Annotated in this window: 44 protein-coding genes, 2 tRNA genes and 1 pseudogene (1 of these 47 cut by a window edge); 21 read left to right on the forward strand and 26 right to left on the reverse strand. The window is 41.0% G+C overall.

Features of this window, described 5'->3' with window-relative positions; all coding sequences use genetic code 11:
• Positions 1 to 64 precede the first annotated feature (64 nt).
• Together IE056_RS03210 and IE056_RS03215 are read right to left on the reverse strand one after the other, a co-directional pair.
• Positions 65 to 361, reverse strand: coding sequence for a GNAT family N-acetyltransferase (locus IE056_RS03210; protein ID WP_189603228.1), 297 nt, complete (start codon positions 359 to 361; stop codon positions 65 to 67).
• A complete protein-coding gene (locus IE056_RS03215; protein WP_189603229.1) occupies positions 354 to 917 on the reverse strand; it encodes a ClpP family protease in 564 nt (187 codons plus the stop codon). Before IE056_RS03215 ends, IE056_RS03210 begins: the two co-directional genes overlap by 8 nt.
• A 40-nt stretch (positions 918 to 957) precedes the next feature.
• On the opposite strand from IE056_RS03215, the gene IE056_RS03220 reads away from it, so the two are divergent.
• On the forward strand, positions 958 to 1,410 hold the full coding sequence (locus IE056_RS03220; RefSeq protein ID WP_229793634.1) for a GNAT family N-acetyltransferase: 453 nt from the start codon (positions 958 to 960) through the stop codon (positions 1,408 to 1,410).
• 48 nt (positions 1,411 to 1,458) lie between these two features.
• A tRNA-Gly gene (locus IE056_RS03225) sits at positions 1,459 to 1,531 on the forward strand.
• Between the two features lie 207 nt (positions 1,532 to 1,738).
• Here IE056_RS03225 and rho read toward each other — a convergent pair.
• On the reverse strand, positions 1,739 to 3,499 hold the full coding sequence (gene rho, locus IE056_RS03230) for a transcription termination factor Rho (RefSeq protein ID WP_189603230.1): 1,761 nt from the start codon (positions 3,497 to 3,499) through the stop codon (positions 1,739 to 1,741).
• Between the two features lie 192 nt (positions 3,500 to 3,691).
• Between rho and IE056_RS03235 the strand changes: the two genes are divergently transcribed.
• The 3 genes from IE056_RS03235 (at position 3,692) to IE056_RS03245 (ending at position 5,222) form a co-directional block, all read left to right on the forward strand.
• Positions 3,692 to 4,102 (forward strand): DUF4293 domain-containing protein, encoded by a 411-nt coding sequence (locus IE056_RS03235; protein WP_189603231.1) that lies wholly within the window; start codon positions 3,692 to 3,694, stop codon positions 4,100 to 4,102.
• A gap of 448 nt (positions 4,103 to 4,550) precedes the next feature.
• Positions 4,551 to 4,745 (forward strand): reverse transcriptase domain-containing protein, encoded by a 195-nt coding sequence (locus tag IE056_RS18740; RefSeq protein WP_189603232.1) that lies wholly within the window; start codon positions 4,551 to 4,553, stop codon positions 4,743 to 4,745.
• Positions 4,746 to 4,769: 24 nt separating this feature from the next.
• Complete coding sequence (locus tag IE056_RS03245) at positions 4,770 to 5,222, forward strand: group II intron maturase-specific domain-containing protein (RefSeq protein ID WP_189603233.1); 453 nt, start codon at positions 4,770 to 4,772, stop codon at positions 5,220 to 5,222.
• Positions 5,223 to 5,593: 371 nt separating this feature from the next.
• Here the strand turns inward: IE056_RS03245 and IE056_RS03250 are convergent, their stop codons facing one another.
• Entirely contained in the window at positions 5,594 to 6,088 is a 495-nt protein-coding gene (locus IE056_RS03250; protein ID WP_189603234.1) for a metallophosphoesterase family protein, read from the reverse strand.
• Positions 6,089 to 6,192: 104 nt separating this feature from the next.
• Between IE056_RS03250 and truA the strand changes: the two genes are divergently transcribed.
• Together truA and IE056_RS03260 are read left to right on the forward strand one after the other, a co-directional pair.
• Complete coding sequence (gene truA, locus IE056_RS03255; protein WP_189603235.1) at positions 6,193 to 6,933, forward strand: tRNA pseudouridine(38-40) synthase TruA; 741 nt, start codon at positions 6,193 to 6,195, stop codon at positions 6,931 to 6,933.
• Complete coding sequence (locus IE056_RS03260) at positions 6,933 to 8,702, forward strand: ABC transporter ATP-binding protein (RefSeq protein ID WP_189603236.1); 1,770 nt, start codon at positions 6,933 to 6,935, stop codon at positions 8,700 to 8,702. Before truA ends, IE056_RS03260 begins: the two co-directional genes overlap by 1 nt.
• 2 nt (positions 8,703 to 8,704) lie before the next feature.
• Here the strand turns inward: IE056_RS03260 and cdaA are convergent, their stop codons facing one another.
• Together cdaA and folP are read right to left on the reverse strand one after the other, a co-directional pair.
• A complete protein-coding gene (cdaA, locus tag IE056_RS03265) occupies positions 8,705 to 9,478 on the reverse strand; it encodes a diadenylate cyclase CdaA (protein WP_189603237.1) in 774 nt (257 codons plus the stop codon).
• Between the two features lie 36 nt (positions 9,479 to 9,514).
• Positions 9,515 to 10,339, reverse strand: a complete 825-nt coding sequence (gene folP, locus IE056_RS03270; protein ID WP_189603238.1) for a dihydropteroate synthase — start codon at positions 10,337 to 10,339, stop codon at positions 9,515 to 9,517.
• A gap of 85 nt (positions 10,340 to 10,424) precedes the next feature.
• On the opposite strand from folP, the gene IE056_RS03275 reads away from it, so the two are divergent.
• The 5 genes from IE056_RS03275 to IE056_RS03295 all read left to right on the forward strand — a co-directional run bounded on the left by IE056_RS03275 (position 10,425) and on the right by IE056_RS03295 (position 14,195).
• Positions 10,425 to 10,973: a DUF1599 domain-containing protein gene (locus IE056_RS03275; protein WP_189603239.1), complete on the forward strand. Its 549-nt coding sequence runs from the start codon at positions 10,425 to 10,427 to the stop codon at positions 10,971 to 10,973.
• 21 nt (positions 10,974 to 10,994) lie between these two features.
• On the forward strand, positions 10,995 to 12,089 hold the full coding sequence (locus IE056_RS03280; RefSeq protein ID WP_189603240.1) for a BT_3928 family protein: 1,095 nt from the start codon (positions 10,995 to 10,997) through the stop codon (positions 12,087 to 12,089).
• Positions 12,090 to 12,274: 185 nt separating this feature from the next.
• Positions 12,275 to 13,027, forward strand: coding sequence for a triose-phosphate isomerase (gene tpiA, locus IE056_RS03285; protein WP_189603241.1), 753 nt, complete (start codon positions 12,275 to 12,277; stop codon positions 13,025 to 13,027).
• Between the two features lie 9 nt (positions 13,028 to 13,036).
• A complete protein-coding gene (prmA, locus tag IE056_RS03290; RefSeq protein ID WP_189603242.1) occupies positions 13,037 to 13,867 on the forward strand; it encodes a 50S ribosomal protein L11 methyltransferase in 831 nt (276 codons plus the stop codon).
• A gap of 52 nt (positions 13,868 to 13,919) precedes the next feature.
• On the forward strand, positions 13,920 to 14,195 hold the full coding sequence (locus tag IE056_RS03295) for an ATP-dependent Clp protease adaptor ClpS (protein WP_189603243.1): 276 nt from the start codon (positions 13,920 to 13,922) through the stop codon (positions 14,193 to 14,195).
• A gap of 207 nt (positions 14,196 to 14,402) precedes the next feature.
• On the opposite strand, the gene IE056_RS03300 is transcribed toward IE056_RS03295, so the two are convergent.
• Positions 14,403 to 16,661, reverse strand: a complete 2,259-nt coding sequence (locus IE056_RS03300; RefSeq protein WP_189603244.1) for a bifunctional SulP family inorganic anion transporter/carbonic anhydrase — start codon at positions 16,659 to 16,661, stop codon at positions 14,403 to 14,405.
• Between the two features lie 233 nt (positions 16,662 to 16,894).
• On the opposite strand from IE056_RS03300, the gene IE056_RS03305 reads away from it, so the two are divergent.
• A tRNA-Arg gene (locus IE056_RS03305) sits at positions 16,895 to 16,968 on the forward strand.
• A 318-nt stretch (positions 16,969 to 17,286) separates the two neighbouring features.
• Positions 17,287 to 18,567 (forward strand): L-lactate MFS transporter, encoded by a 1,281-nt coding sequence (locus tag IE056_RS03310; protein ID WP_189603245.1) that lies wholly within the window; start codon positions 17,287 to 17,289, stop codon positions 18,565 to 18,567.
• Positions 18,568 to 18,620: 53 nt separating this feature from the next.
• Here IE056_RS03310 and IE056_RS03315 read toward each other — a convergent pair whose 3' ends face one another.
• The gene (locus IE056_RS03315; protein ID WP_189603246.1) at positions 18,621 to 18,923 is read right to left on the reverse strand and encodes a hypothetical protein; all 303 of its coding nucleotides are present in this window, start codon (positions 18,921 to 18,923) and stop codon (positions 18,621 to 18,623) included.
• Between the two features lie 247 nt (positions 18,924 to 19,170).
• Between IE056_RS03315 and IE056_RS03320 the strand changes: the two genes are divergently transcribed.
• Positions 19,171 to 21,039 carry a M61 family metallopeptidase gene (locus tag IE056_RS03320; RefSeq protein ID WP_189603247.1) on the forward strand — a complete coding sequence of 623 codons (1,869 nt, stop codon included), beginning with the start codon at positions 19,171 to 19,173 and terminating at the stop codon, positions 21,037 to 21,039.
• Between the two features lie 256 nt (positions 21,040 to 21,295).
• Entirely contained in the window at positions 21,296 to 22,108 is an 813-nt protein-coding gene (gene cobA / locus IE056_RS03325) for a uroporphyrinogen-III C-methyltransferase (protein WP_189603248.1), read from the forward strand.
• A 9-nt stretch (positions 22,109 to 22,117) separates the two neighbouring features.
• Here cobA and IE056_RS03330 read toward each other — a convergent pair whose 3' ends face one another.
• The 8 genes from IE056_RS03330 to nirB form a co-directional block, all read right to left on the reverse strand.
• Positions 22,118 to 23,560, reverse strand: a complete 1,443-nt coding sequence (locus IE056_RS03330; protein WP_189603249.1) for a rubredoxin — start codon at positions 23,558 to 23,560, stop codon at positions 22,118 to 22,120.
• Positions 23,561 to 23,577: 17 nt separating this feature from the next.
• Positions 23,578 to 27,108 (reverse strand): nitrate reductase, encoded by a 3,531-nt coding sequence (locus tag IE056_RS03335; RefSeq protein WP_189603250.1) that lies wholly within the window; start codon positions 27,106 to 27,108, stop codon positions 23,578 to 23,580.
• A gap of 146 nt (positions 27,109 to 27,254) precedes the next feature.
• A complete protein-coding gene (locus tag IE056_RS03340; protein ID WP_189603251.1) occupies positions 27,255 to 28,652 on the reverse strand; it encodes an MFS transporter in 1,398 nt (465 codons plus the stop codon).
• Between the two features lie 328 nt (positions 28,653 to 28,980).
• Positions 28,981 to 29,643 carry a response regulator gene (locus IE056_RS03345; protein WP_189603252.1) on the reverse strand — a complete coding sequence of 221 codons (663 nt, stop codon included), beginning with the start codon at positions 29,641 to 29,643 and terminating at the stop codon, positions 28,981 to 28,983.
• Positions 29,644 to 29,690: 47 nt separating this feature from the next.
• Positions 29,691 to 31,511: a sensor histidine kinase gene (locus tag IE056_RS03350; RefSeq protein ID WP_189603253.1), complete on the reverse strand. Its 1,821-nt coding sequence runs from the start codon at positions 31,509 to 31,511 to the stop codon at positions 29,691 to 29,693.
• A gap of 3 nt (positions 31,512 to 31,514) precedes the next feature.
• The gene (locus IE056_RS03355; RefSeq protein ID WP_189603254.1) at positions 31,515 to 32,093 is read right to left on the reverse strand and encodes a DUF4202 domain-containing protein; all 579 of its coding nucleotides are present in this window, start codon (positions 32,091 to 32,093) and stop codon (positions 31,515 to 31,517) included.
• A gap of 12 nt (positions 32,094 to 32,105) precedes the next feature.
• The gene (nirD, locus tag IE056_RS03360) at positions 32,106 to 32,483 is read right to left on the reverse strand and encodes a nitrite reductase small subunit NirD (protein ID WP_189603255.1); all 378 of its coding nucleotides are present in this window, start codon (positions 32,481 to 32,483) and stop codon (positions 32,106 to 32,108) included.
• A gap of 17 nt (positions 32,484 to 32,500) precedes the next feature.
• Complete coding sequence (gene nirB, locus IE056_RS03365) at positions 32,501 to 35,014, reverse strand: nitrite reductase large subunit NirB (protein ID WP_189603256.1); 2,514 nt, start codon at positions 35,012 to 35,014, stop codon at positions 32,501 to 32,503.
• A gap of 224 nt (positions 35,015 to 35,238) precedes the next feature.
• Here nirB and ypfJ point away from each other — a divergent pair.
• From ypfJ to IE056_RS03385, 4 genes and pseudogenes are all read left to right on the forward strand, one after another.
• Positions 35,239 to 36,104, forward strand: a pseudogene (gene ypfJ / locus IE056_RS03370) (KPN_02809 family neutral zinc metallopeptidase).
• 63 nt (positions 36,105 to 36,167) lie between these two features.
• Entirely contained in the window at positions 36,168 to 37,652 is a 1,485-nt protein-coding gene (locus tag IE056_RS03375; protein ID WP_189603257.1) for an aminopeptidase P N-terminal domain-containing protein, read from the forward strand.
• Positions 37,653 to 37,809: 157 nt separating this feature from the next.
• Positions 37,810 to 38,517, forward strand: a complete 708-nt coding sequence (locus IE056_RS03380; RefSeq protein WP_189603258.1) for an SGNH/GDSL hydrolase family protein — start codon at positions 37,810 to 37,812, stop codon at positions 38,515 to 38,517.
• 166 nt (positions 38,518 to 38,683) lie between these two features.
• Positions 38,684 to 39,736 carry an NAD(P)-dependent alcohol dehydrogenase gene (locus IE056_RS03385; RefSeq protein ID WP_229793635.1) on the forward strand — a complete coding sequence of 351 codons (1,053 nt, stop codon included), beginning with the start codon at positions 38,684 to 38,686 and terminating at the stop codon, positions 39,734 to 39,736.
• Between the two features lie 139 nt (positions 39,737 to 39,875).
• Here the strand turns inward: IE056_RS03385 and IE056_RS03390 are convergent, their stop codons facing one another.
• Positions 39,876 to 41,765: a T9SS type B sorting domain-containing protein gene (locus IE056_RS03390; RefSeq protein ID WP_189603259.1), complete on the reverse strand. Its 1,890-nt coding sequence runs from the start codon at positions 41,763 to 41,765 to the stop codon at positions 39,876 to 39,878.
• Between the two features lie 545 nt (positions 41,766 to 42,310).
• On the opposite strand from IE056_RS03390, the gene IE056_RS03395 reads away from it, so the two are divergent.
• Positions 42,311 to 43,459: a sensor histidine kinase gene (locus IE056_RS03395; protein ID WP_189603260.1), complete on the forward strand. Its 1,149-nt coding sequence runs from the start codon at positions 42,311 to 42,313 to the stop codon at positions 43,457 to 43,459.
• Between the two features lie 44 nt (positions 43,460 to 43,503).
• On the opposite strand, the gene IE056_RS03400 is transcribed toward IE056_RS03395, so the two are convergent.
• The 9 genes from IE056_RS03400 to IE056_RS03440 all read right to left on the reverse strand — a co-directional run.
• On the reverse strand, positions 43,504 to 44,691 hold the full coding sequence (locus tag IE056_RS03400) for a DUF4126 domain-containing protein (protein WP_189603261.1): 1,188 nt from the start codon (positions 44,689 to 44,691) through the stop codon (positions 43,504 to 43,506).
• A gap of 66 nt (positions 44,692 to 44,757) precedes the next feature.
• Positions 44,758 to 45,267 (reverse strand): hypothetical protein, encoded by a 510-nt coding sequence (locus IE056_RS03405; protein ID WP_189603262.1) that lies wholly within the window; start codon positions 45,265 to 45,267, stop codon positions 44,758 to 44,760.
• 95 nt (positions 45,268 to 45,362) lie between these two features.
• Positions 45,363 to 46,382: a PorP/SprF family type IX secretion system membrane protein gene (locus IE056_RS03410; RefSeq protein ID WP_189603263.1), complete on the reverse strand. Its 1,020-nt coding sequence runs from the start codon at positions 46,380 to 46,382 to the stop codon at positions 45,363 to 45,365.
• Positions 46,383 to 46,449: 67 nt separating this feature from the next.
• The gene (locus tag IE056_RS03415; RefSeq protein WP_189603264.1) at positions 46,450 to 48,324 is read right to left on the reverse strand and encodes a T9SS type B sorting domain-containing protein; all 1,875 of its coding nucleotides are present in this window, start codon (positions 48,322 to 48,324) and stop codon (positions 46,450 to 46,452) included.
• Between the two features lie 195 nt (positions 48,325 to 48,519).
• On the reverse strand, positions 48,520 to 49,536 hold the full coding sequence (locus tag IE056_RS03420; RefSeq protein ID WP_189603265.1) for a PorP/SprF family type IX secretion system membrane protein: 1,017 nt from the start codon (positions 49,534 to 49,536) through the stop codon (positions 48,520 to 48,522).
• A 47-nt stretch (positions 49,537 to 49,583) separates the two neighbouring features.
• Positions 49,584 to 53,654, reverse strand: coding sequence for a T9SS type B sorting domain-containing protein (locus IE056_RS03425; RefSeq protein ID WP_189603266.1), 4,071 nt, complete (start codon positions 53,652 to 53,654; stop codon positions 49,584 to 49,586).
• 518 nt (positions 53,655 to 54,172) lie between these two features.
• Positions 54,173 to 55,357 carry an MFS transporter gene (locus IE056_RS03430; RefSeq protein ID WP_189603267.1) on the reverse strand — a complete coding sequence of 395 codons (1,185 nt, stop codon included), beginning with the start codon at positions 55,355 to 55,357 and terminating at the stop codon, positions 54,173 to 54,175.
• Positions 55,358 to 56,013: 656 nt separating this feature from the next.
• Positions 56,014 to 57,321 carry an L-fucose:H+ symporter permease gene (fucP, locus tag IE056_RS03435; RefSeq protein ID WP_189603268.1) on the reverse strand — a complete coding sequence of 436 codons (1,308 nt, stop codon included), beginning with the start codon at positions 57,319 to 57,321 and terminating at the stop codon, positions 56,014 to 56,016.
• A gap of 5 nt (positions 57,322 to 57,326) precedes the next feature.
• On the reverse strand, positions 57,327 to 57,671 hold the end of the coding sequence (locus tag IE056_RS03440) for an L-fucose dehydrogenase (RefSeq protein ID WP_189603269.1). The gene runs 438 nt beyond the window's last position; the window shows 345 of its 783 coding nt (coding positions 439-783); its start codon lies off the right edge, out of view; it ends in the stop codon at positions 57,327 to 57,329.

A 57,671-nucleotide genomic window follows, 5' to 3' on the forward strand; every position in this document is an offset into this window, starting at 1 on the left:
CGGAAGGGGAAAAGAGATCTCTTCTCCTGCCGGTTTAAATTTTTCAGAGATATTTCAGCCGTATTTACTCAGCTTCTACCTGTACATCCCGATAATCTTCATGACGTTCAAACTGTCTTGCAGCATAAGCGCATAAAGGATCGATCTTGAAATTATTTTTACGGGCATATTCTACACTGTGTTTTACCAAAGCGCTTGCCAGGCCTTTGCCTTCCATTTCGGGTTCGGTCTCGGTATGGTCAAGGGTAATAACTCCATTGTCCATTTTTTTGTAGGTTAATTCCGCTACAATATCACCGTCTTTTTCAATATAGAACATTCCGTTGCCGTCCTGCTCTTTCTGCTGAATATTTTTATCCATTTTTGTTTCCTTTTTTGATTTCGTCTACGATTCCATATTCAATAGATTCAGATGCATCCATCCAGTAATCTCTGTTGAAATCTTTGATGATTCTTTCGTAATCCTGTCCACAGTTTTCTGCAAGGATTCTTGCACTTTGTTCTTTTATCTTCAGTATTTCTGCGGCCTGAATTTCAATATTGGAAGCCTGACCCTGCGCACCGCCACTTGGCTGGTGGATCATCACTTTTGCATGAGGCTGAATGAAACGTCTGCCTTTAGCTCCGGCTGAAAGTAAAATGGAAGCCATGGAGGCCGCAAGTCCGGAACAGATTGTGGATACGGGGCTATTCAGGGAAAGCATGGTGTCATATATTGCAAATCCAGAGGTAACATAGCCCCCGGGACTGCTTAAATAAAACTGAATCTCTTCGTCGCTTTCAGAATCCAGGTAAAGCATTCTTTCAATTACGTGCCGTGCACTTTTTTCGTCTACCTGTCCCCACAGGAATACTTTTCTGTCTTTTAATAAGGTGTTATCTATTAAATCCTGAGTTTTACTAGGTTTATCTTTCATTGGTCTGCTTTAAATCTGATTTATATAATTAGTTAAAAATATGACTATTTTTGCAGAAAAACCGGATATGCAACTGGCATTTAACAAGATTTTAAAGGAAGAAATCCCGCTGATTCTTCCGTTTATACAAACCCTTATGGGAAATCAATTTTCAAATGAAATACTTACAGAAAGATTTACCGAAATGTTTGGACAAAATTATGAATGCCGCGGCATTTTTCTAAACGGCGAACTGGTAGGGGTGTTCGGACTATGGTTTATGACCAGGCATTACGCAGGTCGATCTTGCGAGCCAGATCATATCTACATTGATGAAAAGCACAGGAATAAAGGTATAGGTAAGAGGTTATTTGAATTTATCTATAGCTATGCGGAGGAAAGAGGCTGTGAGACTTCAGAATTAAATAGTTATGTAAGTAATTACCGGTCGCACAAGTTTTATTTGAATGAAGGTTATGATATCAAAGGATATCATTTTCTAAAAAAGCTGTAAAATTGTTTGGAAGAATAAAAACTTAAATTCTATATTTGTGGTGTAATTGCGGGAGTAGCTCAGTTGGTAGAGCGTCAGCCTTCCAAGCTGAATGTCGCCGGTTCGAACCCGGTCTCCCGCTCACCAAAAGACTTCGTTGAAAAGCGAGGTCTTTTTTTTTATTTTTTTTGGCATGTGCTCAAAAAAGCTTGCCGGGTGAGAAGCCTGTCCAGAGCGAGCACCGTTAAATGTTTTGCCTATCCCGTATTGCAGGCACACCTTGGGTGGAGGGAAATAAAAAAAACCGAACATTTCTGTCCGGTTTTGGTATCAAAAGAAAAAGTCTTTGTTATCCGTTCATGGAGATTAAAAACTCTTCATTGTTCCTTGTTTGTTTAATACGATCATTGATGAATTCCATTGCTTCCACAGGATTCATATCTGCAAGATATTTACGAAGTACCCACATGCGTTGTAACGTATTTTCATCCAGTAAGATATCATCTCTACGCGTGCTGGAAGAAGTAAGGTCAATGGCAGGGAAGATACGTCTGTTGGCAATCTTTCTGTCCAACTGAAGCTCCATGTTTCCTGTACCTTTAAATTCTTCAAAAATAACTTCGTCCATCTTAGATCCTGTTTCAGTAAGTGCAGTTGCGATTATTGAAAGGGAACCTCCGTTTTCGATATTTCTTGCAGCACCAAAGAAACGTTTTGGTTTGTGAAGGGCATTTGCATCCACACCACCACTCAATACTTTTCCGCTGGCAGGTTGTACCGTGTTATAGGCACGCGCCAATCTTGTGATGGAATCCAGAAGGATCACTACATCATGGCCACATTCCACCATTCTTTTTGCTTTTTCCAAAACAATATTCGCAACACGTACATGCTCATGAGCTTCTTTGTCAAAGGTGGAAGCAACAACTTCTCCTTTAACATTCCGCTGCATATCTGTAACCTCTTCAGGACGTTCATCAATTAATAAGATAATTTGATAAACTTCCGGATGGTTTGCTGCAATGGCATTTGCGATATCCTTAAGAAGCATTGTTTTCCCTGTTTTTGGCTGGGAAACGATCATACCACGTTGTCCTTTTCCAATAGGGGAGAACATATCCATGATCCTTGTGGAAATGGTACTCTGTCTTTCGGCTATATTGAACTTTTCCTGTGGGAATAGAGGAGTAAGGTGCTCAAAAGAAACACGATCTCTTACTACCTGAGGTGCAAGTCCGTTGATTTTGTTGATCTTGATAAGAGGGAAATATTTTTCTCCTTCTTTAGGTGGTCGTACCTGGCCTAAAACAGTATCTCCTGTTTTTAATCCGAACAACCTGATTTGTGACTGAGAAACATAAATATCATCAGGTGATGATAAATACATATAATCTGAAGATCTTAAGAATCCGTAGCCATCCTGCATGATGTCAAGAACACCTTCGCTTTCTATGATCGCATCAAATTCATAATCGGGTTCTTTGTATCGGTTACGGTTGTCGCGGTTTCCGCTGTCCCTGTTTCCTGAATCTCTGTTCCCGGAATCCCTGTTTCCGTTATCGCTGCGATTTCCGGAGTTCTTCTGATTTGAATCCCTGTTTCCGGAATTCTGATTGTCTTTTTGTCGACTGCTGTCTTTTCTGGTATCCCTTTGATTTCTTTTGTCGTCTTTTCTTCCTGAAGAAGACTGATCTTTATCTTTGGGATTGTTACGTTCCTTAGGTTTTCCTGAAGTTTCCTGAGGTTTATTGGAATCCTGCTTAGGATTTCTTTTCGGTTGGGAAGACTCATCTTTACCTGAAGGCTTTTGCTCCTGAGTACCTTCCTTCTTTTCCGGCTCCTTTGTAGTGTCCGAATTTGGAGGTGTCTTACCTTCGCTTTCTTTCTTCACCCGAGGTTTGCGTTGTTTCTTTGCAGGTTTTTTGTCTTCCTGCTTATCATCATCGGTTAAAACTTCCTGTACTTTTTTTGGATTGGAAGCCTGATAATCGAGAATCTGATATACCAAATCCAGCTTCTTTTGCGTACGGTATTTTGGAACGTTTAATGTTTTGGCTATTTCCTGCAGCTCAGGCAGCTTTTTAGCTTTTAATTCTGAAATTTCAAACATGAATGTTTTTGAATAAAATTTGTGTTTGGTTTATTTAACCTTCTCGAGGAAGAATCGAAAAAAAATTGGAGTCTTAAGTAACCTGTGTTGAAATGGTTACGAAATGATACTGCAATTATACGACTTTATTTTTTATTTTAAATATGTATTTTCAAAAGAATCTGTTATTTTTGTGCCTCCATTGAACAAAGTATGTTACAACGAATACAGACAGTTTATCTATTTTTAGCAGCCTTATCAAGCGGCGGATTGATTTTTGTTTTTCATTTGTGGGAAAATTCCCAGGGGGAAGCAGTGTATGCACAGGATGATAATATGGTCTTTATCCTTTTTCTTATTTCAGCTTTGATTTCTTTGGTGACTATATTTTTATTTAAAAACCGAAAGCTTCAGTTTGTGCTGGGGCGACTCAATATCTTATTAAACTTTATTTTACTAGGATTATTTGTCTATTGGTCCCTAATGGTACCTGGAGAGAGTAGCATCTCAGAGAAAGGTATTGGGATGCTGATTCCAATTATTTCTATCGTTTTTTTAGTGCTGGCCAATAAGGCTATCAAAAAGGATGAGGATCTTGTAAAATCTGTGGACCGGTTGCGATAAACCTTTCATCTTAGTAGTATTAGTGCGTAAGAACCCGAAACGAAAGTTTCGGGTTTTTTTGTTGTGCGCCCGGCATGGGCAATAACTGTAGGGTGAAAGTCCCGACATGCTTGACAGTGGGAAGTGTTAGTCAAGGGCAAGGGTGTCCATCGCGAGGTGGAATCTGAAGGAAGCCTAAGACAAATTCCCGGCCTGACGAACAGAAACTGCATACAAGGCCTATGAGGGTTGGATGAGCTTGCAATACAAAGCAAAGTCCAACACTGTCCGGAACCCTTGGGGTAAAAGCGGCAGGTATATGGGAGGAAAGTTATTGCTCTTACCCGGGGAGGTCTCACGGACGTGCAGACGATATTATTCGGAAGTATAAACATACTAGTTGTAAATGGATACTATTGTACATAGAACGATGGCTCTCAGTATCGTTACAACAAGCTGACGGCACTTAGTGGCAAGAAGCAAAGGAACATCTCAAGGAGCTGTTATCAGTCCCTTATTGGCAAATTTGTTTTTGCATTACTGCATGGACGAATGGCTACGGATCAAATTTCCTTCATGTCAATTCGAACGTTACGCTGATGATTGTGTTATACACTGTGCTAGTGAACAACAAGCAATGCAGCTGAAAGAGGCTCTAAAGTAGCGACTTAAGGCATGTGGTCTCGAGATGCATCCAGAGAAAACCGTGATCGTTTATTGCAAAGATGAAGACCGTCGTGAACAGTATATGCACACGTCATTTGACTTTCTAGGCTTCACGTTTAGAAGAAGGAAATCAAGGAATAGACGGGGAAAATACTTCACGGGATTTTTACCTGCAGTTAGCGACAAAGCTAAGAAAGCTATCAGGAGTAGGATAAGAGGATGGAAACTGCCAAGTAGGAGTGGAAGTAGCCTTTCAAGATTGGCACAGGAAATCAATCCTGTGCTCAAAGGTTGGATAAATTACTTTGGATCTTTCTACAAATCAGAAATGTCGACAGTGTTGGGATATTTAAATATTATTCTGAAAAAGTGGGCAAGGCAGAAATATAAAAAGCTGCGTGGCCGCAAAATTAAGGCGAGTGAGTGGTTGAGGGAAGTTGCAAATGTGCAACCAAACTTACACATTGGCAATTAGGAATAAGACCATAGGTTGGATAATAAGAGCCGTGTAAAGGGAGACTTTTACGCACGGTTCTGAGAGAGCGTAGAGGGGAAGTTCCTCTGCGCTACTCGACTGGGAGGACAGGTAGGGAAATAATCCTTACCTTCCTACCCGATTAACAGATTTTAAATGTGAGACTTGAAATTTGAGAATCATTTTTATATTTAATCTGGCACTGATAGCAATGTTCGTGTTATACCGATTATCCCTGTCCAGATTTTAGTGGAATCCTGATTCTTTCCGCCTAGTCTGCAGTCACCTTTCCTGTGGAGAGAAATTTTTAGAGGATAAATTTAACTTTTCCAAAGTTTCAAACTTTGGAAAAGTTGCGTTCCATCGCTCCATCACCTTTTCCCTAACTCAACAACTTCCAAATCTTCAATTTTACTGCCATCGATCTTGAAGCGTAACATCGTGCGTACCTGATGGAAGCCGTGTTTTCCTGCGGCCCCGGGATTCATGTGAAGGGTGCCGAGCTTTTGGTCGTTCATCACCTTTAAAATATGGGAGTGTCCGCTAATGAAGATCTTTGGAGGGTTCTGCCTGATCTCTTCCCGAATCGCCGGAGAATATTTTCCGGGGTAACCACCAATGTGGGTGATCCAGACATCTACGTCTTCGCACATGAATCTCTGGTGCAACGGAAATTCTTTTCTAATCTCGGCTCCGTCAATATTTCCATAGACCGCTTTTAAAGGTTTTAGCTTTTGGATTTCATCTGTCACAGATGTAATACCAATATCTCCCGCATGCCACACTTCATCGGCTTGTTTAACGTAAGAGAGGATTCTTTCATCAATATGGCTATGGGTGTCGCTGAGCAACAGGATTTTCTTCATCAGTTAATTTTATGTCAATATATAAATCTATAACAGCAATGCCATTTGCAGTTGGCTTTAATGGCTTATCTTTGTTGCTTCAAATGTAAAAATAATCATTAAGCTTGAGATATTTTTTGGAGCTTGCATACCAGGGAAAAGCATATCATGGGTGGCAGCGGCAACCAAATGCTGTCTCTGTTCAGGAAGTAATTGAAAATGCTCTTTTTACCCTCATGCAACGATCTGTAGAAATTTTGGGAGCGGGAAGAACAGATGCGGGAGTACACGCAAAACAGCTTTTTGCACATTTTGATGTGGAGGAAGAATTAAGTGAGGATTTTTTTTTTAAGTTGAACTCGCTCCTTCCGCAGGATATTGCTATAAATGGCTTGCATAAAGTAACACCGGAGGCTCATGCTAGGTTTGATGCTGTAGGCCGGTCTTATGAATATCATATTGTTCAGAAAAAAGATCCTTTTGCGTTTGATGCTGCTCATCTTGTGAAAAGGGAACTGGATGTGGATGCCATGAATAAGGCTGCTGAGATTCTTCTTGAGTATCAGAATTTTAAAAGTTTTTCACGTTCACGAACAGATGTGAGAACGTATAACTGTAAAATAGAGCACGCTTACTGGCAGAGGGAAAATGACCGACTCGTTTTCCATATCAAAGCAGACAGATTCCTTCGGAATATGGTAAGGGCTGTTGTAGGTACATTGCTTGGAGTGGGATTGGGAAAGATGAAAGTGGAGAAAGTACATGAAATAATTTTAAGCGAGAGCAGGAGCGAGGCGGGAGCGTCTGTACCGGCTAAAGGATTATATTTAACTAAAGTAGAATACCCAAATACGATTTTTATTTAATGGCTGCATCTACGGGAAATGCTTTTGATTTCAAATTATTCAGGCGTCTGCTTGAATATACCCAGACCTATAAATGGACGTTTTATTTTGTAGGGATTGCTGCTATTCTTTTATCGTTCTTTGCTGTTTTACGACCTTATTTACTGCAGGTTACTATAGATAATTCTATAGTTCCACAAGATGGAGAGGAATTGGTATTCTATATTGCACTAATGGCCGGAGTACTTATTCTGGAGGTGATTTTTCAGTTTTGTTTTATTTATTTTGCCAATCTGCTGGGACAGGATGTGGTAAGGGACCTTAGGGTTGATCTTTTCGAACACATGCTTCAGTTCAAGATGAAGTATTTTGATAAGTCGGCAGTTGGTAGGCTGGTGACCAGGGCAGTTAGTGATATTGAAACCATCTCGAGTATTTTCAGCCAGGGGCTGTTTATGATCATTAGTGATTTGCTGAAAATGATCACGGTCCTTGCTTTTATGTTTTATCAAAGCTGGCGGTTAACACTTCTGGTGTTACTGGTGCTTCCGTTCATATTATATGCCACCCGAATTTTTCAGAAGAAAATGAAAGCGGCTTTTGAGGTGGTAAGAACAGAAGTTGCAAACCTTAACACCTTTGTCCAGGAGCGAATCACCGGAATGAAGATCGTACAGCTTTTCACACGGGAAGAAACCGAATATCAGAAATTTAAGGATATCAATGATAAACACCGCAAAGGCTGGATCAAGACGGTATGGTATAACTCCATTTTCTTTCCTATTGCTGAAATGTCTACTTCAATCACCATCGGACTTATCGTGTGGTATGGAGGATTGCGTGTGATGGGAGGTAGCGAGGCTATAACCCTGGGGGTAATTGTGGCTTTTATAGAGCTGAGTCAGATGTTGTTCCGGCCGTTAAGGCAAATTGCCGATAAATTCAATACGCTGCAAATGGGAATGGTAGCTGCAAACAGGGTGTTTGGAATTCTGGATACCAGCGCAAGCATTCCCGATGAAGGAACTATAGAAATTGATCATCTAAACGGGGAAATTACTTTTGAAGATGTGAAGTTTGGCTATGTTGAAGGAGAAGAGGTGCTTAAAGGGATCTCTTTTAAAGCCAATGTTGGAGAAACAGTTGCCATTGTTGGAGCTACCGGTGCTGGGAAATCTACGGTGATCAATCTTTTAAACCGCTCTTATGAAATCCAGAGCGGAAGGATTCTGGTAGACGGAATTGATGTGAAGGATATCACGCTAAAATCGTTGCGATCTCAAATCGCCATTGTACTGCAGGATGTATTTTTATTCGCAGACACCATTAAAAATAATATTACTTTAAACCATCCTGAAATTTCAAAAGAAGAGGTGGTAAGAGCTGCAAAGGAAATTGGAGTGCATACATTTATTGATACTCTTCCGGGAGGTTATGATTATAATGTAAAGGAACGGGGAGTAATGCTTTCTTCAGGGCAGCGGCAGTTGATCGCGTTTTTAAGGGCTTACGTAAGTAATCCAAGTATTCTGGTACTTGATGAAGCCACATCATCGGTAGATTCCTATAGCGAACAGCTCATTCAGGATGCAACGGATAAGATCACCAAAGGGCGAACTTCTATTGTCATCGCTCACAGGCTGGCGACTATAAAAAAAGCAGATAAGATCCTGGTCATGGATGCAGGGAAAATTGTGGAAACAGGTACGCATCAGGAATTACTTAAGAAGGAAAACGGATACTATAAAAATTTGTACGAAGTACAATTCATGGAGGAAGAAGCAATCTAAGGTTACACCAAATCTGCCTTTAGTTTATTGATCAACTCATCCCTCCCGTCATACATCACGAATTCCCCATCTTTTATATAAGAAATTTGTCCGGTTTCTTCGCTGACTACCAGCGCAAGTGCGTCGGTTTTTTCGGTAATTCCAACGGCAGCGCGGTGTCGTAATCCGAAACGTAAGGGAATCGTGCGGTCATTAGAAACGGGAAGAACAACCCGGGTAGCAGTAATAAAATTGTCTTCAATTATGATGGCACCATCATGCAGGATACTGTTTTTATAAAAAACCGATTCTAGAATAGGCTGGTTGACAAGAATTTTCATCTTGTCTCCTGTATTTTTTACAAAGTCGAGGCTGGTATTTCTTTGAACCACAATTAAAGCTCCGGTATTGGTGCGGCCCATGTTTTCACAGGCGCTAACGATAGATTCGATATCATTTGGCGTTTCCAGGTCGTCTTTAATAAGCTTCAGCGTCTGAAGAAATTTTCTTCTTCGAGCAAAATTTGTGGAGCCTATCATTAGCAGGAATTTTCTTATTTCCTGCTGAAACACCACGATCAACGCAAACATTCCCACTCCAATAAATTCTCCAAGCACACTGCTTAACATTTCCATTTGCAGGAATTGCGTAAGCTTTCCTACCAGGTAAATAATGGTGATCCCGATAAAGATATTGACCGCAACAGTCCCTTTTACCAGCTTGTATAAATAATAAAGTAAGGCTGCGATAAGGAGAATGTCAACAATGTCGAGGATACGGAGGTCTAAGAAATCCAAAGTAGTCGCTTTTTGGTAAATGTAAAAAATATAAGTTTAGTTCCTAACAAGGCTCGTTAATTTCACACATTCCACAGCTTCTTTTACATCGTGCACCCGAAGGATATGTGCTCCTTTAAGCAGGGAAATGGTATTGAGTACAGTAGTGCCATTCAAAGCTTCATCTGGAGTGGTATGAAAGGTTTTGTAAATAAGCGATTTTCTGGAAATCCCGGAGAGCAGAGGGAGGTTTAGGCTTTTAAAAAGTTCGAGTTTGGACAACAATTCGAAATTCTGAGCAATATTCTTTGAAAATCCGAAGCCGGGGTCAATAATGAGGTCATTAATTCCCAGGTCTCGGGCTTCAGAAATTTTTTCTGAAAAGTAGAACAGCAGGTCTTTTATGAGGTCATCGTACTGGTTAAGGTCTTTCATGTTCTTAGGATTTCCGCGCATGTGCATCAGGATGTACGGCACCTGTAGTTCGGCTACTGTTTTCAGCATTTCTGAATCCAGACTTCCTCCGGAAATATCATTGATAAGGGCAGCCCCATTTTCCACTGCCTGTCGTGCGACTTCACTTCTGAAGGTGTCTATTGAAAGAAATACCTCCGGAAATTCCTTCAGCAGCAATTGCACCACCGGAATCAATCGCATTAATTCTTCCTCTTCCGAAATATCTACTGCGCCGGGCCTGCTGCTATACGCCCCTACATCTATAAAATCGGCACCTTCCTTCAACATTTTCTCTGCATGTTGCAGGTAGTCTTTTTCCGAAGAATTACGTCCGCCGTCATAAAAGGAGTCGGGCGTAAGATTTACAATTCCCATTACTTTAGGGGTCGAAAAATCAATTAAAGTGCCTTTGCAGTTGATAGTCATTTAAAAAAGGGGATTTTTACGATGGAAAAATTAACTTTGACAATTCGAATTATTTCAGCGAAATTTACGCAAATTACCCGTTTCTATGAAGGATACTTCTAAACAATATGATGCGGTGGTAGATGAATGCCGCAGCTTGTTTATTAATAAAATGAAGGATTATGGCTGTGCCTGGAGGATCTTGAGGCTCCCATCCCTCACCGATCAAATTTTTATCAAGGCACAGCGAATTAGAGGACTTCAGGAGAATGAGGTGAGAAAAGTAGATGAGGGAGAAGCACCAGAATTTATTGGGATCATCAATTATTCTGTGATGGCGCTCATTCAGCTGGAAAAAGGGGTTGCAGATCAACCCGATCTTTCTACTGAAGAAGTGACTGCACTATACGATTCGGTAATTCAGGAGACCAAACAATTGATGGAGAACAAGAACCACGATTATGGGGAAGCCTGGAGGGATATGCGGGTAAGTTCACTGACCGATCTTATACTTCAGAAATTATTGCGCATCAAAACAATAGAAAATAATAAAGGGAAAACGCTGGTAAGTGAAGGTATTGACGCAAATTATCAGGACATGATTAATTATGCTGTTTTTGCGCTCATCCATTTAGAAGAGGCTAAAGCAAAATAAAGAACCCGTTAAAAAAGAAAAATGAAGTTAGTTGTAGGTATATCCAGGATCATCGTCGGAATTCTTTTCATTTTTTCGGGATTTGTAAAACTGAACGATCCAATTGGCTTTGCCTTCAAACTGGAGGAATATTTTAGTCCCAGTGTGTTAAACCTGGAGTTTTTGGCACCTTTTGCACTGGTCATCGCCATTTTACTGGTGATTTTTGAACTGGTGCTGGGAATCATGCTGCTCATTGGTTACCTGCCAAAGTTTACGACCTGGGCACTACTACTAATGATCGTTTTCTTTACGTTTCTTACTTTTTATTCTGCTTATTTTAATAAAGTCACAGATTGCGGCTGTTTCGGTGATGCCATTCCGCTTACGCCCTGGCAGTCCTTTTATAAAGATGTGATCTTATTTGTTTTCATATTGATCCTTTTTTTTAACAGGAAATTGATCACTCCAATGTTGGCAAAGCCTTCGCACCGATGGATTGTTTTCCTGTCTTTCATGCTTTGTTTTACATTTGCTTACTATGTGTTGATGCACCTGCCGTTGATCGATTTCAGGGCGTATAAAGTCGGTAATAATATTGCTGAAAAGATGACTATTCCCGAAGGAGCTCCCGAGGCAGTGTATGATTATAACTGGAAATTTAAGGTAAACGGAGAAGAAAAAGTGGTGACCACTCTGGGTTCCTACCCGCAGGTGGAAGGTGAATTTATAGGGGTTGACACAGAACTTGTTCAGAAAGGATATGAACCACCCATCCATGATTTTTCTATAGAGAAAGGCGGAGAAAATTTTACTTCGGAAATGCTTCAGGAAGAGAAGTTGCTCATGATCGTAATGTACAGCCTGGGCAGGAGTGAAGCCCCCGGACTGGAAAAAATGAGTGCAGTAGCCGAAGCAGCAAAAGCTGAAGGATACAGGGTGATTGGACTTTCCGCTTCCGGAGAAGAGCTGAAGGAAGCGGTGAAGGAGGAGTATGATTTAGACTTTGAAATCTACTTTAGTGATGAAACAGCTTTAAAAACCATCATTAGGAGTAACCCCGGAATCGTGAAACTACATCGGGGAACCATAGTTCAAAAACATCATTGGAACGATGCCGAAAAGCTCGAGTTGTAAACCGAAAATTTTTCTAATTTTCAGGATTTCTCAACCGGTTTCCCTTTCAGAAAAGGGTATTTTTCCTTACTTATCAATATATTTGTAGAGATCCCTCAAGAAGGGATGAAAATAATTATCAACCAAAAACTGTACAGGCAGATTTTTCAGAAGAAAATTTGCTTAAAAGTTTAAAATCCACCCACATGAGAAAGAATATAGTTGCAGGAAACTGGAAAATGAACAATGACCTTTCAGAAACCGAAGAATTGCTTGCACAACTAAAACAACATTTGGAACAGGAGCCGCAGGCAGAAGTTATTGTTGCACCTTCTTTTACCAATTTATATCATGTTTTTCAATCTTTGGCCGGCACTCCTGTTAAGGTTGCGGCTCAAAATATGCATGAAAGTGAAAATGGTGCCTTTACGGGGGAAGTTTCGGCTAAAATGCTTACAAGTGTAGGGGTGAAATATGTAATTTTAGGTCACAGTGAACGTCGGGCTATTTTTAAGGAAACCGATGAGCTGCTTGCTAAAAAAGTGACTTCAGCATTAAAAAATGACCTGCAGGTAATATTTTGTGTAGGGGAAGAACTGGACCAGCGTAAAAGTGACAATCATTTTAATGTGGTAGAAGAGCAGTTGTCTAAAGGGCTTTTTAATATCTCCAAAGAAGACTGGAAAAATGTAGTTATCGCTTACGAACCAGTCTGGGCCATTGGAACAGGAGAAACAGCTTCTCCAGAGCAGGCTCAGGAAATGCATGCTTTCATTAGAAAAACAGTTTCAGAAAAATTCGGAAGCGAAATAGCCGAAGAAGTATCTATCCTTTATGGAGGAAGTGTTAAACCTGCAAATGCAAAAGAGATCTTTGCCAAGGAAGATGTTGACGGCGGACTTATTGGCGGAGCCAGTCTAAAAGCTGAAGATTTCCTTGCAATTGTTCACTCATTCTAAAAGAAATTAATGGATTATCTGGAATTTATTTTTACTATTGAACCCGTGCAACCTGCTTCTGAAATTTTAATTGCAGAACTTGGGTTGGCGGGTTTTGAAAGCTTTATTGAGAATGAAGATGGGATCACCGCATATATTCCTGTAGAGGAGTTTGATGAAGAAGCTTTCGCCGGTATTCATATCCTGCAGTCGGATGAGTTTGAGATCTCCTATAGCTCAAAGGAGATTAAGCAGGTAAACTGGAATGAAGAGTGGGAAAAGAATTTTCATCCTATTCTGGTAGATGATATTTGCAGTGTGAGAGCTCCTTTTCATCCCGAAGTAGATGTTAAATACAACATTATTATTGAGCCAAAAATGTCATTTGGAACTGGACATCATGCTACCACGCATATGATGATCCAATTTCTGCTGAAGTACGACTTTGAAGGTAAAAGAGTGCTGGATATGGGCTGCGGAACCGGAGTCCTGGCGATCCTGGCCGAGAAAAGAGGGGCGACCTCTTTAGATGCCATCGATATTGATAATTGGTGTTACCTGAATACCCTGGAAAATGTGGAACGCAATAATTGCAATAACATTTCTGTTTATGAAGGAACGGCAGAATTATTGGTGGATAAAAAATATGACATTATCATAGCAAATATAAACCGAAACATTCTTTTGGAAGATATTGGAACGTACAGCAAATGCCTGGAATCTGGAGGGGAACTTTATCTCAGCGGATTTTATGAAGCAGATATTCCGGTAATCAGGGAAGAATGTGAAAAACAAGGTTTAAAGTATAGCGTGTTTCTGGAAAGGGAAGACTGGGTAGCAGTGCGCTTCCTGAAAAAATAATTTTTTAAGGGATTTTTGTTATATTTAGAATGCTATTGAAAAAGGAAGGAATATGAGCACGAAGGAAAAAGTTTTAGAGGAAGTACAGGTAGAGACAAAAGAGAGTAATCTGCACGAGATCATTCTGTACAATGATGATTACAATACTTTTGATCATGTGATTAATACGTTAATCGCGGTATGTGAACACACGCCCGAGCAGGCAGAGCAGTGTTCTTTGCTGGTGCACTACAAAGGAAAATGTGCGGTAAAAACCGGAACATATAAAGATTTGGAGCCACGCTGCAGTAAGTTATTGAGTGCCGATTTAAGTGCAGAAATCATTTGAGAATAGTGTGCCTAAAGCAGGTAGGAAAAGTTAATTTCCGCTTTACAACGAAGATAAAGGATGAAAGTCTGTAGTAAAAACTGCGGACTTTCTTGTTTTGTAAGACAATGATCAGAAAAAGATCCAGTGTAATTAAGTGGGGATAAAATAGTACCGAAGTAATTCATTTAAGCAATCAGGCAGTGAGTGAGATTTAGAAAATCCGCTTTATCCTAAAGCATTTTCTGAGGGGCTGTAAAGTTTTGAAAATTCGATTTTTCCGGTGGAACGGTTAAAGAAAGCAGAAGCCATTCCCTTTGATCCTTCTTCTATTTTTTTTCTGAAGTATTCACTTTCGGTAATTACAAGTTCCATTGATCTACCCAGGTTCCATTTGGTAATCTCATCTGCTATTTCATTGAGATCGCGCCTGGCGACCTCTTCCGTAGAGATCTTCAGTGCTTTTACAGCATCGGCTATCAGCGGACTTATGTAGGTAGCTTGTCCTTTTCCGAAGTTTTTCAAAGCTTCGATATAAATTTTATTATCTGAATTACCCATGAACAGAATAAATCTTGCTCCCTGCTCTTTACAGGCAATTTCAAGACTTGTTAATACATCCTTACCGGCAAGATTTCCGGCGGTACGAATTGGAATGATATCACCTATTCCCGTGTTCATCAAAACATTCAGGGGCTCCCTCATATCAATGCAATTTACCACGGCTGCTAACGGGGGAGCATTGATAAAATCCATCAGTTCTTTGTTCCGAAGCCTTCTGGATATTAGTTTTCCGGCGGTGTAACGCTCGTTTCCTTCCTTGAAATAATCAAGAATTTCTGCGGGTGTAGACTGTTTTTTGGATTGTTGAATATCTTCTTTTACAAAATTGAGTTCCTTTCCTACCTCATAGTTTTCTTTAACTCCAATGATGCTGAGGTTGATGTTATGTTCCTTAGCATAAGTTTCTTTAAAATCATCAAAAATGTCCAGTACATCCTGGTCTATGAAACTTGAAAAAGTAGCATCTATAATGACATTCGAACCTTCAGGTACATTCCAAAGTGTATTTTTTATACTGGCTTTATTAAAAAAAGAAACTTCATTAGCCAGTTCCAACCGAATGGTTTCACCTTTGAAAATTCGGGTATTTTCGATGAAAAAGGCGTTGTGGTAGTTGCTTTTCAATATGAAGAAAATACTTATTAGGGTGCCAATGAATATTCCGATAAGGAGATCTGTAGCAATAATTGCCACGATGGTGACGATAAAAGGAATAAATTGGTTCCATCCTTTTTTATACATTGTTTTAATCACATCCCAGGAAGCAAGATTATATCCTATCACGAGTAGAATGGCTGCCAGGCTGGAAAGTGGAATAAGGTTCAAAATGCTGCTTAAGAAGAGGACACTCGCTAAAAGAAGAAAGCCATGTAGAATAGCAGATAATTTAGTTTCTGCACCTGTTTTGATGTTTACTGAACTTCTCACAATAACTGTGGTAATAGGAATGCCTCCTATTAATCCCGCAAGGGTATTACCAATTCCCTGAGCTACCAGTTCCCTGTTTGGCGGACTTTTTCTTTTATGAGGATCCAGTTCATCTGCTGCTTCCAGTGCCAGCAAACTGGCGATAGAAGCAATAAGGGTAATAGTAATGGCAACTCCCCATACCTGCGGATTGGTTATAGATGAAAAATCCGGATAAGTAAACAATGTTGAAAAATGATCAATAGCAGGAATATTTACCAGTTGTGCTGTATTCAGGTGCAAAAAAGGAACGACATGTTCGAAAAATAAGTTTAGGAAAACCCCCAAAAGGACCACTATCAGGGCCGGTGGTAATAGCTGAAAATTTTTAAGAGGAGTTTTATCCCAAAAAATAAGTATCGCTAAAGAAATTACTGAAATAACAACCGAACCAGCAGTAACCGAATTAAGGAAGGCAGTGAAAAAAGAGGTAAACTGTTCTCCTCCGGGAAGAGAGGGGTCGTAATAATTTTCTACTCCCGGAGCAATCCCCAGCGCATAAGGCACCTGAGCGATAATAAGAATGATACCAATTGCGGCAAGGAGGCCTTTGATAATATTCGAAGGCATATAATCTGCAATAAATCCGGCTTTGAAAATACCGAGGAGAAACTGAAAAATCCCGCCCAAAACCACAGCCATGAGGAAAACTTCGAAATTGCCCAAAGAACCAATAGCAGCCAAAACCACTGCAGTTAAACTTGCTGCAGGACCACTGACACTTACAGCAGAACCGCTGATACTTCCAATCACGATTCCTCCTATGATTCCTGAAATAAGCCCTGAAAGCAAAGGGGCTCCGCTTGCTAAGGCGATTCCCAGGCATAAAGGCAAAGCGACGAGAAAAACAACTATACTCGCCGGTATATCTTTATCCAGTCTTGAAAAAAGAGGTTTTTGTAGCTGATCGAGATCTGCTTTATTTGGTAATTTGTTAAATTTTGGAATTTTGCTCAATATTATCTGGAATAAAATTAGGTTTTTACATGGAATACTTGATAAGTAGTAAAAATAGGAAAATAATAAACCTGTACAACTTATGATGCACAGTTTGGTCTCTGACAATTTAGATTTTTTATTGAATAAGTGGTTTTTATTATTCCCCGGACATAGACATTTAAAATCTCGTTTTTTTACCTGAAATTGTTTTTTCTTTTTTAGAATAAAACATATATTTGCACCCGCAAAAAGGCCTCGTGGCGCAACTGAATAGCGCATCTGATTACGGCTCAGAAGGTTACAGGTTTGAATCCTGTCGAGGTCACAAAATAGATCCGCAATACACTGATAACAAGTGGTTGCGGATTTTTTTATGCTTTTGTATCTCCCATGTCTTTCTATTTATTAAATTTTATTATCCTAAATAATCAGACTACCAATTCAGATTTATTTCTCTAAAACCCAATTGTTTTTGATATGTTTTTCAAAATAATAGAGGAAAGTCTATCTTACCGGCAGGTAAATTCGAATCGAACAATAAATAAGGATAAAATTAACATATTTTGAAAATGTTTTATTATGCCATTGAGCAGTCATTTATTGTCGATATCGAAGGAGTATAAATTAAAAAGAAGAAGCTTATATGAAAAACGAAAAAAATAGATGGCTTATAGCATTATCTGCAATTTGTATTCACCTTTCCATTGGTGCCGCATATGCCTATAGTGTATATACCAACCCTTTGGTGGATGCATTAGGTTGGTCTGTTTCATCTGTTACTATAGCCTTCACAGTAATGATGACTCTTGGAGGCGCTTCGGCTGCTGTTTTCGGAAGATTTGTCGAAAGAAGCGGACCGAAAAAATCAGCTATGTTAGCTGCAGTCCTGTTTGGGTTAGGTCAGGCGGGATCGGGGTTTGCAGTCGCCATTGATTCCCTCACCTTATTTATACTTTCTTACGGACTCTTAAGCGGAATAGGATTGGGAATTGGATACATTGCCCCTGTTTCTACGCTCGTTAAATGGTTTCCAGATCGTCGCGGATTAGCGACGGGAATGGCGGTTCTTGGCTTTGGTACAGGGGCACTTATTACCGCTCCGGTTGCTGCAAGCCTTATGGAATCTATTGGTATTACTACCACTTTTTACATTCTGGGGACCAGTTATTTTGTGCTTATGATTCTTGGAGCATTATATATTGCACCTCCTCCAAAAGGATGGCTACCCAAAAGTATGAAAGAAACTGAATCTAATAATTTCGAAAAGAAAATAAAAGATCTGTCTTCCGTAAATGCGGGGAAAGCTGTGCGTACAAAGCATTTCTGGATGTTGTGGTCGATTATGTTGATCAATACCAGCGCCGGAATTATGATGATATCGGTTGCTTCACCAATGGCACAAACCATCGGCGGACTTACAGCTGCAGGTGCGGCCATCATGGTTGGCCTTATGGGCATCTTTAACGGTGCGGGTAGAATTGGTTGGGCAGCGGCGTCAGATTATCTTTCCCGTCCGGTTGTGTTCATCATTTTCTTTGTGATACAGCTAATTGCTTTTCTCACATTGCCCAACATTTCGAGTGCAATTATCTTTCAGGTACTGATTTTTCTGGTAGTAAGTTGTTATGGCGGCGGATTTTCAAACCTTCCGGCGTTTATTGCAGATCTTTTCGGAACAAAAGAACTGGGGGCTATTCATGGGTATCTTCTCACTACATGGTCCCTGGGAGGATTGATTGGACCCACAGTGGTTTCCCTGATTTATGATGCTACCGGAAGCTACATTCCGGTGTTTTACGTGTTTACAGGCTTAATCGCCATAGCTTTGGTCATTGCGATTTTCCTCAAAAAAGACATACATCGAGTGCGGAATCTTCAAAAGCAAATGGTGGTGGAAACCACTGGAACGAGTACTTCGGAATAAATTAGAGGTTAATTGTTTCGGAGATATATTCTGATGTTTCAGGTGTTGGCAGATCATTTTTCCTTTAAAGTCGATAGCATTTCCTGAAGATCTTCTTCAAAATGTGTGGGACGTACCACATCATTCCAGTTCACTTCCCTTGCCAGTTCAATACTGGATCCAGTGATGACTTCCAGAAGATCTTCATTATTCCGAATGTAGGTTTCCAGCTTGCCGGTGATTTCTTCAATTTCAGAAATTGCCCGTGCTCTTTCTTCGTTGCTATTTGTCTCTTTTCCTTTTTTGGTGGTTTCCTGGAAATTCTGTAGAAGATTTTTCAGCCATGAAACATGTATTTCTTTTTCTTTATTTTTCATTTAATTGGTTTAACGATAATAACGTTATCATAATACAGTTTTTAGAACAATAGCTTTCTTAAGAGGAAAATAAAATTTTGCAAATACTTTTGGAAACCGGAAAGAAGAGTTAATTTTTTCATTTTCTGTGACATATACCCATGTTTTTTCGGAAGTATAGGTTGTTTTAGTTGGATTTACTGGAATTGAGCCTCTTAAACTGTAACTTTACCAGCAAAAAACTGTCTAATAGTAAACTATTTGAAACATGAAGAAACTATTATATGCAATGGCACTTTCTTTTGCCATTTATGGGTGTAAAACAACTCAAACAAATTTTGAAGACCAACCTGTCATCGCTTCTCTTGATCTGGTAAATGTTCAGGATGATAAGGTGCAGGTCACCGTCGATCCCGAGAGGTTCACTACAGAACAAACTATTTTTTATATTCCGAAAACCGTTCCCGGAACGTATTCGGTTTCAGATTATGGAAAATATGCTGAAGATATTAAAGCTTACGATTATGATGGGAATGAACTGGAAGTTGTAAAGCTGAGTGATAATAGTTGGAGCATTTCAAATGCCGGAAACCTGGATAAAGTAACTTATTGGGTAAATGACACTTTTGACGTGCAGGGAGAAGGCGGAATTTATTCCATGGCCGGAACTAATATCCTGGAAGGTGAAAACTTTTTACTGAACCTTCACGGCTTTGTAGGCTACTTTGAAAACATGACCGAAGAAGAGTACAGGCTGGAGATAAAAAGACCTTCAGATCTTATTGCGGGAAGTGCCCTTAATGTAGCTACTACCCATACTGCGGAAGATGGCAGTTTTAAAACAGATATCTACAACCTGGACAGATATTTTGAGGTAACCGATAATCCTATCATGTATGCTGAGCCGGATACCGTGAGCTTTGATGTGCAGGGAATGGAAGTTTTATTGAATGTTTATTCCCCCAATAATAAATTTTCTGCACAGGAATTAAAACCTGCTGTTGAGAGAATGGTCCGTGCACAAAAGGACTTTCTTGGAGAGATAGACCAAACCAGCAAATATGCAATCCTGCTGTATTTATCCGCTACTCCGGGACAAGACGATGCCGGAAATTTTGGCGCTTTAGAACACCATACTTCAACAGTTGTGGTGATGCCTGAAACTATGGAACAATCAGATTTGGAACAAAGTCTTACAGATATCATTTCTCACGAGTTTTTCCACATTATTACTCCGCTAAGTATTCATTCTGAAGAAGTTCATTTCTTTGATTTTAATGATCCTAAAATGTCTCAGCATCTTTGGTTGTATGAAGGTGTAACCGAATACTTTGCAAATCTTTTTCAGGTAAATCAGGATTTGATCGATAATCAGGAATTTTATGAGCGTATGCACGATAAGATCAAAGTATCCCAAAGATTCGATGATACCGTGCCTTTTACGGTAATGAGTGCCAATATCCTTGAAGATGAATACAAAGACAGTTATTACAATGTGTACCAAAAAGGTGCTTTAATTGGAATGGCTTTAGACATCAGGCTAAGGGAATTAAGCAATGGAAACATGGGACTTCTGGATCTTATGAAGAAATTGACCGAAAAATATGGTAAGGACAGGCCATTCCAGGATGACCAGTTAATTTCAGATATTGTTGAACTAACGTATCCCGAAATCCAAGAATTTTTCGATAAATATGTTACCGGTGAAACTCCAATCCCATATAACGAATTTTTTCAGAAGACAGGATTGGAAATGAGAAAAGGAGAGGTTTCTGTAGGGTACTTTATCAAAGATCAGGCAACTCCTTATATCACCCTTAATGAGCAGGGAAGTATCCTGATAAGAGATGATGCTGAATTAAACTCTTTCCATACCCAACTTGGTCTTGAAACCGGAGATGTGATTAAAAGCATCAATGGTCAGAAATATAATGCTCAAAATGTCTATGATCTCATTACTGCTTCCCAGAACTGGAAAGAAGGTGAAGAAATTACTGCGACAGTAATGAGAGAAGGTGAAGAAATTACTTTAGAATCTGAAGTTGTTGAACCCACTGCTACAGGAATGAAACTCAGTGAAGTTCCCAATGCCGATAGTGAACAAATAGAACTAAGATATAGCTGGTTGAAATCTTAGGCTAAACAGGTTACAACCTCAAAGGGGCTGTTTTAAAAGCATTTAAAAAACGTCATTCCGAATTTTATAGAACCTGATACTCCCGAAGCTTCGGGACAGGTAGACGAAAAAAGTGCATTTTTAACAGCCTCTTTTTTATTTCAGAATTTTTTCTAAGTATTATTATTAAGTATAAATACTTAGTTTTTTTTTATATCTTGCATCTCAACTGCTGGAAAATCCATAACTACGGAGAATTTTTGAAACTATCGTTGAGATGAAAGCACGAAAAAAGATACATCCGAAACTCACCTTAGTAGGAGCAGGGCCTGGGGGTCCCGATTTGCTAACCATAAAAGCTGTGAAAGCACTTGAAGCAGCAGATGTTGTTCTTTATGATGCTCTTGTAAATCCGGTAATTTTGAATCACGCTCCCAATGCTTACAAACTTTTCGTAGGTAAGCGTAAAGGCTGTCATTCTTGTGCTCAGGATCAAATCAATGAGCTTATTGTGAAGTATGCCCGGGAATACGGCCATGTGGTGCGGTTAAAGGGAGGAGATCCTTTTGTCTTCGGAAGAGGGAAGGAAGAAAAAGATTATGCTGAAGCCAGGGGAATTGTTACCGAATTCATTCCCGGAATAACTTCGGCAACTGCAGTTCCTGCCATGGCGGGAATTCCGGTGACGGAGCGTAAAGTTTCAGAAAGTTTTTGGGTGATCACCGGGACGACTTCTAATCATAAAATTTCCAAAGATGTGGCCCTGGCAGCGCAATCTTCAGCTACTGTGGTTATATTAATGGGAATGGCAAAACTTTCAGAAATAGTGGACATCTATAAAAAAGCCGGAAAACCCGAACTTCCTGTAGCCATTATTCAGAATGGTACACTGGAAGACCAACATGTAGAAACAGGCAGTGTAGAAACCATTGAAGAAATCGTTTATGAGAGTAAGATCTCTTCGCCAGCCATCATTGTTCTTGGCGAGGTGGTGAAGGGGTATTCGGAACGTCTTCCGAAAATTAATTTTTTGAATCCTGAAGATGAATTCATTTACCAGAACCTGGGAGTAAAAGAATCTACTGTTTAAAATCTTTTTTTAATTCACCTGCTTGATATGAATCTTTTTTTCAAAATATGATTTAGGATTTTCACACAGTGAACATTCATAATCCTCCGGCAACTCTTCAAAACTAACTCCGGGATCGATTCCCTGCTGAATATCCCCAAAAGCCGGATCATAGATCGTGAGGCATTCAGAACATTGGTGTACTTCTATTTCCAATACTTTTTTTTCGGGCGCAACAGGATCCGGTTCCTCCTGTTTGTTGCCTAATTGATCAAAATACATCTTACTAAGTTCCATTAACAATCCCGGCAATTCAACCCTATCTACCTCCTGTACATGCACGATATATTCCCGTGTATTGGGATCGAAATTCTTTGCGTACACAAGGTTATAGGTGTCTCTTATTTGCAGGTTTTCCAGCTCTTTTGGTGCTTCGTTCTTCTCGATAACAATAGCTGTGAAATATCCCGTTTTCCGGGTGTGATCGCTTATTCCGAAAGTGAGGCCGTAGGTACTGATGTCATTCTGGTCAAAATTGGTTACCAGATATTTCTTCAGTTCAAGGGCATCTTCATTATTAACTGGTAAATGCCAGTTCAATTCTAGCATGGAATGCCTCACGTTAATCCCTCTTTTTCCGAGGAACTTTTCCCATTCCATTTTATATTCCACAGGGATACCTTTTATTATAATTGATTTCCATGGAGTGATGGAAATCTTCCCAATCCTGCAGTCCGCACACAGGTTGCACATGGCCTTTAGGAAATCAGTGTCATATTTGTTGTTTCGCCAGTAAAGTCCCAGCCAGTATTTATCCATCCCAATCCTGTTCATGCCCTCATAATATGGGAAGGGGTGAAAAGGTATTTCAAGAGCTTTGTTAATTGTCCGGCTGTTGGTATCAATGGCATCATTGAGGAGATCGAAGAGCATTTCTACTGATTCCGGCTCTTCCTGCAGGATTTCTTCAATTTCAAAAGCCACCTTTGCTATATCCCAGCTATAGATGAGGGCAGGATAGATCTGGGCTGTTTTCCAGTCGTGAAGCCGCACGTACAGATACCAGTAATCTTCATCTTCTGAAGCAATAAAATTCAGGTGACCAGTAAAGAGCGGAACAAGCCGTTGCCTGGGATCTGTAATATTTACTTTTAAATTTGGCTGCTTCCGGAACTGTTCCAGCACATACAAGTACCTGTCTCCGGTGAGCCACGGAGTTGCCGGCAAAATATCTGCTGAAACATAGGAGCAAACAATATTATCTGACCCGGTTTCTTCGGAAGGAATCAGCCGAAACTTTTCCGATCTTTGAAAGGTTTCATTTTGAACACCATTCACAAGCAGGATGTCTTGCCGTGATCCCAAGGAAATGCTGGAAGAGCCGGATTCTTCAGCCAATTCGGCTATTAGTTTTAGTTCTGCAGGAGATAAAACTCCTCCTTTAATTATGATCCTTGAAAAATCTTTTTTCATCTTATTTTTTTTTGAGGCTACACCAATTCTTTTTGCCTGGTAGATTTCAGAATCTCCCGCACTTCGGTTTTACAACTTCCGCAGCCAAGTCCTGCTCCCGTTTCTTTACATAAACTGTTAAAATTTTCACATCCGCTGTTGATCGCTTTTTTCAGGTTTCCTACGCCTACCTGACTGCAGGAACACACCAGTGTTCCTGAAACAGGTTCTTTTTGTGAAGAACTTCGAAGGAGGGTATTCCGCTTATCAGAAAGTTCGATCTTGCTCTCGATCATGGTTTTGAACTCGGGAAATTCACTTTTGTCGCCCATCAATATGGCTCCTATCAAAAGATCATCCTTTACGATGCATTTTTTGTAGTAGCGTTTGCTTACATCGGTAAAGATTATTTCTTCGTAGCTGTCATCGTTTGCAGGAACATTGATGTCTCCAATACTGCACAGGTCAAGATCCCGGAATTTAAGAATGTTCATCAAAACAGATCCTTTATACACGCTGCTCACGTCGCCGGCAAGGAAATTCGCCAGAATTCCCGCCTGTTCCTCGGCAGCAGAAGTAATTCCGAATAGCTGGTTCCGGAATTCAGCAATCTCTCCGATAGCAAAAATTTGAGGGTCTGAAGTCTGCAGGTGCTGGTTCACTTTAATTCCCCTTCCGCAGGCAAGCCCGGCTTCTTTTGCAAATTCAATATTGGGTTGTGTTCCGATTGCATAGGCAATGGCGTGGGCAGTGATTATTTTTCCACTTTTTAAGGTAATGGAGAGTTCACCGGGATTTTCTTCATCGTCAAAAACAGTACTCACTTCGTTGTCAAAATAAATATGAATTCCCCGCTCCTGTACATCTTTAGCCAGTAATTTACTTGAAATATCATCCAGCTGCCTTTCCATGAGCCGTGATGCACGTTGTACTATAGTGACTTTGATGTTGTTCTGTTGAAGGGCGGCGGCAAGTTCCAGTCCTAGGAGTCCACCGCCAATAATAACCACGTGTTGATCTTCTGCAGGGAGTTTGGTGGCGTCAAGATAGCTTTTAAACTCATCCGCATCGGTTTTGCTCCGCATGGTAAAACGGCCGGGCAAATCCAGCTGCGCATCTTTGGGTACAAACGCCCTGCTTCCGGTTGCCAGCACCAGTTTATCATAGGAGTGCGTATTTCCGAAATGATCTGTGAGGGTCTTATTTTTACGGTCAATTTTTGTAACAGAAGTGGAGACATGCAGGTTTATATGAAGTTTTTCCAGTTCCCATTCTTTCACATTCTGAAGTTGTTCCCAGGTAAGCTCTTCCGTTACATATTCGGGCAGGAGCACCCTGTTATAAAACGTATTGACTTCTTCGGAAAAAACATGAATATCATCCTCGGTTTCATGTTCCCGGTAATTCTGTATAAACCTGAATGCCGCTGCTCCGGCACCTACTACGATGATCTTCTCCTTTGGTTTTTTATGCTTAGCTATGGAAACCGTCGTGTATTTAAAATCCGGTTCTTTTGATTGTGGATCTACAAGGGTGTAAGTAAGGTTGTTTGCCCTGTTCAAATCACTTTGCAGTTGTTTTCCCCAATGCATGGGCATAAATACCACACGTTCTCGTATATCCTTGGTTAATTTTGCTCTTAGTCTTACGTTACCATTGGCACTTTCCACATCCACCACATCTCCTTCTTTAATGAAATTGATGTAGGCGTCTATAGGATTTATTTCCAGGACAGGATTTGAATAGTGGGTTTTTAAACGGGCAACTTTGCCGGTTTTGGTCATGGTATGCCATTGATCCCTTATCCTTCCTGTGGTGAGGATAAGCGGAAATTTTTTATCGGGGGGCGTTGAGGTGTTTTCGATGCCTGCAGGAATATTAAAGATCGCTTTTTTGGAAGGCGTATAAAAAATATGATCTTCAAAAAGCCGTGGTGTTCCCTGGTGACGGTATTCGGGAACCGGCCACTGAAATGATCCTTCATTTTTGAGCCTGTCGTAGTTGAGGTAAGAGATATCGATATTGGTTCCTTTGGTCATCCTGCAATACTCCTGATAAATTTCTTCGGTACTGCCGTAGTTAAATCCGCGGAAGCCCATTCTTCTTGCAAAATCACAAAGGATCTCCACATCGGCTCTTGCTTCGCCGGGAGGGGTAAGGCCTTTAGAGAGGTAAGAAATCCGTCTTTCTGAATTGGTCATGGTGCCTTCCTTTTCTAGCCAGCCGGCCGCCGGAAGAACAAGGTCTGCATATTCCAGCGTATCCGATTTATGGGATATTTCCTGAACGACTACAAATTTTGCTTTTTTCAGTGCCTTCTCAATTTTCCGGGCGTTTGGCATACTCACTAACGGATTCGTACAAACGATCCAGATTGCTTTCAGCTTGCCTTCTTCTACCGCATCAAACATTTCGGTTGCCGTATATCCGGGTTTTCCTGAAATTTCTTTTACACCCCAAAAATCGGCTACTTCCTGTCGGTGCTTTTCATCGTTGAGATCTTTATGTACCGCCAGTAAATTTGCCATTCCGCCGACTTCCCTGCCACCCATCGCATTGGGTTGTCCGGTAAGGGAAAAGGGGCCTGAACCGGGTTTTCCCACCTGGCCGGTGATCAGAGAAAGGTTCAGAAGTGCAAAATTCTTGTCGGTACCAACAGAGCTTTGGTTTAAGCCCATGGCCCACATACTAATGAATCCTTCTGAACATCCTACAATTTCCGCAGCTTCTTTAATTTCTTCGACAGGAATTCCGCATAATTTAGAAGCTTGTTTCAAGGACGTTAATTGCACCTGATCTTTATATTTCTGAAAATCCTGTGTATTATTTTTGATGAAATTTTTATCAATGAGACCACGTTCCAAAAGCCGTCTTCCTATTGCATTATAGAGAATGATATCTGTTCCCGGAATGATTTGAAGGTGCAGGTCTGCAAAAGCAGCAGAATCGGTTTTCCGGGGATCTACAACAATAACTTTAACCTCCGGATTCTGTTGTTTCCGTTTTTCTAGTCTCTGGAAAAGTATGGGATGGCACCATGCGGGATTGGCCCCGGCGATCAGGAAACAGTCGGCAAGGTCGATGTCTTCATAAGAGATCGGGACGCTGTCCTCGCCAAAAGTCTTTTTATAAGCAACCACTGCAGAACTCATACAAAGCCGGGAATTGGTATCTATATTATTGGTACCGAGAAAACCTTTGGTAAGCTTATTGGCAATATAATATTCTTCGGTAAGACATTGTCCGGAAACATAAAAACCCACACTGTCCGGACCATGTTTTGCAATAATAGATTTGAATACACGAGCTGCCCTGTCTAAACCTTCATCCCAGCTTACTCTTTCGCGGGGATGGGATTTGCTCCAACGCATCTCCGGATACAGGATCCTGTCTGATGTGTCGTTGGCTACATAGTTTAGATTCATGCCTTTAGAACATAACATTCCTGCATTGACGGGATGGTTTTCATCTCCCTTTAGGGAGATCTTGTTGTCGGCATCTTTCTTCACAATCATGCCGCATCCTACGCCACAATATGAACAGGTGGTTTTGATCTCATTTTTAAGCATTTGTGCTTTCTTTTCATTAAAAAATTTAGGCTTCAAAAGATAAAAAATACTTCATCTTCAGGTGGTTATAATTTAGAAAAAATCAGGCATGAGATTTTAGTTTTTCTTAAAATAAGGCTGATTAATTGTAGTTTTCTCAGCGCATTTCACGCCTTTTGTAACTCGACTGCCGCTACTTTTTCGTCTTCAGCAGAGAACCTTATAGCCAGGCTTACCACTCCTGCGGTTATTATTATAAATCCTATAAGGAGATAACCACTTCCCACTGCCGAAGAGGCTGCGGCCTGTCGTGCTGCTAAAATGGCTTCTTCGCCTAATCTGCTATTCGCTGCTATGGCAGCTTCTTCGGCCGCGACTGCTTTGTACTTTAAGAGGAGAGCAGCAAGGAAAGCACCTACGTTTCCACCTGCACCTACAATGCCTGAAATGGAGCCGATGGCTTTCCGGTTGATAAACGGGACTACTGCGAAGGTTGCGCCTTCGGCCATTTGCACTGCCAGACTAAACGCTATCAGGAACATAATTCCTATAACAAGGTTTGCGCTGGAGGCAAAGAGGGAAAGAATGACTCCTTCGGTAATTAGAATAAATGTGAGGAACAAAACCCTTCCTTTTAATCCGCCTTTTTCGCCCGATTTATCTCCAAAGAAACCACCCAAAGTACGGGCAAAGAGGTTCATAAGGGCAAATGTAAGGACAATGTTTCCGGCGGTAATCCTTTCGATGTTAAACGTGTTTTCAAGGTAAGAATCCATGGTTCCATAAACCGTAAGTTCTATTCCGAAGCAAACGCCGTAGACAATAAACAGAATCCAAACCCTGTAATCCTTTACAGCATCTAGAAATCCGGCTTTGTCTTTTTTCGTGCTGGGGATACGTTTTCCACTTTCCTTCAATTCTTTGAAGTTTCCTTCAGGCGTGTCCCTGGTAAAAAAGAAATATATGATGCCCATGCTAAAGCAAACAAGCCCTGCAAAGATCATGGAATACCTCCAGGCTTCGGTCTCAGCAACTCCAAAACCTACAATGGCAGCAGCTATCAAAGGCATTCCCAGCCTGTTGGCACCACCTCCCATGTTTCCCCATCCTGCCGAGGTAGCATTTGCGGTACCCACAACATTGGGTGCGAACATGAGGGAGGTGTGAACCTGGGTGATCACGAAAGAAGCTCCGATAAAGCCCATTAGAAACCTACAGATTAAAAACTGTAGCGGAGTCTCTACCAGTCCACAGAGAATGGTGGGTATGGCCCCCAACATGAGAAGCCAGGTATAACATAGCCGGGGGCCATATTTATCACATAGTTTTCCAATAAGAAGGCGTGCAAACACGGTTCCTGAGACTGCCAGGATTATCGAATTCCAATTCTGTCCGGGGGTAAGGCCAAGATCTCTCACAACATCGGGCATGAAAGGGACGATCCCGAACCATGAGAAAAAACAGATAAAAAATGCAATGGAGGATAGCCAGAAAGTCCTTATGGGCAGACTTTTAAAATTACTAAGATTCAGGGAGGTTGCTTTTTTGGAGATTACTTCATACATAATACTTAGTTTTAAGTATATGAAAATAAGTATAAATACTTAAAAAACTAAGTGTCACTGAACTTATATGAAAAATAGAATTTCGGGATGAAATATTCTCATTTTCAGAAAATAACTATGGAAAGTTTGGAGAATAATTACAAGTAAACCTCTGGAGACTAGATTTCTGATATTTTGGGACTCAAATTTTCTTTCCCTACGGGAAGTGTAATTTCACAGCACTTCTTTTTTTACAATGCTTGATCCCTACGGGATGAATTTTTTTAAAATTCATAGTCCAGGTGCGTGTATCGGTGGCCAAACAGAAAACTAATCACAGAAAGCAGCTTTAAATCAAATTCAGTTCCCTCAACTTATGAGTGAGTTCCACCTGATTTTTTACTTTTAGTTTCTTCATGAGATTGAAGCGGTGGACTTCGGCTGTTCTTTTGCTGATGTCAAGGTGTTCGCCTATTTCTTTGTTGTTCTTTCCCTCCAGGATTAGTTCCAGGATTTGTTTTTCTCTTTTGGTAAGCATATCCAATGCCTCTACTGAAGATTCTTCCTGCAGCCGGACTTTTGGATCTCCATCTACGAAATTGCTGATAAGAATTTCAGAAATATCACCGGTAAAATATTTTCCGCCCGCCGCAATGGTGCGTACGGCTTTTACAAATTCTTCTTTACTGGAACCCTTCAGCAGGTATCCGTCAGCGCCTGCCTGGATAGACTGGATCACATACTCCCGCGAATGATGCATCGATAAGACCAGGGTTTTTACTTCGGGATGATCCTTTTTTAATTGCCGAACCACTTCGATTCCCGTCATCTCCGGCATACGAATATCTACAATGAGCAGATCTGGTTTGTTCCTGTCAATAACATCCAAAGCCTCTTTTCCGTCGGAAGCTTCATCGATTACTACAATATTCTTTTCGTTTTCGATCAGGTACTTTATGCCGTCACGAACCAGGATATGATCATCTGCTAAAATTACTTTTATGGGCTCCATCTGCTTAATTTATACGTACTAAATTACTCATTTTTAAGTATAACTACCTAAGATTCTATTAGGGGAATATTCATGGTCACTTTAGTTCCCTCATTTGGAGAGGAATTAATAAACAATCTTCCGTTAATATATTTGATTCGTTCCTTCATAAAAGTCATTCCCATTCCGCCTTTTCCGCTTTTATCCTTTTTTATTTCATAGGGATCGAAGCCTCTTCCGTTATCATCTATGCTAATGCTCAAAAGATCTTTGCTGTGGGTCATCGTGACGATGATATGTGTGGAACCGGCATATTTTATGGCATTATTGATTGCTTCCTGTGTAATCCTGTAGAGGTTTATTTCGATGAGTGTGTCGAGGCGGCTGTTGAAATCGGTTTTATTAAAGAAAATGATTTCTTTCCCGGTTAGGTTGGACAGTTCCTGTGTAAGCTTCTGCAATGCAGGTACAATTCCGTAGTCGGTGAGTTCTGGAGGAGTAAGATTGAAGGTGGCGGTGCGTACGCCCTGCAAAATATCTGAAGTCAGGCTTTTTAACCTGTCTATCTTCATTTCTGCATTTTTAGGATCGTCCAGATCGAGACTTTCCAAGGTATATTTGAGTCCGGTAAGCATTTGGCCAATTCCGTCATGGATATCTTTTGCGATCCGGTTTTGCTCATTTTCCTGGTTCTCTATAATTTTTCTGGAAATGATGTTCTGCTGCCGCATTTTTTCTTCAAAGCTATTCTTAGTAAGTTGTTCGATCTTGATTTGAGCTTCCTTGTTTTTGGTGATGTCTACACAAATTATGATAAGCTCGTTTTTATCTTCCCCCGAACGGAATGGCACAATAGCCATTTCCAGCCAAATATGCTTTTTATCACGGGTGGTAGCTTTGATCTCTCCCTGCCAGCCAGATTTTCTGTGTTCTGAAAGTATACGCTCTATCGCCAGCTGCTCGTTCTCATGAATGGAAAGTACTTCGGAAAATTTTGGTTCCATGTTGAATTGCCTAACTTTAAAAAGCCTCGAGAATTTTTCTCCCATGTGCAGAATGGTTCCGTCCTGTGCGATACGGGCAAAAAGCAATATCTCGTCCATAGCATCTCCAAGCGCACGGAGCTTGCGAACAGATTTTTCTTTGGCTGCCGCTAGTTCGTCTGCATTATGGGCCATTTCCACGGCATTGCTTTCAGCTTCCATAAGTTGCCGCATATTCTTTTTAACGGCTTTTGCCGTGGGTAAAAAGATGATCATAAATTCTCCGAGAATGATTAATAAGGTGAAGATAGTAAGGAAAACTTCCAGGTTCTGTAGTCGGGTAACCTTTTCATACGCCTGGCTGTCATATTGATCAACGATGGTATCCATGATCAGTAAAAAATCTGATTCATTCTGTCTAATCGTTTCCATTTCAGCAGCTAATTCTTCTGCCGGGATTGTCAGATCTGATTCCACTTTTTCAATAATAGCTTCCGAAGCTGCGACTATGCTGTTGTAATAGGGGGTGAGTTCGTTGAACATTTCCGCTATTTCCTCATGGTGTTTTTCGGGAAGTCCCAAACTATCGCTTCCCCTTATTAGTTGCTGGTGAGAAGTAGTCCAGAGCTGCAGGGTTTCAGAAAACTCATTCTTGATCTGCTGTCTTGCTTCGGGATTTTCTGTCCCGGCAAGGAGCAGGCTTTCTTTGGTGAGCTTCTGACTTAACATCCGTTGCCTTCCGGACATGTTGACCAGCCGGGAATCTGCTTCTTGTTCTTCAAGGAATTTGCCTATCAACACCTGACTTATAAATACCGAAAAGGCCACGGCAGTCAAGGCTATGATGTATAACCGTCTTAGTTTTTTAAATGTACGTTGGTCTAAGGAAGTATCTGTTTCTGTCATTTTTTAAGCAAGGGCTGCTTTTATCAGCCTGAGACTTTCTGAAGAAAGCGGAAGTCGCAGGGCAGCTTCATGTCCTTCAGCAGACATTTTGGCCCAGGTTTTCTTTACGATATCAATCACTTTTTCGTCCTCATGTTTGGCAGCAAAATCTTCAAAGTAGTACTGAAGGAACACCAGGCAAACCACATCTTCAATGGTCTGGGACTCCTCATTCTTCTTGATCAATTTCTTCCGTATCAAAAAAGAGACTCGTTGAATAAAATCTTCATCATAACCTACTTCTTTCAGAATATCTGCGGTAAGATCTGCATGTATTTTCTTCAATTCTTCACGCCATCTTAAATAACCCGGCCTGTCCATGGGGTAATTACTGCGAGGATATTTCCACCTGCAAATGTGCTGTGCCCGGGCTGCTATTTGAAGCTCATCTGATGCTTCGGGCTCAAAATCCAGAAGCTTTTCAGACATTCGCTCTGCGTATAAAAGCTCCTTGGGATATTCTTTTCCCTGATAAACTTCTTTATTTGGGTCTTCAGCATTATGTTGATCTATAATTCTAACGGCTTTTTCGAACTTGCTCATAAAGATGGTTTACTAGTCTGTAAAGCCAATATAGACAATTTCGTTTTCAATTTTTACAGGATATACCGCAATTTTGTAATCTTCACCGTTGAGATTGCTACCATCCTTGAGTGAAAATGTTTTTTTGTGCAATGGGCAGGCAACCTTGGGGATTCCTTTTGAATCTCCGGTCATGCCACGGGACAAAACCATTTCAAGTTTGTGGGGACAAAGATTCTGACAGGCGTACCATTGCGAATCCCGCTTAAAATTGAAAACTGCAATTTGCCTGGTTTTGTATTTTATACAGGCCCCGCCATTCTCAGGAAATTCTGAGGTGGCTCCTACTTTGATCCAGGTTTTTACCTTTTGTGGTTCTACCGAGTGATACTGACTTAGAAGGTCTTGCATGGCTGATTCTTTTAATTTTATTTTACCCAGGGTTTTGGCATTTTTTGCTCTCTCATAGGGACAAAAGCCATATTGTCGTCACTGTCATGTGAATTGACGAAATGCTTAAACCGCTTCATCATTTCAGGGTCTTCAATAGCTTGCTTCCATTCACATTCGTATTTATTTACCAGATCCTGCATGTCTTGTTCAAGTTCTTCGGCAATGCCAAGAGAGTCTTCTATAACCACCTTTTTCAGGTATTCGATTCCGCCGTCCAGCTTGTCCAGCCATGGAGCGGTACGGGTTAAAGGAGCGGCAGTACGTATGTAGTACATGAGGAAGCGGTCGAGGTATTTGATACAGGTTTCATCATCCAGTTGTTCAGCTAAGAGGATTCCGTGTCTTGGCGTGGCGCCACCATTTCCGCAAACATACAGGTTCCATCCACCTTCTACGGCAATTAATCCGAAATCTTTTCCACGGGCTTCGGCACATTCACGAATGCATCCGGAAACCCCGCCTTTTAATTTATGGGGGGAGCGCAGGCCTTTATATCTTTCCTCGATTTTAATAGCAAATCCCACACTTTCATGCATTCCGTAGCGGCACCAAGAAGATCCGACGCAGCTTTTTACGGTCCGCAGAGATTTTCCGTAGGCATGTCCGCTCTCAAAGCCTCCTTCGATAAGTTCCCTCCAAATGTGGGGGAGTTGATGCAGTTCTGCACCAAAAAGGTCGATACGTTGTCCTCCGGTAATTTTGGTGTAGAGATCATATTTTTTGGCTACGTGGCCTATTACCATCAGCTTATCCGGAGTGATCTCACCCCCGGGAACCCTCGGCACTACCGAATAAGTTCCGTTACGTTGAATATTGGCCAGGAACCGGTCATTGCTATCCTGAATGGTCACTTGTTGGTTGGCAGTTTCCATATTCAGACTGGCAAAAATGGAAGCGAGCAGGGGCTTGCATAATTCGCAACCATGTCCTTTCCCAAACAAATTCAGAGCTTCGTCAAAATTCCTTACCTTGTTTATTTTGATGAGGTCATAAAGTTCCTGCCGGCTGAATTCAAAATGTTCGCAAAGGTTGGTTTTTATTTCTTTGCCCATAGATTTCAGGGACTCGTTGAGAAGGTCTGTGATCATTGGTTTACAACCTCCGCAGCCTGTAGAAGCTTTTGTTAGCTTTACAATATCTTCCATGGAAGAACATTCCCCGCTGCTAATAGAATTACAGATCTGACCTTTAGAAACACTTTCGCAGGAACAGATTTGTGCAGTATTGGGAAGGTCCAGTACCGAGCCCATAGCCGATTCGCCTTCTTCCCGGAATCCAAGGATAAGGTCTTCAGGGTGCTCCGGAAGTTTCATACCGTTGATATAAATCTGGAACAGGTTATTATAATCTGAAGCATCGCCTATAAGGATCCCTCCCAAAAGTTTCTTTCCGTCTTTGGTGACATTGATCCTTTTGTAAATGCCTTTTTGCTTGTTTTCATAATTAATGGCAGTTACTTCTTCATTTTCTATGAAAGGATCACCAAAGCTGGCCACATCTGTACCAATAAGTTTAAGTTTAGTGGACATATCAATATGGTCGGCCATTGTTTTTGTGCCGCCGGTGATCTGCTCCACTGCCACTTCGGCCATATTGTACCCGGGTGCGACGAGGCCGTAAATTCCGTCATTGTAAAGTGCGGCTTCCCCAATAGCGTACACGTCTTTTGCAGATGTCTGCATTTTGTTATTTACCTTGATTCCACCTCTTTTTCCGACCTCGATACCTGAGTTTCCGGCAACTTCATCCCGAGGCCTTATTCCCGCCGAAATGATAAGCATATTGGTTTCGAGGTGTGTTCCATCTGAAAATTCCATTTTTTCAATGGCATTTTTTCCTGTTATTTCTATCGTGGCCTTGTTGGTAAGAATATGGATTCCAAGGTCTTCAATTTTTGACTGAAGCATTTTGCTTGCCGGCTCATCCAGTTGCTTTGGCATTAACCGGGGTGCGAATTCCACCACACTGGTTTTCATTCCCAGTTCCTTCGCGGCATTGGCTGCTTCCAAACCTAGAAGTCCGCCGCCCAAAACAGCTGCTTTATTTTTTCCTTCCGGTTTTAATTTGGAGGCAAAGGTTCTGATCGCATCCAGATCTTCAGTTGTCCTGTACACGAACACCCCCGGAATATGGGACCCTTCAATAGGAGGAATAAATGCTGAAGAACCTGTTGCAAGGACAAGGTAATCATATTCAAAATCTTCATTTTTATACGTAGTGACCTTTTTATTCTCAGGATCTATTCCTGAAATCATTTCTGAAGTACGTAGCTCAATATTGTTGTCACTATACCAGTTTTTCGGGGCTAATAGTAACTCTTCTGCCGACTTCCCCGAAAAATATTCGCTTAGGTGTACGCGGTCATAAGCCGGGCTTGGTTCTTCCCCAAATACGATGACCTTATACTCTTCCCTCTGAGGTTTAGTTACCAACTTTTCACAAAATTTATAGCCTACCATTCCATTTCCTACTACGATAACTCTTTTCATAAACTACGTATTTAAAACAAATATAAGTAAAAATACGTAAGTTTTTATACGTATAAAGTAAAAAGTATTTTTTTCCGAAAATTATAGCTGACTGTCAGTTAATTAAGGGGTTTAGTAGAATTTTTTTTTCGAAGAAATAATTTAATTAGCTGCAGTTTTATAAAATATTGAACATGGCCCCATGCCTCTATTTTTATTTTGAAGAAAATTACAACCGGAAAATTATGAAATGGAAAGCCAGAAGAAAAAGTAAAAACGTTGACGATCGCAGGGGGCGCTCTACGGGTGGTAAAATTGCAGCTGGTGGTGGGGTCATAGCTGTTTTGTTTCTTGTCATCCAGTTTTTTACCGACGGTGATATTTCAGCAATTACAAATCAATTGCAGGATCAGTTGCCGGCTTCAACAGAAGAGCGGGAACTAACTCCCGAAGAAAAAGAACTGGGGGATTTTACCGCAACAGTCCTCGCGGATACCGAGGATGTTTGGCACGAGGTTTTCGCGGCACACAATACCCATTACAGAGAACCCGGTATGGTGTTGTTTTCTGATGCTGTACGCGCCGATTGTGGCGGGGCTTTCTCGGCATCGTGTCCTTTTTACTGTCCGGCACATGAAAAGTTATACATGGACCTTCGGTTTTTCAATGAGCTGCAAACACGATTTGGAGCGGAAGGGGGCGACTTTGCCATGGCCTATGTGATTGCTCACGAGGTGGGACATCATATTCAGACTCTTCTTGGAACCTCCAGAAAAACAAGGCAGCTTCAGCAGGAAATAAATGAAACAGAAGCAAATCGACTGTCGGTAGCTTTGGAGTTGCAGGCCGATTATTATGCCGGGGTGTGGGCGCATCATAACAACGAATACCTGGAGCGCGGTGACATAATGGAAGCAATGAGTGCAGCAAGCGCTGTAGGAGATGACGCCATTCAGAAAAGAACTTCGGGCAGGGTAGTACCCGATGCTTTTACTCACGGCACCTCAGAACAGCGAATGAGCTGGTTTCAGAAAGGATTTAATCCGGAGATAGAAAGGAAGGAGATACTTTTTCAAAAGTACTGAATTATAATAAAAGGATCAAAAAATAAGCGGCTCCTCTCCGTAACAGCTAAAATATTCTTATTTTTCCTGCTCAATCAACTATTACATCTATGAGATCATTGTTTACCCTCCTGTTTTTTTTTCTTTTTATGTCTTTGAGTTTTGCACAGGAAGGTGTTCCTACCGATTATTTACCGGCCGGGTTTCATAAGGATAGACGGCAGGCGCTTCGGGAACAGATGCCCAGGAATTCTGTGGCAGTATTTTTTGCTAATCCTGTGAGAAACCGGGCAAATGACGTGGATTATATCTACCATCAGGATCCCGACTTTTATTATTTAACCGGCTATAAAGAGCCGCATTCGGTTCTGCTCGTTTTTTCTGAAGAACAGAAAGATAATAATGGTGAAAGTTACAATGAGGTGTTGTATGTGCAGGAAAAAAGTGCACGGGCAGAACAATGGACTGGTTACCGGCTTGGAGTTGCCGGAGCGAAAGAAAAATTGGGTTTTAAAATAGCATTTAATGGTCGCGAATTTGTAAATTCTGGAATAGATTATGCGAATTTTGATAAAGTATTTTTTAAAGAGTTTCAGAACGATTATCGGGATAACCAGTGGGATGCTGCTGACCTTTTTGATCTGGTTAATACCTTTAAAAATCAGATAGGGTATGATCTGCAGAACAAAGCACAGGAAAATGAACCTTTGAATAAAGAACTGAAAACCTCCTCCAGTATTTCGGTTAAGAAAGCAAAAACAGATACCAGGATTCTCAGCGAGTTTATGGCAAGCCTGCGCCAGGTGAAAACGGAAGAAGAAATGAAGTTACTTACCAAAGCAATTCGTATCTCGGCGATGGGACAGCGGGAGATCATGAAGTCCATGCACCCCGGCATGTCCGAAACAGAGGTGCAGGGAATCCATGAGTATGTCTACAAGAAATACGGCAGCGAATATGAAGGGTATCCCAGCATTGTAGGTGCTGGCCATAATGGATGTGTGCTGCATTATATTGAAAACAATAAAACAAAAGTGGGTAATGACCTGGTGTTGATGGATCTTGGTGCTGAATATCATGGTTATACGGCAGATGTTACCCGCACCATTCCTGCAAACGGAAAATTTACTCCCGAACAAAAGGCTATCTATGACCTGGTTTATGAAGCACAGGAAGCGGGAATTGCTGCTTCCCTGGTTGGAAATCCTTTTGGAGCACCCGATGCCGCCGCCCGAAAAGTGATCAATGAAGGCCTTGTAAAATTAGGAATTGTTAACACCGAACAGGAAGCACGGCAATATTTTCCTCACGGCACTTCTCATTATTTGGGCCTGGATGTTCATGACGCCGGACTTGGGGAAGCTTTTTTGCCAAACATGGTGATCACTGTTGAGCCTGGAATATATATTCCTGAAGGCAGTAATTGTGACCCAAAATGGTATGGCATTGCGGTTAGGATCGAAGATGATATCCTGATTTCAGAAAACGGACCCGTAAATCTTTCTGCGGAAGCACCCAGAAAATCTGATGAGATTGAGGAACTCATGAAGGAGAGCAGTCCGTTTGAAGACTATACACTTCCAAAACTGAATTAAATGCTTATCAAGTGAAAATTTTCAACGAAGAAAACAACCAACTATCAGGTATAGGATTATTTATTATCCTGATGATCCTGATTTTATTAAAGACCATTTTTCTCTAGGAATCCGGGAACAAGCGGCTTTTCAAAAACCTTTTTTATATTCAGAAACTATGAAAAAATCTCTCTTTCTTTTATTAATTCTGGCAACCGGTATGGTTTATTCACAGGAATCAGATTTTGACAAATTAATGAAACAGGATTGGGCAAACCTTCAAAAATATCGGGCTGAAAATGCCAAAATTAAAGGGAATTCTTCTGGAGACCTTGTCGTTTTTATGGGGAATTCCATTACCGAGAACTGGGTGTGGAGACACCCCGAATTTTTTTCTGAAAACAATTATGTAGGGCGCGGGATTAGCGGACAAACCACTCCTCAAATGTTGATAAGGTTCACGCCCGATGTAATCGATCTTAATCCGAAGGCGGTGGTGATTTTAGCCGGAACCAATGATATTGCAGGTAACACTGGTAGTTCTACAGTCAAAATGATCACAGATAATATTGAGGCCATGGTGCAGCTGGCAGTGGCCAATGATATCAAAGTAATCCTGGCTTCTGTTTTGCCGGTTTACAAATATCCATGGCGGGAACAAATAGATCCAGTCGAAAAAATCACGGAAGTGAATCAATGGCTTGAAAATTATGCCCATGAAAATGGCTATGTTTATCTCGATTTTTATTCCGCTATGGTAGATGATAAAAAGGGATTAAAAGATGCTTATGGTGAGGATGGGGTTCATCCCGTCAAAGAAGGATACCTCGTGATGGAACCTTTGGCAAAAGCGGCAATTGCAAAAGCTCTGGGTAAAAAGGAATAATCCTCTATTCAAAATATTTTATACTTCTTCAATTTTTATTCCGGTTTTTCTGAGTCGGTAACTTCTTGTGAATTAACGTGAAATAGGAGTTAAACCAGTCTATATTATTGGAACCGGAAAGCTTATGAAGTACTTTTAAGTACTAAGTAATAAAATAGATATACAAATGAGTCAAGTGAAAGCATATGCAGCACAAGAACCTGCTGCAAATCTGGAGCCTTTTGAAGTAAAGAGGCGGGAAGTAAAGGAGGACGATATACAAATAGATATAGAATATTGTGGCGTTTGTCACAGTGATATACACACCGTAAACAATGACTGGGGAGGTTCGCAATATCCTGTGGTCCCGGGTCATGAGATCATCGGCCGTGTGATGCAGGTGGGAAAAAATGTTTCGGGATTTAAAGAAGGGGATTTGGTTGGAGTTGGTTGTATGGTAGATTCCTGTCAGCATTGTGACTCCTGTAAAGAAGGTCTGGAGCAGTACTGCGAAAACGGAGTGGTAATGACTTACAATGGAAAAGATGAACATTTGGGCGGACATACCTTTGGAGGTTATTCAGAAAATATCATAGTAGATAAGAAGTTTGTGCTTCGTATGCCTGAAAATATCGATGTAAAAGCAGCGGCACCACTTCTCTGTGCCGGGATCACTACCTGGTCTCCATTGCAGCACTGGAATGTCAAAAAAGGCGATAAAGTAGGAGTAATTGGTTTAGGTGGTTTAGGACACATGGGAGTGAAATTCGCACATGCACTGGGAGCTCATGTTGTAATGATCACCACTTCGCCCGAAAAAAGCAAGGATGGCAAAGAACTTGGAGCAGATGAAGTATTGATTTCCAAAGACAGTGAACAAATGGCCGAACATCGTGGCTCTTTTGATTTTCTGCTGAATACTGTGCCGGTGGGACATGACGTAAATCCATATCTAGGATTATTAAAACGAGATGCAACCATGGTAATGGTGGGGGCAGTTGAGCCACTGGAACCTATGCATGGCGGCGCACTTATAGTAGGCCGTAAAAGTATAGCAGGATCAATTATTGGTGGTATCAAAGAAACCCAGGAAATGCTGGATTTTTGTGGAGAGCACAATATAGTTTCCGATGTGGAGATGATCGATATTCAGAATATCAATGAAGCGTACGAACGTGTGGTAAGTTCAGATGTGAAATACCGTTTTGTGATAGATATGAAATCTCTAAAGGAAAAGTAGATTTCTTAAGTTAATTGCTTCGGAAGATTTTTCGGAGCCTATATAGATTCAGGTTGAAATCAATCTGAAGCAAAATAAATTAATCCTGAAGACAGTCCATTTACAGAGGATGTTTTCAGGATTTTTTATTCGGAAGAAATTATCTTATAAGGCTGAAGTGTCCTGTGATCGATCGGTTTTCAGCAGTAATGGCGCGGTACCAGTAATCATCGGCGGGCATTGCTCTGCCGTTGCTTTCTCCGTTCCAACCGGTGTCAGGTTTTAACTGATTTAACAGTTGCCCAAAACGGTCATAGATGTAGATGAATTCCACGTTCGTCACTCGGGTAATATCTACTTTCCAGGTATCATTATACCCATCTCCATTGGGAGTGAAAAATTTCGGAAACCCAATATTACCATCAATTTCATCATCCCCGCAATCATTCACCTTCAGCAGGATTTGAAAATCTGTTTGTACGCACCTTATTTTAGGATTTGTGAGTCTTACATTGATCGTTTGCTGGTTCTTCACTGTATTCCTGAATTGATCTAGCAGGGGAGAAGGCAGGGTATTCCAATCCTCATCAAAATATTCCACCTTGATATTTTCCTGGTCTCCAATGATTTCCTCGTGAAGCCCCAACAGGTCAAATTCTGTAAATCCGTCACCACTGCGGTCGCAGGCAGTGAGCGGAGGGGGAATATTTGCTTCGGGATCCTTTATTTCCGGCTGACTTATTTTCGTGATCCAGAAATCCCGTTCTCCCATGGAGTTTTCGGTCTTCTCGCCCGAAGCATTTGAATCTGTCCAGCCGCCAACAACAAAGTTGCCTTCACTGTCTTCAAAAGCACCCAAAGGTTGATCCAGGCTGTTTCCACCAAGGGTTTTATCCCAGCATATCTGTCCGTCGTCGGTTATTTTTAGCATCCAGTAATCTCTGTCTCCCCGGCTGTTTTCAGTTTTGTCCCAACCGGCATCAGAACTGGACATTGCAGAAATTAAAAAACCTCCGCTAGCAGAAGGAACTAAATTCTCCAGCCACTCAGCTTGATTTGCTCCCGCATAGGTATTTTGCCATTCAATAGTTCCGGTATTACTAACTTTTACCAGCCATACATCCACAAAACTTTTTACGGCGGAATCTTTTTCACCACTTATACCGGAACCTGAGTCTCCTGCTAAAATATATCCACCGTCCGAAGTGGCTACAAAATCTCTTATATAATCTCCATTATTGCCGCCAATGGTTTTTTGCCAAATGATGCCGGAATCAGCACCAATTTCAAAAATCCAGTAATCACCAAATCCGCGGGAAGGTTCAGATTTGCTTCCCGAAACTCCCGAAGCAGATGATGCGGCGATTACAAAGCTATTCCGGTTCGTTTCATGGATTTTTGGGGTTATATCGGTCTGGTTTCCTCCATAACTCTGTTGCCACTCTATTTCTCCATTGGCATCCAGTTTAAGTACCCAGATGTCTGTACCTCCTAGGAGAGCAGCTGTTTTGTCCCCCGAAATGGTAGAAGAAGATTCTGAAGTAGCTATAAAACCACCGTCTTTGGTTACAATAATATCCGATAATTCATCGGTGCCATCACCGCCATACGTATGCTGCCATACAATGTTTCCGGATTTATTCAATTTTACCAGCCACAGGTCGCGGTCTCCGCGACTTGATTCCGTTTTTTCTCCCGAAATATCTGAATAGGAATTTCCCGCCAAAAGATAGGTGTCGTCTTCCAGCTCAAGGGTTTTTACAACTATTTCGTAATAATTTCCTCCTATGGTTTTTTGCCAGATTATTTGACCGGCTGGATTCGTTTCCACAATCCAATAATCACTGTATCCCCTGGAATGCTCTGTCTTGTCTCCTGATATTTGAGAATGTGAGTATCCGGAAAAAACATAATTTCCGGCTTTATTTTCGAAAGCGTGTTGAAGCCAATCAATGTTTTCTCCTCCAATAGTTTCTTCCCAAATAAGTTCCTGAGCGCAAAGGTTTACACCTTGCAGAAGGAAGAGTGAAATAAGAAAAAGTCGCCGCATAAGATGTTGTTCTTTTCGGCTTATTTTTTAAAAAAAAATCCTTTCGTGGTACTGACTGAATTGCAAAATCTGTTGGCACGCGGGAGGAAAAGCCGGTGCCCAAATCTAAGAATGTTTTAGCTTTCTTTAACAAAATTTTTAGCAGAAAAGTAAGTTTGTTTTCTAGATTTTAAACCTGGAAAAAAGAGCATAAAACTATGTAAAACAGAAAGCTAATTAAAAGTAAACCGTCCGGAATATTGTGGCACTCTACTAACCCTACTACCAAAGTACCACCATCCGGACGGTTATAAAAAAGGCTAAATCCAGGTAATTATTGCCAGGTTCTATTAGACATTATTAAAAGCTTACTTCATAGATGTTTTTATTTATATGACCTGAAACTTCAAATTGGTTGCGTGAGATGTGAATAAATATTTCATTCTCATGTGGTTTTGTAAAAAGAAACCTCTTGTATATAATTCTTCAGAATAAAATTATTTCACAATTTTTTAAGAGAAGAAGCGAAAGCCGTACCTTTACGGGCTATATAAAAGTGGTATTGAATGAAGAAAGCAGCACAGGTTTTGGAGGCACGGAAGGAAGATATTTTTAATTCCTGGATGGAAAAGGTGAAAAAAGAAATAATGGCTTCCACAGAAAACAGTAAACTGGCTTTAATGGATCATGTGCCGCACCTTCTGGAAGATATTATTACCATTATGGAACGTTATGGGAAGATGGATGTTCTAAAGGAAGAAGCGATCTATAAGGAGATTTTTGAAAATAGTATTGAACATGGGAGACACAGAGCGACCACTAGCGGTTACACGGTAGATCAAATACTGCGGGAATATATTGTTTTTCATAGAATTCTTACCGATTTATTGATTCAGGAGAAGGCGTACAATACAGAAGTAGGAGTAGTTTTGAAATATTCCATTGAAAATGCCATGTTGTATTCAGGAAGTGCTTTTAGTGAATCTCTTCAGGAAATGCGACAAAAATTACTTGGCATCCTCGCGCATGATATGCGAAACCCAATTTCTGCTGCTTACCTTGCTATTAGCATGATGAATTATGAAGACGGGGAAGAACGTTTTGAAAAGATCAGGAAACTGGCTAAAAGCAGCATGAAGAGATCAATTGATCTTGTGGAGAGTTTGCTGGATTCCATTACTGTGGAAGCGGGAGAAGGGATCACCCTGGAATTTACCAGTGTTGACGTATCGGAAAGTATAAAATCTGTGTACAACGAGGCTTCCGAAATTTATTCCAACGAAATAATCTTGAAATGTAACGATGAGGAGATTGTTGGTGTATTCGATGAAACCATGATAAGAAGGGTACTGGAAAACCTGCTGAGCAATGCCATAAAATATGGACAGCGGGATAAGCCGGTGACTATTTCTATTACAGAAAAGGAACAGTTTTTTGCCTTGAAAGTGCACAACTTCGGAAATCCCATTCCCGAAGAAAGACAACAGGAGATATTTCAGTTTATGAATACTACCCGTAATGCCAGTTACAGCGGAGTTAAAAGCTGGGGCATGGGCTTAACCTTAGTAAAAGCAGTAGCCGAAGCTCATGGCGGGGAAGTTAGACTAGAAAGCAGTGAGGAGCTCGGAACAAGTTTTACGGTCTCATTTGACAAGACCAAAAACAAACCCGGAAAAATGAAAGCTACCCTCAATTACGAATTTACTGGTAATTAATCTGAATTTATCCGGGCCTTCCATTGGTGTTTCTGAAAATATATTTAGCTTTTTTCTAACCGCTTGTAAAAATGACGCTTCCAGATAAAATATCGCATGATGATATAAGCCGGTGCAGCGATAAATCCTAATGCTATTCCCAAAATAAACAGGAGCAAGGTGAGTATCTTGATAAATAGTTTTGTGAGAAAGGAACTGCCTTTGGGAATATACCGGCGATAGGGCGAAAATAGATATATGTTTGCCATTACTGTACTCATTAAAAATCCCACCACAGGAATAAATCCCAGTACAAAAGAAAGGGCGGTGATTTTATAGAATTTCCTGTCCTGATGTTTTAAAAATTCTTTTTCTGAAGGAGATACGAATAAGGATCTTCCGCACTTATTACATATTTGATAAATTTTTGTGCTGCTAAGTTTGTTTCCGCAGTCGGGGCATTTTCTATGGGAAATCAGGTTTAACTGATGCTTTTTTACGTCAGAGATTAACTTCTCCCTTCGCTGTCCGAGAATTCCGATGGCATGAACTGCCGGTTGAGATTCTTTGCAGTTATAGCATTTAACAGCAAAGGGAAGGTTGCTTTCCCCGCAATTGGGACAGACTGTTTTTTGTTCTTCTAGCTTCCGCTCGTACTTTTTACTCAGATACACCAGAAATGCAATAGCCAGAAAATAGATCAAGACCATCACAAGACCTGTAAAGATCAACAGGAAAAATCCGAACAGCACCAGGCTGTCTTCTAGCCAGCTGGTTATTTTTCCGATGAAGAGATTATCGTCTTCATCAATATCTTCCAGAAAACTGATAAAATCTCTTCTAAAGGAAGAGAGCCAGTGAACAGTGATCGTTCCCAGTCCCAGCAAAATCCATAACGGATCAAAGGATGCCAGCTGTACTTCCTGAAGGATCTCTACAGAAACTTCATCCATAAATCCCAAGTTTACCAGTAAAAAGAAAAGGGGTTTGAAATAGGGTTCTGCATTTTTCAACAGGTTCCTTATTTCAGAACTTTTATCCCCCACAATTTCCAGAATGCTTAGGATTCCGAGGCTTATCAAAACCCAGTCTTTAGAAAGAAATGCATCTTCAGGAAGGGAAGGAACAGCATCCAACCCCGGAAAATATTCAGGATACGTAAGTAAAAGCGCCGTGAGAAAAGCCGGAAGAAATGCCCTTAGGGAGAACAGAGGAATGGAACCAAGGATGGCGACAACTTGTACTACAGACATTTCTTCTTATTTAGGATACCTAAAATAGAGACTTATTTTTATTTTTCAGATCATGACATTAGAACTTCATGCAGCATTGAACTCACCGGCTTCCAAACTGTGTTTCATATTTACCCTTTCGAAAGATTGGATTAATAAAAAATAATACAGCAAGGAGATTCCAGTGGAGAGGAGCAGCTGAAAAATATTTTCTGATGCAATTCCATCAAGTAAAAGGTACAGGTCACCTGGGATTACGAACATGATGATCTTGTAAATCAAATAAACCAGAAACAGGAAAATTGCCAGCCTTAGAGAAATTACGAACGAAAGAGACAAATACCGTTTTAAATAATCCTTTTTCCCGCCTTTGCTATTGATTTTAAAAGTAGAACTTATTCCAAAGATCATGATCACAAGGCCAAGCAGGAAATCTGCAAAATCCCACCAGTATTCTGGAAAAGGAGAATCGTCCGGAAGGAGTTGTGCAATAGAAAAGAAGATCATAAGGGTAAGCAGGTATTGGAATCCGGTTCGCTCGGTTACTTCTCCGTTTGCCAGTCTTCTTTCAAGTTCTTTAAGGTTTAACCAAATCATTTTATAAAGTTTATATTAAAATCTAAATATTGGGTATTTCTGAAAAATTTCCCAATAATAAAGTTGTTATTATCATTTTCTGAAAAATGTATTTTCTACCGTCTCTTTCTGGTTTGATTTATCCCGGGGCAATAGCATTCATATCTTCCGCGGTTTTCCCCGAAGTTATAGCCAAGGGTGATTTGGTGGAATCCGCTGTTGCTCATTACCACCGAATTAAACTGCTGACTATACGTGTAAGCGAATAAGAAGTTCTTGTATTCGAATCCGGCGAAAGGGGTGAGGTATTGTAAGTGCTGATTTTTAATTTCTGTTCCATCTGTAGTGTATTCGGCGCCTTCAAAGCTTCTTCGGTAAGAAACCCCTCCAAAAAGACCGCCGGATTCTAAATCCCTGTAAGCTTTTAGGTTCAGATCTATGGTTTTTTGGGCTGTGGCCTCCCGCAACTGGAACATTATGGAAGGTTCGAAACTCCAGAACCTTTTGTAGGTTTCGATCACATATCCTGTTGAAAACAAATATTTCCGCTGATTTGCCGGGACAGCATCTGAATAAAAATCTTCTCTTTCCACCGAAAGAATATTTTTGGCTGTTAGGTGCGCAAAGAAATTGAAATAGTAATAAGAAGCACCAACGTCCATATTTCCGTAGAAATCTGATGCTCTGCCATTCCCAATCAAGGGATCAAATCCTGAAAAGCCGCTTTGATCCAGGCTATGCTGAATCAGACCCCCGCTAATCCCGAACGAAAGCTGGTTAAGATCGAGTTCACTTCTTGAAAAGAGCAAATGATAAGCAAAGGTTGCATAGACTCCCCTTCTTGAAAAATTTCCGTTTTGATCATTAAAAACGATTCCGCCCACCCCGATTTTTTCTCCCAGCCTGGCGTGCAGACTAAGCGTTTGCAGGCTTGGGGCGTCTTCCACATCAAACCATTGCTGCCTCGCTGTGAGCCGCAACTTGTTCATATTGGAAGCACCCGCCATAGATGGATGCAGCAAATAGAGATTGTCTGTCAAGTAATCTGAATACGTGGGAATTACTTCCTGTGCAGCTATGTTAGCCGAAAAAATATAGCTAAAAAAACAAAAGAAAATCTTTAAAAGTAACTTCATGGGAGGTGTAGTTTTGTTTCCATACGTTTTCTGTTGTAGAAATTAGGATGTTTAATGGTCAGGATTTTCATCTTATAAGGCTAAAATTACCTTTTATATTTTCAAATCCTTCAATAAATATATCGTACCAGTAATCTTCTGCAGGAAGAGGCTGCCCGTTAAAGCTGCCATCCCATTTAAAATGCTGGCCTGAGCCGGTGCTCAAAAGTTTGCCGTAACGATCAAAAATCCGAATTTGTGATACTCCTAAAAAGGTCACTCCTTTAAGTTCGAAAACGTCATTAAAGCCGTCATTATTCGGAGTGATGTATTGTGGAATTACAAGGTGGGCAAATTCTTCCTGGATTATATTGCAGCCGCTTAAATCCCTGACGTAGGCTGTGTAAATTCCGCCGTCAACATCCTCAAAAATATTTGATTCCTGAAAATTCAATCCGTCTATGGAAAATTCAAATGCGCCTTCAGTTTCCAGGTTTATCTTTATCTGCCTGCTTTCCGAAGAAATTTCTGTGATCAAAGGCATCTCAACAGGCAGTACTTTAATATTTTTAGTGACGCTGCAACCTCCCGTATTGGTAATCTCCACCCAGTAATTCCCTTCCGTAGAAACAGTAATAGTCTCACTTGTTGCGCCGGTGGACCAGGCGTAGTTTAGGTTGGGTAGGTTTGCATCCAGTGTTAACGTAGCACCCTCACATAGATAAAGCACCTCATCCTGAGTAGCTGGAGATGCTACAATAGTAAAGGTGATGGCAGTGCGGTTACCGGGTGCACAGTTGTAACTGGCTTTAACGGCTTCAGCATAAAAAGTTCCTTCCTCCTTCGGAATATAAGTTTTGGTATTTTCGGCTAGAAGATTTCCGCCGCTCGGGGCATCATACCAGTTCACACTTTCATCGGCTTCAACACCAGCAAGTAATTCCGGAAAAGGATCATTACTGCATATGCTGACATTTCCCGAACTCACCGGCGGATTTGGCGTTTCCACAATATTTGCAAAAAATGCTTCGGAAGCAGAACTGCACAGGTTATTCTGAAGATTTAAAGCATTTTCGGCAACTTTCACGCGATAATAAGTGCTGGAAGTTATGGAATTTGTGGTATAGGTGTCTCCTGTTTCGCCAGTAATATCTGTCCAGTTTTGCTGGTCGCTGCTTTCCTGCCACTGGAAGAAATGGGTTGAATAAACGGTATGATCAGGAGTGGCTTTCAGGGTAATATTTAAGGGAGCATTTTCTTCACAAACATCAAGACGACTGGCGGTTGCATTTTCAGGAGTTACGGTCGTAAGATCGCCACAGGACCTGAAGATGATATCATCAATGGCAAGATCATTTCCACAGCCGCCGGCTGCGTTATTGAACATCTTAAGGATGATCGAACTTTGTCCCGCCTGAGACTGAAAAGTGAGGGCAAACTGTTTCCACTGAGGAGAGGAAGTGGAGGCAATGGAGCCGGTACTTCCTTCTTTGAGGAGGAAGCTGTCTGTCTCATCCCAGATTTCAAAGCGTACATTTATGGGTATTCCTCCATTTGGGCAATTTGGTTGTGAGCGATTGTAGATATTCATTAAATAAGCAGAAAATTCATACGTCGTATTTTGACAGAGTCCGGAAATCTGCGTTTTGTAAAACCTGCCCGATGTATAATCTGCATTTACAATCAATGCCTTTCCATTTGATAGGGTTGTGGAAGGTAAACTGGTATGCCAGCTGTCAATATCCTGTCCAATGCGGCTGGAAATGGTGTATTCCCCATCCTGCGGATCTCCGGTTACATACCTATAACTCGTGACTGTTGCTGGTAGCGCAGGTCCGCTGGAGTTGCCCGCACCAAAATCTTCATGAAAGATGGGATCTCCCTTACTTCCTTCGCAAAAGCCTAACTGGGCGAAGGTTGCAGAAGAAAATAATAGGAAGAAGAGGAAGGAGATGGTTCGCATTCTCTCAAATGTACAAATTGCCGACTAACAACAATTCATACAGGAGGAATATTCTATAAGAAGCAGATAAACCCGCTGTCATGTTAAAAATAAAACCTTTCCGGGTGAAGAAACTTCAAAATTCTACACCAAGATTTCACTTTGCTTAAAAACCAGATTTAGATTCGTTTCTTTTTATTCGAAATTTTCTTTTAACTACCTTCTTTTCCTTTTCTGATTGACGCCGGGGCAGAAACATTCGTATCTTCCTCTATTCTCGCCAAAGTTGAGACCCAGGGTGATTTGATGGAATCCGGTGTTGCTCATTACCACCGAATTGAACTGCTGACTGTACGTGTAAGCAAAGAGAAAATTACGGTGTTCGAATCCGGCAAAAGGAGTGAGGTACTGTAAATGCTGATTTTTTACACCTCTTCCTTCGGCAGTATATTCCGCACCTTCAAAGCTGCGTCTGTAGGAAGCTCCGGCAAATAATCCGCCGTATTCGAGGTCACGATACACCTTCAGGTTAAGGTCGATGGTCTTTTCGCCCGATGCTTCCCGCCATTGGAATAATACAGAAGGTTCATAGCTCCAGGTACGTCTGTAGGTTTCGATCACATATCCGGTGGAGAAGAGGTATTTCCGCTGGTTGCTGGGAACAGCATCTGAAAAGAAATACTCGCGTTCAACAGAAAGTATATTTTTAGCGGTAAGATGAGCGAAAAAATTGAAATAATAATAAGAGGCCCCTACATCCATATTTGCATAAATATCTGAAGCAAAACGATCCCCGATCATAGGATCATAACCTGAAAAGCCACTTTGGTCCAGACTATGCTGTATCATCCCGCCGCTTATCCCAAAGGAAAGCTGATTCAGGTCTAATTCACTCCTGGAAAATAGCAGGTGATAGGCGAAGGTGCCGTAAATTCCCCTGCGGGAAAAATTTCCGTTCTGGTCGTTAAAAGCGATGGCTCCTACTCCTACTTTTTCTCTTACCCTGGCGTGTATGCTTAAGGTTTGCAAGCTGGGAGCGTTTTCCACATCAAACCACTGCTGTCTTGCAGTAAGCCTTATTTTATTCATGTTGGAGGCCCCGGCCATGGAAGGATGGAGCAGGTACAAATTATCGGTTAAATAATCGGAATAGGTAGGGATGACTTCCTGAGCCTTAAGATTTCCGGAGAAAGTAAGGCTGATGAAAGAAAATATTATAAATAGCTGTTTCATGTCTGGACTGGCTGAAAATGTAACTCCTGAATAAATTTTATGCTGTTTTATTTCCGCATTAACGTAAAATGGGATTTAAACTCTTTAGGTACCCCTTCATGGTCAAAGCTCACTTTAAACCAATAATCATCTGAAGGCATTGCTCTACCATGGAAATATCCGTCCCAGCTGTCGGTGGGAGGAAAAACCTTCAGTAGTTTTCCGTAGCGGTCAAAAACAGAAATTCTTGCTTCCGGGTGATCTAAAAGATCTGGAATGGTCCATGTTTCGAAATATCCGTCACCATTGGGGGTAAAATACTTGGGATATTTAAGCACCACCACTTCTGCCGTTGCTTGCCCGCAATTCCCAGAAACACCTCTAACGGTAATGGTATGGACTCCCGATGGAACATCTCGAAATTCATTGCTTTCCTGAAATTCCCCGTTGTTCAACTGATATTCGTACTGCCCAAATCCCCTGTCCACAGAAATGGTAATGACTGCGACATCTTCAAACGGTGCTGTTACGGCAGCAGAAATAATAGGTTTAGCCGATTCCAGTACAGTAACCGAAGTGGAAGCATAATTACAACTGGCACCTATTTCAGGATTTAATTTGAGGGTTTCCACATAGTACTCTCCTTCCTGGGAAACAGAATATTCTGGGCCTACATGCATAAGTTTATCTTCAAGAAACCACAGTACTTCAAATTCTAAAGGATCAAGATTGGATTTTAAAAGATATTCTGATTCCACTTCTCCCGTTTCAGGATTTCTACAGATGGTTCCGCCTTTGATGTCCAGTTCTAAGAGGGGATATACAGTTATTTCAATCTTTTTTTCATTGATACAGGAAGCGTTCTCTTTTGCGGTAGCATACACATAAACAGTGTGATTTCCGGGAACTGAAATGGTACGTTCTTCAGCAGAAAGTTCTGCCTCGCCACCGGGACTCCAATAGTAACTAACATTATATTCTTCCTGAGACAAAACAGGAAGCGTATAACTGTCACAGCTTTCAACAGGAGCATAATCGGGCAGGGGTGGTGTTTCTGTCACAGTCACCATGAAACTGGTTTCATCTGTACAGATAAACCTCGTCCCGTTGCTGGAGAACACATAAATTCTTTGGGTAGAAGTCACTGCATCCCCGGCTTTCAGTTTAGTTCCTCTTCCGTTGCTTTCGGTAAAATAGTTGCCTTTGGTGATTTGGGGTAAAATATAGGAGTCACAAACCGAAACATCTTCGTATTCGTCTACATCAATTCCTTCGACATAAATGGTAAATCCGTTCTCACTAAAGCAGGAGGTAAGATCTTCCCAGGCGCTGTAAACATACAGGGTTTGTGTGGTGGTGATAATTTCGCCTCCATTCACCAGGGTGCCTTTTCCACCAGGTTTTGTGTAATAGGAACCGTACCTCAATACAGGCAGTTCATACGCCGCACAGGTATAAATATCTGTGAAGTTCTCTACTTTGGGCAACGGCCTTATTTCAACTACAAAACTGCTTTCATTGAAGCAGCCATTCTCCTCATTATTGATATAGATAGTAGAGGTGGTATCAATGATATTCCCGGCAAATAGTTGAGTTCCCGCTCTGTTGGCTTCGGTAAAATATCCTCCATGCGTCAGCTCCGGAAGTTCAAAAAGTTCGTTTTCACAAACCAGAACATCCTGCAGCATATCTACTTCGGGAATGGGAATGATGGTAATATTAAAAGACAGGTTGTCTGTACAGTTCTTTGCTGATGTAGTTTCAGCATAATAATACAGGGTCTGAGAGGTCGTAATAAAACTTCCTGCCGGGATCTCTTTTCCCTTTCCGAAGGCTTCTGTAAAATATGATCCCACTTCAGGAACAGGTAACTCATAGCTTCCGCAGGCAACCACATTCTCATATTTCGGAGTAATGGTGACCTGGAAAGTATGTTCATTGGTACAGGTTCCATTATTACTGAACACGTACAAAGTCTGAGAAGCGATCAGGACCTGGCCTGCAGTGAACTTCTTTCCTTTTCCTCCGGGTGCTGTGAAATAATCGCCATTTTGAAGTGCCGGAAGTTTGTAACTGGTACAGGTGACCACATTTTCAGGTTCATCTACCGGTGGTAGTGGTAAAATGGTAATATTGAAAGTTTCCTCCCGGCAAAAGGTGCCTTCTATTTCGGCATAGAAATATATAGGTCCGTTTTCGGTAATAACAGTACCGGGAAGTAGTTCTGTTCCGGTACCTTCTGGTCCTCCCGGCTGGCTGTAAAAAGCTCCTTCGGGGGGAGAAGGAACAGTAAAGCTACCACAGTATTTTTCACCAATGCTGTAGTCTTCAATAATGGTCACTCTAAAGCTGGACTCGTTAGTACAGCCGTTTTCGTCGGGTCCATTAAATATGTAAATTACTGAGGTTTCATCAATGATGTCTCCGGCAAACAAGGCTTTTCCCATTCCGCCAGACTGGGTAAAATAGTTTCCGTGGGTGATTTCCGGAAGGATGTATTGCACACATTCCACCACATCTTCCAGGCTGTCCACCGGTGGCATATCATTTAAAATCACTTCAAAACTCACTGTGGCTGTACATTCGGGCATATTAAGGTCCTGAACCCGGGCCCAAATGGTTTTCGATTTCTGGCCTTTTGCTACCTGATATTGCTCCGGCGTTTCAATCCTTTTTTTATTTTTCTCGGCATCTTCCCGAAGGCTGAAATAAGAAACTTCATAAGCGGCGGGATCCTGTGTTCCAAGAATCTGATCCCGGGTCTGCGTCAGGTCTACTTCCACTGCCGATCCAGGGACGAAACATTCTTCCACAGGATCGGGTTTATTGGCTTCCACAGGATCATTGACTAGTAACTGAAAATCGTACACCGCATCACAGGTATTTCCGGTGAATTTGTTTACCAGTTTTATAAGAATCTTTTGATTTCCGGAACTGCGGAAATTGTTCAGTTCAGTTGGAGGAACAGGGATATTATTAGTGATCCTTGTAAAAGAGGTGTAGTAAAAAACATCATATTCTTTAGGATCTACTCCTAAAGCTGCTGCATTGTTTTGGGTAAGGTCGTAGTAATAAATACCTGAACCGTTATCGCACACCGTGAGATCTACAGGATTACTCACGTCCAGATTGGAAAAGACCACCTCATCTGTCACCAGGCAACTTGTTCCGTTTTTTGTCACACGAACCCCAAAAGTTCCGGTTTTGTTGACATTAAGAGAGTTTGCAGATTCTCCGGAAATTACTGCTCCGTTGTAGGTCCAGCTATGTGCATACATATTAGTGTCGAGTCCGGTTTCGATGGTATAGGCATCTCCTTGGCAAAAACTGCGGTCGGGTCCAAGATCTACATTGGCATTAAAACTTCCGGCTTCAAGAAAAATGGCGGAGTCGAAATTGGCATCATTTGAGTCTCCGATCACCAGTCTTATCCGGTATGGTTTTCCGGGGGTAATATCTGCGGAAGCATTCATGACCTGTGTATAACCTCTCATGTTCACGGTTGAAGCCGAAGGATTGTCCACCTGATAACTGGAAAAAAGTTCGGGATAATCAGATTCACAGGAGGCATTGTAAGTATCATCTTTTATGGTCCTGACGGAAACTGGGGTTTCTGTTTCCGGTACCACGGCCAGGTTAATGGTTTCGCCAGTCGAAAGATCTGTCAACAAAAAGGCGAATACATCACTGGAAACGCACTGCCATTCCCCGTATTCGTTGGAAGCGAATAAAAAGTTGAAGTTAAAATTGCTGGAAAGCGGAACAAAATCAAATTCAAGAAAAGCTACATCGGTAATAACAGCCGATTGTCCTTCATCGCTGTTGATGCGTTCCAGGTCCGCATCCCGGTAATTGTTTTCCTGACTGCTAACATTTTTTCCTGTGTATTTTCCTTCTGTTAATTTGGCCTCACCACTTCGAATAATGACCCCTTCGGAAATAGGAAATTCTCCGCCGTTATTGTTGAAATAGGCTACAGATTTGTCAGAAGAAAGATCAATATTGGAAACTTCCACACAGGCGTTATCCAGTAAAGCATTTACCAAACCTGAAGGGTCACGTGTACTATCATCGACACTCACCGTTTGACCATATCCCATCGCACATGCCATAATAAGCATATACTTTATCCACTTCATAAAACTATATTTAAAAATTAGAAATAGTTTTTTTCTCACTTCCGCTAAACAGACACATCTGATTAGCGAATGCAAAATTAGTATAGGAAACGGATAAAGGGCATATTTATTCGATGAAATACACTATAGATCTTAAATTTATGTTAATCAACATTTTATCATTAAAAAACTATGATTTTCATGATTTTTTAAAGAAATCTTTGACAAATGAAATTACTACATGGTTTTCTGGTTGATCCTCTTTTGGTAGGTCAGGCTTGTAAAATTTCTTTTTCAACTAAAAATGAGAAGATTAGAAAGCTAAAATCACTGAAAATCTTCCAGCGAACTTCAGATTTTGATTTCCATATCCAATGTTGCCGACAAGCAGAAATGGAAAATACCGGATTTAAATAAATTTTCTGAAGCCATGAGATTTTGATGTATTACAGGAGAAAGATAATTTGCTGAAAATCCAGAAATCCTTCTTTGGAAAGATTTTTTAGGAGAGTAGGAAAATTGTATTTTCAGAAAAGAATTTATCCTTTACGAACTTTTTTTCGGAAAAGACTCCACAATCCGAAGGCAGGGCCTGCAGCAAGCAGCGCGAGCATGTAAATGGTTTCGAACTGCAGCATTAAGAAGTTGATGAATTGAATACTTACAATGGTAATGACGAACCCAATAGAATTCACAATGGTCAAAGCTGTTCCGCGAATTTCCGGATTTGCATTCTGCGCTATCAGGGTGGAAAAAAGCGGGGAATCTGCCACTACAGTCAGCCCCCAGAAAATTAGAAACGAGATCAGCAGGGCGGGAGCATCCAGAATAAAAATCAGCGGAAAAAGTAGGCAGCAACATCCCGACAAAAAAAGTGCCGTGGCAGCAGTTTTTTCGCTACCTATTCTTTCTGAAATATATCCCCCTGCGATACAGGCAATGCCTCCGCTTCCTATAATGAGGAAGGAGATCAACGGAATATTATATTCGGTGGCCGGATGCAGCATATTGTAACTGCTTAAAATAAGCGGAACAAAAGCCCAGAAGGTGTAGAGTTCCCACATATGACCAAAATACCCGTAGGCCGCAGCACGAAACCGGCTATTCCTGAATATCCCAAAAATGCGGAAAGAAACTTTTCCGGCACCTGCTTTCCTGTACGGTCCTTCCGGAACCAGAAATAAAATTAAAAAGCCTCCCAAAATTGCTATTACTGAGGTGGTAATGATTACCAATTTCCATGGGAGGTCTTCACTCCCGCTAAAGGTTTTTAGTAAGTGTGGAAAGGCAGTTCCCAGAACCAGTGCTCCTACCAGGTATCCTAAAGATTTTCCCAGGCCTTCCTTAAAATAATCTGCGGCAATTTTCATTCCCACAGGATAAATTCCGGCGAGGGAAAATCCGGTGAGGAAACGCCACAGGAGCAGACTATTCAGGCTGTTTTGTTCCAGTAAAATTCCCAGGTTGAATATTGCTCCCAAAAGTGCACATACAAAGAATAATTTGGAAGGCTGAAACCTGTCTGCAAGGTTTAGAAAAGCAAAAACAAGAGTTCCGCCAATAAATCCTAATTGTACTGCAGCGGTTAGATGCCCCAGTGCCGTCAGCTCCAGGTTAAAGGTTTTAAGAAGATCACTCATCACTCCGTTTCCTGCAAACCATAAGGAGGTGCAGCAAAATTGAGCAAAAACAATGATAGGCAGTATCTGTCTCGTCTTATTCAAGATTCCAATATATGCTGCGGCTAAGGAAATAAAAAATAAGGCAACAAGAAAGGTTTTAAAGAGATCGTTCTTCGCAAATTGTCAGAATAAGGATTTCCCAGGAACCTTCACCATTTCAGGATACAAGCTTCTTTGAATTTTCTGAATTATTTATTTAATTATAAACAGAAGAAAAATGAACGGAAAATGCGCTTTAAAAATGATTTTTTTAAATTCTGAAACCCCCTAGTACCTGCTCCATCTTATTTATAATATAGTGTAGAAAATAATTTCCTACAGAATTGGAGTTTGGTGGTTAGCTGTTTTTCAGTGTTTAATGTGAAGGAAAGGATGGAATATATAGTGGATTTAATATTAAAAAGTCCCTGATTGTGGAAAACCGTAATTGTTCTCAAAACAGAAAAATTACCTTTGAACATAGGAATTGAGAAGATCTACAACTTATTTAAGAAGAAATGCCGGTACCTGCGAAGCAGGTTGAGTAGGGTCGATTTTGCGGAAGTCAGGACCGGCATTTTATTTCATCCATTATCTGTTGAAAGTAGTATCAGTTTTTAGATATTTTCCTGTATAGTTTGTTCTGTTTAATTAGATTCAGATTATATCTTTATTTATGTTCTTTTTCAGAAGTACTTTAAATATCATTTTTTAAGACCTCAGGAAATCAATGGTTTTCGGAAGAAATATCCGTAATAACCCACCACCAGAAAGCATATAAGAGGCAGGATAAACGAAAAATTGATTTCGGGAACGCCAAGGATATGATGATCGTTTAGCGCCCTTCCTCCCACATCAATTAGGAGCCCCTGCAGTACAGGCATTATGGCACCTCCCACGATTGCCATTACCATAAAAGCCGATGCTACTTTAGCATCTTCTCCCAGACCTTCTAATGCGATCCCAAAAATTGTTGGGAACATGAGTGACATACAAAAAGAGATTCCTACTAGACAATAAAGACCAAATATTGACTCAATGAAAATAGTGCCCATAGAAAAAGCAACTGCAAGAATGTTGAGAATGAAAAGTAGGTTTCCGGGAGTTGTGAATTTTAGTAGATAAGTAAAAATGAACCTTCCACTTAAAAATAACGCAAATGCGAAATATGCGTAATTCACCGCAATTTCATTAGGAATCCCAAGATTCTCAGCGTAGTGATAAATGTAGGTCCAGCACATAATCTGTGCTCCTACATAAAACAACTGTGTAATGACTCCGCGTGTGAACCTTCTTTCTTTCAAAAGTCGAGAAATGATGGCACTCATTTCAGGTAATTTGCCTGTTTCTTTGGTTTTAGGCATTTTTAAAAATTTAATGATCAGGAAAATCACCAATACGAAAATGCCGAGATAGATATAAGGATTCCGGATGACTTCGAGATCTGCGGTACGAATGCTTTGCTTTACAGGTTCAGTAAGATTCGTATAATCCTGAATGTCATCTGATCTTAACCTGCTAAGAATAAATGTTTGGGCTACAAAAAGACCTCCCATTAGCCCAATAGGATTAAAAGCCTGAGCCAGGTTGAGACGCCTGGTGGCAGTTCTTTCATCTCCCATGGAAAGAATGTATGGATTAGCTGAGGTTTCCAGAAATGCGAGTCCGAAAGTTAGTATATAAATAGCGATAAGGAAAAATGCATAACTTTCAAAAGCTGCGGCAGGATAGAAGAGCAGAGCTCCTGTGGCATAAAGTGCTAGCCCTATAAGAACGCCGGATTTGTAGGAGTATTTTCGCATAAAATAGGCAGCAGGAAGCGCAAGGGTAAAGTAACCGCCATAGAAGGAAAGCTGCACCAGGGAAGCTTGAAAATTATTCAGCTCCAACACCTTTTTAAAGGCAGTAACCATTGGGTCTGTAATGGCATTTGCAAAACCCCAGAGTGCAAAAAGGGAGGTAATAAGAATAAAAGGTAAAACTACTTCTTTTGGTACTAGTGGAGTGCTCCTCTTTTCTTCTGTCATACCCGTTAGGTTATGGAACGGTCCAGGTGAGTGTATCCTCCATCTACTACCAGATGCTGTCCTGTAATGTGAGAAGCTTCCTTCGAAAGCAGGAACAGCACACTCGATGCGATCTCTGTACTACTGGTCATTCTTTTTTCCAGTGGAATTTTATTGGTGATGGCCTTGAGTTTTTGTCCAGGATTATCAAATCCTGAAATCCAGTTTTGATATAAAGGTGTCATAACCTCAGCAGGAATGACGGCATTTACGCGAATTCCAAAAGGTAACAATTCCACTGCCCATTCGCGGGTAAGCGCCAGCTGTGCTCCTTTTGCAGCAGCATACCCAGAAGTGCCCCCCTGTCCTGT

Origin of the sequence: Salinimicrobium marinum (genome assembly GCF_014651535.1) — a bacterium.
Lineage (GTDB): Bacteria > Bacteroidota > Bacteroidia > Flavobacteriales > Flavobacteriaceae > Salinimicrobium > Salinimicrobium marinum.

Bases quoted from the DNA above. Each gene is read 5' to 3' on its own strand.
- IE056_RS03385 (WP_229793635.1), top strand. From the start codon at position 38,684: ATGAGTCAAGTGAAAGCATATGCAGCACAAGAACCTGCTGCAAATCTG.
- IE056_RS03235 (WP_189603231.1), top strand. From the start codon at position 3,692: ATGTTACAACGAATACAGACAGTTTATCTATTTTTAGCAGCCTTATCA.
- IE056_RS03310 (WP_189603245.1), top strand. From the start codon at position 17,287: ATGAAAAACGAAAAAAATAGATGGCTTATAGCATTATCTGCAATTTGT.
- IE056_RS03340 (WP_189603251.1), bottom strand. From the start codon at position 28,652: ATGTATGAAGTAATCTCCAAAAAAGCAACCTCCCTGAATCTTAGTAAT.
- cobA (WP_189603248.1), top strand. From the start codon at position 21,296: ATGAAAGCACGAAAAAAGATACATCCGAAACTCACCTTAGTAGGAGCA.
- IE056_RS03345 (WP_189603252.1), bottom strand. From the start codon at position 29,643: ATGGAGCCCATAAAAGTAATTTTAGCAGATGATCATATCCTGGTTCGT.
- folP (WP_189603238.1), bottom strand. From the start codon at position 10,339: ATGACTATCAACTGCAAAGGCACTTTAATTGATTTTTCGACCCCTAAA.
- IE056_RS03380 (WP_189603258.1), top strand. From the start codon at position 37,810: ATGAAAAAATCTCTCTTTCTTTTATTAATTCTGGCAACCGGTATGGTT.
- IE056_RS03250 (WP_189603234.1), bottom strand. From the start codon at position 6,088: ATGAAGAAAATCCTGTTGCTCAGCGACACCCATAGCCATATTGATGAA.
- IE056_RS03275 (WP_189603239.1), top strand. From the start codon at position 10,425: ATGAAGGATACTTCTAAACAATATGATGCGGTGGTAGATGAATGCCGC.
- IE056_RS03355 (WP_189603254.1), bottom strand. From the start codon at position 32,093: ATGAGCAAGTTCGAAAAAGCCGTTAGAATTATAGATCAACATAATGCT.
- IE056_RS03320 (WP_189603247.1), top strand. From the start codon at position 19,171: ATGAAGAAACTATTATATGCAATGGCACTTTCTTTTGCCATTTATGGG.
- IE056_RS03245 (WP_189603233.1), top strand. From the start codon at position 4,770: ATGCATCCAGAGAAAACCGTGATCGTTTATTGCAAAGATGAAGACCGT.
- IE056_RS03410 (WP_189603263.1), bottom strand. From the start codon at position 46,382: ATGAAGTTACTTTTAAAGATTTTCTTTTGTTTTTTTAGCTATATTTTT.
- IE056_RS03260 (WP_189603236.1), top strand. From the start codon at position 6,933: ATGGCTGCATCTACGGGAAATGCTTTTGATTTCAAATTATTCAGGCGT.
- IE056_RS03280 (WP_189603240.1), top strand. From the start codon at position 10,995: ATGAAGTTAGTTGTAGGTATATCCAGGATCATCGTCGGAATTCTTTTC.
- nirD (WP_189603255.1), bottom strand. From the start codon at position 32,483: ATGCAAGACCTTCTAAGTCAGTATCACTCGGTAGAACCACAAAAGGTA.
- IE056_RS03420 (WP_189603265.1), bottom strand. From the start codon at position 49,536: ATGAAACAGCTATTTATAATATTTTCTTTCATCAGCCTTACTTTCTCC.
- IE056_RS03335 (WP_189603250.1), bottom strand. From the start codon at position 27,108: ATGCTTAAAAATGAGATCAAAACCACCTGTTCATATTGTGGCGTAGGA.
- IE056_RS03375 (WP_189603257.1), top strand. From the start codon at position 36,168: ATGAGATCATTGTTTACCCTCCTGTTTTTTTTTCTTTTTATGTCTTTG.
- IE056_RS03390 (WP_189603259.1), bottom strand. From the start codon at position 41,765: ATGCGGCGACTTTTTCTTATTTCACTCTTCCTTCTGCAAGGTGTAAAC.
- IE056_RS03295 (WP_189603243.1), top strand. From the start codon at position 13,920: ATGAGCACGAAGGAAAAAGTTTTAGAGGAAGTACAGGTAGAGACAAAA.
- IE056_RS03210 (WP_189603228.1), bottom strand. From the start codon at position 361: ATGGATAAAAATATTCAGCAGAAAGAGCAGGACGGCAACGGAATGTTC.
- tpiA (WP_189603241.1), top strand. From the start codon at position 12,275: ATGAGAAAGAATATAGTTGCAGGAAACTGGAAAATGAACAATGACCTT.
- IE056_RS03395 (WP_189603260.1), top strand. From the start codon at position 42,311: ATGAAGAAAGCAGCACAGGTTTTGGAGGCACGGAAGGAAGATATTTTT.
- IE056_RS03215 (WP_189603229.1), bottom strand. From the start codon at position 917: ATGAAAGATAAACCTAGTAAAACTCAGGATTTAATAGATAACACCTTA.
- fucP (WP_189603268.1), bottom strand. From the start codon at position 57,321: ATGACAGAAGAAAAGAGGAGCACTCCACTAGTACCAAAAGAAGTAGTT.
- prmA (WP_189603242.1), top strand. From the start codon at position 13,037: ATGGATTATCTGGAATTTATTTTTACTATTGAACCCGTGCAACCTGCT.
- IE056_RS03400 (WP_189603261.1), bottom strand. From the start codon at position 44,691: ATGTCTGTAGTACAAGTTGTCGCCATCCTTGGTTCCATTCCTCTGTTC.
- IE056_RS03415 (WP_189603264.1), bottom strand. From the start codon at position 48,324: ATGCGAACCATCTCCTTCCTCTTCTTCCTATTATTTTCTTCTGCAACC.
- IE056_RS03425 (WP_189603266.1), bottom strand. From the start codon at position 53,654: ATGAAGTGGATAAAGTATATGCTTATTATGGCATGTGCGATGGGATAT.
- nirB (WP_189603256.1), bottom strand. From the start codon at position 35,014: ATGAAAAGAGTTATCGTAGTAGGAAATGGAATGGTAGGCTATAAATTT.
- IE056_RS03315 (WP_189603246.1), bottom strand. From the start codon at position 18,923: ATGAAAAATAAAGAAAAAGAAATACATGTTTCATGGCTGAAAAATCTT.
- IE056_RS03220 (WP_229793634.1), top strand. From the start codon at position 958: ATGACTATTTTTGCAGAAAAACCGGATATGCAACTGGCATTTAACAAG.
- IE056_RS03405 (WP_189603262.1), bottom strand. From the start codon at position 45,267: ATGATTTGGTTAAACCTTAAAGAACTTGAAAGAAGACTGGCAAACGGA.
- rho (WP_189603230.1), bottom strand. From the start codon at position 3,499: ATGTTTGAAATTTCAGAATTAAAAGCTAAAAAGCTGCCTGAGCTGCAG.
- IE056_RS03330 (WP_189603249.1), bottom strand. From the start codon at position 23,560: ATGAAAAAAGATTTTTCAAGGATCATAATTAAAGGAGGAGTTTTATCT.
- IE056_RS03350 (WP_189603253.1), bottom strand. From the start codon at position 31,511: ATGACAGAAACAGATACTTCCTTAGACCAACGTACATTTAAAAAACTA.